General features: G+C 72.3%; 56 protein-coding genes (1 of these 56 cut by a window edge). 21 read left to right on the plus strand and 35 right to left on the minus strand.

Annotation, left to right across the window (positions count from 1 at the left end; genetic code table 11):
- Window positions 1-502: 502 nt before the first annotated feature.
- The 3 genes from ABD297_RS19870 to ABD297_RS19880 all read left to right on the plus strand — a co-directional run bounded on the left by ABD297_RS19870 (window position 503) and on the right by ABD297_RS19880 (window position 5028).
- Entirely contained in the window at window positions 503-3121 is a 2619-nt protein-coding gene (locus ABD297_RS19870; RefSeq protein WP_344256840.1) for an ATP-dependent Clp protease ATP-binding subunit, read from the plus strand.
- A gap of 132 nt (window positions 3122-3253) precedes the next feature.
- Complete coding sequence (locus ABD297_RS19875) at window positions 3254-4525, plus strand: LCP family protein (protein ID WP_344256841.1); 1272 nt, start codon at window positions 3254-3256, stop codon at window positions 4523-4525.
- Window positions 4522-5028, plus strand: a complete 507-nt coding sequence (locus ABD297_RS19880; protein WP_344256842.1) for an amino-acid N-acetyltransferase — start codon at window positions 4522-4524, stop codon at window positions 5026-5028. Before ABD297_RS19875 ends, ABD297_RS19880 begins: the two co-directional genes overlap by 4 nt.
- Before the next feature lie 182 nt (window positions 5029-5210).
- Here ABD297_RS19880 and ABD297_RS19885 read toward each other — a convergent pair whose 3' ends face one another.
- From ABD297_RS19885 to ABD297_RS19895, 3 genes are read right to left on the minus strand one after another with little or no spacing between them, the layout of a single operon-like run.
- Window positions 5211-6152 (minus strand): ABC transporter ATP-binding protein, encoded by a 942-nt coding sequence (locus ABD297_RS19885; protein WP_344256843.1) that lies wholly within the window; start codon window positions 6150-6152, stop codon window positions 5211-5213.
- The gene (locus ABD297_RS19890; RefSeq protein ID WP_344256844.1) at window positions 6149-6967 is read right to left on the minus strand and encodes an ABC transporter permease; all 819 of its coding nucleotides are present in this window, start codon (window positions 6965-6967) and stop codon (window positions 6149-6151) included. Before ABD297_RS19890 ends, ABD297_RS19885 begins: the two co-directional genes overlap by 4 nt.
- Window positions 6960-7754 carry an ABC transporter permease gene (locus tag ABD297_RS19895; RefSeq protein WP_344256845.1) on the minus strand — a complete coding sequence of 265 codons (795 nt, stop codon included), beginning with the start codon at window positions 7752-7754 and terminating at the stop codon, window positions 6960-6962. Before ABD297_RS19895 ends, ABD297_RS19890 begins: the two co-directional genes overlap by 8 nt.
- A 163-nt stretch (window positions 7755-7917) precedes the next feature.
- Here ABD297_RS19895 and ABD297_RS19900 point away from each other — a divergent pair, with 163 nt between their 5' ends.
- Complete coding sequence (locus tag ABD297_RS19900) at window positions 7918-8307, plus strand: pyridoxamine 5'-phosphate oxidase family protein (RefSeq protein ID WP_344256846.1); 390 nt, start codon at window positions 7918-7920, stop codon at window positions 8305-8307.
- A 25-nt stretch (window positions 8308-8332) separates the two neighbouring features.
- On the opposite strand, the gene ABD297_RS19905 is transcribed toward ABD297_RS19900, so the two are convergent.
- From ABD297_RS19905 to radA, 3 genes are read right to left on the minus strand one after another with little or no spacing between them, the layout of a single operon-like run.
- The gene (locus tag ABD297_RS19905) at window positions 8333-9226 is read right to left on the minus strand and encodes an HhH-GPD family protein (protein ID WP_344256847.1); all 894 of its coding nucleotides are present in this window, start codon (window positions 9224-9226) and stop codon (window positions 8333-8335) included.
- Between the two features lie 20 nt (window positions 9227-9246).
- On the minus strand, window positions 9247-10323 hold the full coding sequence (disA, locus tag ABD297_RS19910) for a DNA integrity scanning diadenylate cyclase DisA (protein ID WP_344256848.1): 1077 nt from the start codon (window positions 10321-10323) through the stop codon (window positions 9247-9249).
- 53 nt (window positions 10324-10376) lie between these two features.
- Entirely contained in the window at window positions 10377-11792 is a 1416-nt protein-coding gene (radA, locus tag ABD297_RS19915; RefSeq protein ID WP_344256849.1) for a DNA repair protein RadA, read from the minus strand.
- 72 nt (window positions 11793-11864) lie between these two features.
- On the opposite strand from radA, the gene ABD297_RS19920 reads away from it, so the two are divergent.
- On the plus strand, window positions 11865-12137 hold the full coding sequence (locus ABD297_RS19920) for a hypothetical protein (RefSeq protein WP_344256850.1): 273 nt from the start codon (window positions 11865-11867) through the stop codon (window positions 12135-12137).
- Window positions 12138-12331: 194 nt separating this feature from the next.
- On the plus strand, window positions 12332-12664 hold the full coding sequence (locus ABD297_RS19925; protein ID WP_344256851.1) for a histone-like nucleoid-structuring protein Lsr2: 333 nt from the start codon (window positions 12332-12334) through the stop codon (window positions 12662-12664).
- Between the two features lie 84 nt (window positions 12665-12748).
- On the opposite strand, the gene ligD (ABD297_RS19930) is transcribed toward ABD297_RS19925, so the two are convergent.
- Both ligD (ABD297_RS19930) and ligD (ABD297_RS19935) read right to left on the minus strand, forming a co-directional pair.
- The gene (ligD, locus tag ABD297_RS19930; RefSeq protein WP_344256852.1) at window positions 12749-13636 is read right to left on the minus strand and encodes a non-homologous end-joining DNA ligase; all 888 of its coding nucleotides are present in this window, start codon (window positions 13634-13636) and stop codon (window positions 12749-12751) included.
- The gene (ligD, locus tag ABD297_RS19935) at window positions 13636-14583 is read right to left on the minus strand and encodes a non-homologous end-joining DNA ligase (protein WP_344256853.1); all 948 of its coding nucleotides are present in this window, start codon (window positions 14581-14583) and stop codon (window positions 13636-13638) included. The genes ligD (ABD297_RS19930) and ligD (ABD297_RS19935) overlap by 1 nt, the downstream gene beginning before the upstream one ends.
- 18 nt (window positions 14584-14601) lie before the next feature.
- Between ligD (ABD297_RS19935) and ku the strand changes: the two genes are divergently transcribed.
- From ku to ABD297_RS19950, 3 genes are all read left to right on the plus strand, one after another.
- Window positions 14602-15552, plus strand: coding sequence for a non-homologous end joining protein Ku (gene ku / locus ABD297_RS19940; protein ID WP_344256854.1), 951 nt, complete (start codon window positions 14602-14604; stop codon window positions 15550-15552).
- Window positions 15553-15633: 81 nt separating this feature from the next.
- Entirely contained in the window at window positions 15634-16860 is a 1227-nt protein-coding gene (locus ABD297_RS19945) for an acetyl-CoA hydrolase/transferase family protein (RefSeq protein ID WP_344256855.1), read from the plus strand.
- A gap of 252 nt (window positions 16861-17112) precedes the next feature.
- Window positions 17113-17844, plus strand: coding sequence for an SDR family oxidoreductase (locus tag ABD297_RS19950; protein ID WP_344256856.1), 732 nt, complete (start codon window positions 17113-17115; stop codon window positions 17842-17844).
- Window positions 17845-18023: 179 nt separating this feature from the next.
- On the opposite strand, the gene ABD297_RS19955 is transcribed toward ABD297_RS19950, so the two are convergent.
- From ABD297_RS19955 to ABD297_RS19980, 6 genes are all read right to left on the minus strand, one after another.
- Window positions 18024-18821 (minus strand): sugar phosphate isomerase/epimerase family protein, encoded by a 798-nt coding sequence (locus ABD297_RS19955; RefSeq protein WP_344256857.1) that lies wholly within the window; start codon window positions 18819-18821, stop codon window positions 18024-18026.
- 67 nt (window positions 18822-18888) lie between these two features.
- Window positions 18889-19818: a Ppx/GppA phosphatase family protein gene (locus ABD297_RS19960; RefSeq protein WP_344256858.1), complete on the minus strand. Its 930-nt coding sequence runs from the start codon at window positions 19816-19818 to the stop codon at window positions 18889-18891.
- Window positions 19819-19945: 127 nt separating this feature from the next.
- On the minus strand, window positions 19946-20680 hold the full coding sequence (locus ABD297_RS19965; protein ID WP_344256859.1) for an ABC transporter permease: 735 nt from the start codon (window positions 20678-20680) through the stop codon (window positions 19946-19948).
- Complete coding sequence (locus ABD297_RS19970) at window positions 20677-21438, minus strand: ABC transporter ATP-binding protein (protein WP_344256860.1); 762 nt, start codon at window positions 21436-21438, stop codon at window positions 20677-20679. Before ABD297_RS19970 ends, ABD297_RS19965 begins: the two co-directional genes overlap by 4 nt.
- Before the next feature lie 10 nt (window positions 21439-21448).
- A complete protein-coding gene (locus ABD297_RS19975) occupies window positions 21449-22063 on the minus strand; it encodes a TetR/AcrR family transcriptional regulator (protein WP_344256861.1) in 615 nt (204 codons plus the stop codon).
- Window positions 22064-22202: 139 nt separating this feature from the next.
- Window positions 22203-23504 (minus strand): ankyrin repeat domain-containing protein, encoded by a 1302-nt coding sequence (locus tag ABD297_RS19980; RefSeq protein WP_344256862.1) that lies wholly within the window; start codon window positions 23502-23504, stop codon window positions 22203-22205.
- A gap of 289 nt (window positions 23505-23793) precedes the next feature.
- Between ABD297_RS19980 and ABD297_RS19985 the strand changes: the two genes are divergently transcribed.
- From ABD297_RS19985 to ABD297_RS19995, 3 genes are all read left to right on the plus strand, one after another.
- Window positions 23794-24594: a DUF3109 family protein gene (locus ABD297_RS19985; RefSeq protein ID WP_344256863.1), complete on the plus strand. Its 801-nt coding sequence runs from the start codon at window positions 23794-23796 to the stop codon at window positions 24592-24594.
- Between the two features lie 7 nt (window positions 24595-24601).
- A complete protein-coding gene (locus tag ABD297_RS19990; protein WP_344256864.1) occupies window positions 24602-25291 on the plus strand; it encodes a class I SAM-dependent methyltransferase in 690 nt (229 codons plus the stop codon).
- A gap of 210 nt (window positions 25292-25501) precedes the next feature.
- Window positions 25502-26614, plus strand: a complete 1113-nt coding sequence (locus ABD297_RS19995; RefSeq protein ID WP_344256865.1) for a flavin-containing monooxygenase — start codon at window positions 25502-25504, stop codon at window positions 26612-26614.
- A gap of 4 nt (window positions 26615-26618) precedes the next feature.
- On the opposite strand, the gene ABD297_RS20000 is transcribed toward ABD297_RS19995, so the two are convergent.
- From ABD297_RS20000 to ABD297_RS20025, 6 genes are all read right to left on the minus strand, one after another.
- Window positions 26619-28283, minus strand: coding sequence for a LuxR C-terminal-related transcriptional regulator (locus ABD297_RS20000; RefSeq protein WP_344256866.1), 1665 nt, complete (start codon window positions 28281-28283; stop codon window positions 26619-26621).
- Window positions 28284-28429: 146 nt separating this feature from the next.
- On the minus strand, window positions 28430-29314 hold the full coding sequence (gene nadC / locus ABD297_RS20005) for a carboxylating nicotinate-nucleotide diphosphorylase (RefSeq protein WP_344256867.1): 885 nt from the start codon (window positions 29312-29314) through the stop codon (window positions 28430-28432).
- A complete protein-coding gene (locus ABD297_RS20010; RefSeq protein ID WP_344256868.1) occupies window positions 29311-31161 on the minus strand; it encodes an L-aspartate oxidase in 1851 nt (616 codons plus the stop codon). The genes nadC and ABD297_RS20010 overlap by 4 nt, the downstream gene beginning before the upstream one ends.
- Before the next feature lie 12 nt (window positions 31162-31173).
- Window positions 31174-31668: an aspartate 1-decarboxylase gene (gene panD / locus ABD297_RS20015; protein WP_344256869.1), complete on the minus strand. Its 495-nt coding sequence runs from the start codon at window positions 31666-31668 to the stop codon at window positions 31174-31176.
- Window positions 31669-31732: 64 nt separating this feature from the next.
- Window positions 31733-32719: a pantoate--beta-alanine ligase gene (gene panC / locus ABD297_RS20020; RefSeq protein ID WP_425581204.1), complete on the minus strand. Its 987-nt coding sequence runs from the start codon at window positions 32717-32719 to the stop codon at window positions 31733-31735.
- A complete protein-coding gene (locus ABD297_RS20025) occupies window positions 32716-33624 on the minus strand; it encodes a Rossmann-like and DUF2520 domain-containing protein (RefSeq protein ID WP_344256870.1) in 909 nt (302 codons plus the stop codon). Before ABD297_RS20025 ends, panC begins: the two co-directional genes overlap by 4 nt.
- Before the next feature lie 23 nt (window positions 33625-33647).
- On the opposite strand from ABD297_RS20025, the gene ABD297_RS20030 reads away from it, so the two are divergent.
- The 4 genes from ABD297_RS20030 (at window position 33648) to ABD297_RS20045 (ending at window position 36737) form a co-directional block, all read left to right on the plus strand.
- Window positions 33648-34667 carry an SAM-dependent methyltransferase gene (locus tag ABD297_RS20030; protein ID WP_344256871.1) on the plus strand — a complete coding sequence of 340 codons (1020 nt, stop codon included), beginning with the start codon at window positions 33648-33650 and terminating at the stop codon, window positions 34665-34667.
- A 5-nt stretch (window positions 34668-34672) separates the two neighbouring features.
- Complete coding sequence (locus ABD297_RS20035; RefSeq protein ID WP_344256872.1) at window positions 34673-35206, plus strand: copper resistance CopC family protein; 534 nt, start codon at window positions 34673-34675, stop codon at window positions 35204-35206.
- 191 nt (window positions 35207-35397) lie between these two features.
- Window positions 35398-36501, plus strand: coding sequence for an NADH-quinone oxidoreductase subunit D (locus ABD297_RS20040; RefSeq protein ID WP_344256902.1), 1104 nt, complete (start codon window positions 35398-35400; stop codon window positions 36499-36501).
- Between the two features lie 8 nt (window positions 36502-36509).
- Complete coding sequence (locus ABD297_RS20045; protein ID WP_344256873.1) at window positions 36510-36737, plus strand: hypothetical protein; 228 nt, start codon at window positions 36510-36512, stop codon at window positions 36735-36737.
- Window positions 36738-36852: 115 nt separating this feature from the next.
- Here ABD297_RS20045 and ABD297_RS20050 read toward each other — a convergent pair whose 3' ends face one another.
- From ABD297_RS20050 to ABD297_RS20095, 10 genes are all read right to left on the minus strand, one after another.
- A complete protein-coding gene (locus tag ABD297_RS20050; protein WP_344256874.1) occupies window positions 36853-37332 on the minus strand; it encodes a DUF3180 domain-containing protein in 480 nt (159 codons plus the stop codon).
- The gene (gene folK / locus ABD297_RS20055; RefSeq protein ID WP_344256875.1) at window positions 37329-38216 is read right to left on the minus strand and encodes a 2-amino-4-hydroxy-6-hydroxymethyldihydropteridine diphosphokinase; all 888 of its coding nucleotides are present in this window, start codon (window positions 38214-38216) and stop codon (window positions 37329-37331) included. The genes ABD297_RS20050 and folK overlap by 4 nt, the downstream gene beginning before the upstream one ends.
- Window positions 38213-39151, minus strand: coding sequence for a dihydropteroate synthase (gene folP / locus ABD297_RS20060; protein ID WP_344256877.1), 939 nt, complete (start codon window positions 39149-39151; stop codon window positions 38213-38215). Before folP ends, folK begins: the two co-directional genes overlap by 4 nt.
- 133 nt (window positions 39152-39284) lie before the next feature.
- A complete protein-coding gene (gene folE / locus ABD297_RS20065) occupies window positions 39285-39857 on the minus strand; it encodes a GTP cyclohydrolase I FolE (protein WP_344256878.1) in 573 nt (190 codons plus the stop codon).
- A 3-nt stretch (window positions 39858-39860) separates the two neighbouring features.
- Entirely contained in the window at window positions 39861-41984 is a 2124-nt protein-coding gene (gene ftsH, locus ABD297_RS20070; RefSeq protein ID WP_344256879.1) for an ATP-dependent zinc metalloprotease FtsH, read from the minus strand.
- Window positions 41985-42131: 147 nt separating this feature from the next.
- A complete protein-coding gene (locus ABD297_RS20075) occupies window positions 42132-42959 on the minus strand; it encodes a DUF1028 domain-containing protein (RefSeq protein WP_344256880.1) in 828 nt (275 codons plus the stop codon).
- Between the two features lie 15 nt (window positions 42960-42974).
- On the minus strand, window positions 42975-43526 hold the full coding sequence (gene hpt / locus ABD297_RS20080; protein ID WP_344256881.1) for a hypoxanthine phosphoribosyltransferase: 552 nt from the start codon (window positions 43524-43526) through the stop codon (window positions 42975-42977).
- 165 nt (window positions 43527-43691) lie between these two features.
- Window positions 43692-44690: a tRNA lysidine(34) synthetase TilS gene (tilS, locus tag ABD297_RS20085; RefSeq protein WP_344256882.1), complete on the minus strand. Its 999-nt coding sequence runs from the start codon at window positions 44688-44690 to the stop codon at window positions 43692-43694.
- Between the two features lie 21 nt (window positions 44691-44711).
- Entirely contained in the window at window positions 44712-45818 is a 1107-nt protein-coding gene (locus tag ABD297_RS20090) for a zinc-dependent metalloprotease (RefSeq protein WP_344256883.1), read from the minus strand.
- Between the two features lie 121 nt (window positions 45819-45939).
- The gene (locus ABD297_RS20095) at window positions 45940-47550 is read right to left on the minus strand and encodes a D-alanyl-D-alanine carboxypeptidase/D-alanyl-D-alanine-endopeptidase (protein ID WP_344256884.1); all 1611 of its coding nucleotides are present in this window, start codon (window positions 47548-47550) and stop codon (window positions 45940-45942) included.
- 155 nt (window positions 47551-47705) lie between these two features.
- Between ABD297_RS20095 and ABD297_RS20100 the strand changes: the two genes are divergently transcribed.
- Window positions 47706-48224, plus strand: coding sequence for an inorganic diphosphatase (locus ABD297_RS20100; protein WP_020145122.1), 519 nt, complete (start codon window positions 47706-47708; stop codon window positions 48222-48224).
- Between the two features lie 202 nt (window positions 48225-48426).
- Here the strand turns inward: ABD297_RS20100 and ABD297_RS20105 are convergent, their stop codons facing one another.
- Window positions 48427-49920 carry an MFS transporter gene (locus ABD297_RS20105; protein WP_344256885.1) on the minus strand — a complete coding sequence of 498 codons (1494 nt, stop codon included), beginning with the start codon at window positions 49918-49920 and terminating at the stop codon, window positions 48427-48429.
- Window positions 49921-49928: 8 nt separating this feature from the next.
- The gene (locus tag ABD297_RS20110; RefSeq protein ID WP_344256886.1) at window positions 49929-50162 is read right to left on the minus strand and encodes a hypothetical protein; all 234 of its coding nucleotides are present in this window, start codon (window positions 50160-50162) and stop codon (window positions 49929-49931) included.
- Window positions 50163-50393: 231 nt separating this feature from the next.
- On the opposite strand from ABD297_RS20110, the gene ABD297_RS20115 reads away from it, so the two are divergent.
- From ABD297_RS20115 to ABD297_RS20130, 4 genes are all read left to right on the plus strand, one after another.
- Window positions 50394-50942: a TetR/AcrR family transcriptional regulator gene (locus tag ABD297_RS20115; RefSeq protein WP_344256887.1), complete on the plus strand. Its 549-nt coding sequence runs from the start codon at window positions 50394-50396 to the stop codon at window positions 50940-50942.
- Between the two features lie 17 nt (window positions 50943-50959).
- Complete coding sequence (locus ABD297_RS20120; protein ID WP_344256888.1) at window positions 50960-51895, plus strand: LLM class F420-dependent oxidoreductase; 936 nt, start codon at window positions 50960-50962, stop codon at window positions 51893-51895.
- A gap of 148 nt (window positions 51896-52043) precedes the next feature.
- Window positions 52044-52505 carry a MarR family winged helix-turn-helix transcriptional regulator gene (locus ABD297_RS20125; RefSeq protein WP_344256889.1) on the plus strand — a complete coding sequence of 154 codons (462 nt, stop codon included), beginning with the start codon at window positions 52044-52046 and terminating at the stop codon, window positions 52503-52505.
- Window positions 52502-53728 (plus strand): MFS transporter, encoded by a 1227-nt coding sequence (locus ABD297_RS20130; RefSeq protein WP_344256890.1) that lies wholly within the window; start codon window positions 52502-52504, stop codon window positions 53726-53728. Before ABD297_RS20125 ends, ABD297_RS20130 begins: the two co-directional genes overlap by 4 nt.
- Before the next feature lie 104 nt (window positions 53729-53832).
- Here ABD297_RS20130 and ABD297_RS20135 read toward each other — a convergent pair whose 3' ends face one another.
- The 3 genes from ABD297_RS20135 to ABD297_RS20145 all read right to left on the minus strand — a co-directional run.
- A complete protein-coding gene (locus tag ABD297_RS20135; protein WP_344256891.1) occupies window positions 53833-55128 on the minus strand; it encodes an MFS transporter in 1296 nt (431 codons plus the stop codon).
- 114 nt (window positions 55129-55242) lie between these two features.
- The gene (locus tag ABD297_RS20140) at window positions 55243-55605 is read right to left on the minus strand and encodes an MmcQ/YjbR family DNA-binding protein (protein WP_344256892.1); all 363 of its coding nucleotides are present in this window, start codon (window positions 55603-55605) and stop codon (window positions 55243-55245) included.
- 179 nt (window positions 55606-55784) lie between these two features.
- A protein-coding gene (locus tag ABD297_RS20145) for an MFS transporter (protein ID WP_344256893.1) crosses the window boundary here: on the minus strand, window positions 55785-56029 show its 3' portion. It continues 1087 nt past the right edge of the window; 245 of the gene's 1332 nt are visible here — the last part of the coding sequence; its start codon lies beyond the right edge, outside the window; its stop codon occupies window positions 55785-55787.

Genomic DNA, 56029 nt, shown 5'->3' on the forward strand with positions numbered 1-56029 from the left:
GCTCCTCGACCAGGTCCATGACGAGCCGGATCGCGCGCTCACGCAGCTCGTCCGGGTACTTCCTCGGTGCTGGCATGACTCCACCCTTTCGCGGGTTGGGAGCCTCCATCAATCCCGGAGCGGTTCACCCGGCCGAGTCAGCGCGCCAACTCAGCCCTGGCGCAACTCGAGCCGCCGATTCGGCAGGACCGGCACGCCAACTCAGCCCGGGCGGATCCGGCAGGTGAGCAGTCATCCCTTGAAAGGGCGCCGCAGCGAGAGGGGGGGTCAAAGTCCGGCAGGGCAGTGCTCGCGGGTCCCGGGCGGGTACGACACGGCATACGCAAGGATGACGGCACCCCGATCGGCGGCCTGTCCGCTCACGGCGAACAGCGGCAGAACCTGAGCCGATGACGCTCAGGATGGGGAACAGGAGGGACACCACCGGCGTTGGTCGGGGTGTGCTCGTCCACAGCGGGCACGGATAGCATCGAGATGTCTCTCGATCAGTCAGGAGAAGAACATGTTCGAACGGTTCACCGACAGGGCCCGAAGGGTGGTTGTCCTCGCGCAGGAGGAAGCTCGCCTGCTCAACCACAACTACATCGGGACCGAGCACATCCTCCTGGGTCTGATCCACGAAGGCGAAGGCGTCGCCGCGAAGGCCCTCGAATCGCTCGACATCTCGCTCGAGGCGGTCCGGGCCCAGGTCCAGGAGATCATCGGCCAGGGGCAGCAGGCCCCGACCGGCCACATCCCCTTCACGCCCCGCGCGAAGAAGGTTCTCGAGTACTCGCTCCGCGAGGCACTCCAGCTCGGCCACAGCTACATCGGCACCGAGCACATCCTGCTCGGGCTGATCCGCGAGGGCGAGGGCGTCGCCGCCCAGGTCCTCGTCAAGCTCGGCGCGGAGCTCAACAAGGTCCGCCAGCAGGTCATCCAGCTGCTCTCCGGCTACCAGGGTGGCCAGAGCGGCGAGAAGGCCGGCGCCGGTGTCGGCCCCGGCCAGGCCGAGGGCACGCCCGCGGGCTCCCTCGTGCTCGACCAGTTCGGTCGCAACCTCACGCAGGCTGCCCGCGAGGGCAAGCTCGACCCGGTCATCGGGCGTGAGAAGGAGATCGAGCGCGTCATGCAGGTGCTGTCGCGCCGCACCAAGAACAACCCCGTCCTCATCGGCGAGCCCGGCGTCGGCAAGACCGCCGTCGTCGAGGGTCTCGCGCAGGACATCGTCAAGGGCGAGGTGCCCGAGACGCTGAAGGACAAGCAGGTCTACACCCTCGATCTCGGCTCGCTCGTGGCCGGCAGCCGCTACCGCGGTGACTTCGAGGAGCGCCTGAAGAAGGTCCTCAAGGAGATCCGCACCCGCGGCGACATCATCATCTTCATCGACGAGATCCACACCCTCGTCGGTGCGGGTGCCGCCGAGGGCGCCATCGACGCCGCGAGCATCCTCAAGCCGATGCTCGCCCGTGGTGAGCTCCAGACGATCGGTGCGACGACCCTCGACGAGTACCGCAAGCACATCGAGAAGGACTCGGCGCTCGAGCGTCGCTTCCAGCCGATCCAGGTCCAGGAGCCGACGCTCCCCCACACGATCGAGATCCTCAAGGGCCTGCGCGACCGCTACGAGGCCCACCACCGGGTCACCATCACCGACGCGGCGCTCGTCGCGGCGGCCAACATGGCCGACCGCTACGTCAACGACCGATTCCTGCCCGACAAGGCCATCGACCTCATCGACGAGGCGGGCGCGCGACTGCGCATCCGCCGGATGACGGCTCCGCCGGACCTGCGCGAGTTCGACGAGAAGATCGCCGCCCTCGTGCGCGAGAAGGAGTCGGCCATCGACGGCCAGGACTTCGAGCGCGCGGCCCGCGTCCGCGACGACGAGAAGCGCCTGCGCCAGGAGAAGTCCGCCCGTGAGGCCCAGTGGAAGTCGGGCGACATGGACGTCGTGGCCGAGGTCGACGAGGAGCTCATCGCCGAGGTCCTGGCTGCCAGCACCGGCATCCCGGTGTTCAAGCTGACCGAGGAGGAGTCCAGCCGCCTGCTCCACATGGAGGACGAGCTGCACAAGCGCATCGTCGGCATGGACGACGCCGTCAAGGCGCTCTCCCAGGCGATCCGCCGCACCCGTGCCGGCCTGAAGGACCCGCGCCGCCCCGGTGGCTCGTTCATCTTCGCCGGCCCCACCGGTGTCGGTAAGACCGAGCTCGCCAAGACGCTCGCCGAGTTCCTCTTCGGCAGCGAGGACGCGCTGATCCAGCTCGACATGTCCGAGTACTCCGAGAAGCACACGGTGAGCCGCCTCTTCGGCTCGCCTCCCGGCTACGTCGGCTACGAAGAGGGCGGCCAGCTCACCGAGAAGGTGCGCCGCAAGCCGTTCTCCGTCGTGCTCTTCGACGAGGTCGAGAAGGCCCACCCGGAGATCTTCAACTCGCTGCTGCAGGTGCTCGAGGACGGCCGCCTCACCGACTCCCAGGGTCGGATGGTCGACTTCAAGAACACCGTCATCATCATGACGACCAACCTCGGCACGAGGGACATCTCCAAGACCTCGCTCGGCTTCTCGGCCGGTCCGGACACGCTGTCGGACTACGAGCGGATGAAGGCCAAGGTCACGGACGAGCTCAAGCAGCACTTCCGCCCGGAGTTCCTCAACCGTGTCGACGACACCATCGTGTTCCCGCACCTCAACAAGGCGGAGATCACGCAGATCGTCGACCTCGAGATCGCCAAGCTCGACAAGCGGCTCAAGGACAAGGACATGGGCATCGAGCTCACGCCTGCGGCCAAGGACCTGCTCGCCAAGAAGGGCTACGACCCCGTGCTCGGTGCGCGCCCGCTGCGTCGCACCATCCAGCGCGAGATCGAGGACGCCCTGTCGGAGAAGATCCTCTTCGCCGAGTTCACGTCCGGTCAGTACATCAAGATCGACACCGAGGGCGAGGGCAAGGAGGAGAAGTTCACCTTCTCCGACATGGCCCACCCGGACTCGGCCCACCGTCCGGCTGACGACCTGCCGGAGCTTCCCGAGGGCGCTGCCCTCGACGAGGCCCTCGGGGTCAACATCACGGCCGGCCCGTCCGTGCCCGACGACCAGGTCTACCCCGACGCGGGGCTGACCGGCACGGAGCGCTGAGCGCCGCAGAGCGGATCGACCGAAGGGGTCGGGGACACAGGTCCCCGGCCCCTTCGTCGTCCCCGACACCGCCCGCTGTCTGCAGGTCGAGGCCGTCCCGCGTCCCGGGAACCGGTCGTCTACGGTGGGGCGGTGACCTCCGAGCACCTGCCCCCCGGCCGGCCGCACCTTGATGGCGTATGCCGTGTCGCCGGCTCGCGAGGTCGCCTCGCCTCGCGCACGGGCACCGTCGCCGTCGCCGTCGCACTGGCCGCTTCCGTGAGCCTCGGAGCCTGCACGAGTGGGGCCGGTGGCCAGCCCGCGAGCGGTTCGGAGGGCTCGGCCTCCCCGTCGTCGTCGCAGGCAGGTGCCACCTCCCCCGGCGACGCGAACGCCTCCGGCGTCTCCGTCACGGGAGCGCCGGCTCCGCTCGCTGACCTGGTCCGCTCGGTGTACACCGGTGGCGACCTCACGCAGACGTCCTCGCCCACCGCTGCCCGGGCACTCAAGCCGCGCAAGGCCGCCGGCGGGCCGGTGGACGCCACCGCGAAGGTCGGGTCGTGGATGGGCACCCCGGTCGCCGTCGTCACCGCCGGCGATGACGTGACGCTCGCCGTCGGCCCCTCGTGGAAGGTCGTCGGCGGCTGGTGGCCCTCGCTCGGCGTCGCGAAGCCGAGCCTCGGCGGCGGGCCGCGGTGGGTGCTCGCCATCGGCTCGGACGCCCGCAAGGGTCAGCCTCTCGAACGCACCCGAGCCGACGTGCTGCAGGTCATCGGCATCGACGGCAACGGTGGCGGCGGGGTCATGGGGATGGCGCGCGACCTGTGGGTGCCGCTCTCGACCGGCGGCAAGGGCAAGATCAACTCGGCCATGGTCTTCGGCGGCCCGCGGGCCCAGGTCGCCACGGTCAAGGCCGTCACCGGGCTGCCCGTCGAGGGCTACGTCGTGCTCGGTTTCAGCGGCTTCATGAAGATCGTCGACGAGCAGGGCGGCATCCCCATCGTCATCCCCAAGACCGTCGTCGCCTCGCACGCCCGCAACATGGTCATCAAGGCCGGCCCGCAGACCCTGACCGGTGCCCAGGCGCTGGCCTACGCCCGCGAGCGCAAGACCCTTCCCGACGGCGACTTCGGCCGCTCCCGCCACCAGGGGGAGGTCATCCTGGCCGCCGCCGTCAAGGCCAAGCTCGCCGGGCCGATCGCCATCCCGGCCGCCCTGACCAGCTTCAGCAAGGTCGGCACGAGCAACCTCACCGCGGAGCAGATCCTGACCTTCACGGCCGGACTGCACCAGCTCAGCCCGCTCAAGGTCGGCCGCGGGGTCGCCAAGGGAGCGTTCGGCTGGGCCGAGAAGCAGTCGATCGTCGTCCTCGGTGACCAGGCTCGGAGCCTGTTCGCCGAGTTCCGCGACGGGAACCTCTCGTGAACGCGGCCCAGCCGGTCATCCGGCGCGCCCGCACCGCCGACGTCCGCGCCATCCGGGCCCTCGTGGCCCCGCTCGCGGAGCGCCGGGTGCTCGTGAGCAAGGAGGCGGTCACCTACTTCGAGTCCCTGCAAGAGTTCCGGGTCGCCGACCTCGACGGACGGGTCGTGGGCTGCGGGGCGCTGCACGTCATGTGGGAGGACCTCGCCGAGATCCGCACCCTGGCCGTGGCGCCCGACCAGCTCGGCACGGGCCTCGGCGGCCGGTTGCTCGAGTCGCTCGTCGAGGACGCGCGCGAGATCGGCGTCGAGCGGCTGTTCTGCCTGACCTTCGAGACGGACTTCTTCGTGCGGCACGGGTTCGAGGTGATCGAGGGGCAGGCGGTCCCGATGGACGTCTACGCCGAGCTGCTGCGGTCCTACGACGAGGGTGTTGCGGAGTTCCTGGACCTCGAGCGCGTCAAGCCCAACACGTTGGGCAACACGCGGATGCTGCGCACCCTCTGACCCCGACCCGGCGCCACCCACCACCCCTGACTCGGGTGCCCCCGGCGTCCCACCGGTCGCACGGAAGGTCGTCGGCAGGTGGCACACGTGAGGTCACGGGGCCACTCGACTGCAGCGGACGGCATACCTGAGTGAGGCAGGTGAGGTCACGGGGCCACTCGACCGGGCCGGGGGGCGGGGCGTCAGTCGCGGCCGGAGGCGGCGTAGATGCGTCGGACGACGTCCTCGATGTCGGGCTCCTCGATGGTCAGGTCGCGCACCTCGTGCCGGGACGAGACGTGGGCCAGGACGGCGGCGACCGTCGTCGACCCGGCGTCGAACGCGAGGCGCTGGCGCAGGCCGTCGGACTCGCTCTCGACGAGAGTCGCGCCCGGCACGTCCCGCAGGTCGGGCGTCGGGGAGGCGAGGTCGATGACGAGGACGCGCTGCGCGCCGACGGTCGCGGCCAGGCCCGGCAGGGTGCCGTCGAAGGCGAGCCGGCCGTGGTCGACGACGAGCACGCGGTCGCAGAGCCGCTCGATGTCACCTATGTCGTGCGTCGTCAGCAGCAGCGTCGTGCCCTGCTCCCGACGCTCCGCCACGAGGAACTCGCGCAGCCGCTGCTTCGAGAGCACGTCGAGCCCGATCGTCGGCTCGTCGAGGACGAGCAGCTCCGGCGAGTGCAGCAGCGCCGCCGCGATCTCGGCGCGCATCCGCTGGCCGAGCGACAGCGAGCGCACCGGGGTCCCGAGCTGCGGACCCATCTCGAGCTGCTCGACGAGCAGGTCGGTGCGGGCGCGGGTCGCCGGCTCGTCCATGCGGTGGATCGCCCCGAGGATCGCGAACGAGTCGCGCAGCGGGAGGTCCCACCAGAGCTGGGACCGCTGGCCGAAGACCACCCCGACGCGGCGGGCGACCTCGACCCGCCGGCGCATCGGGTCGAGCCCGCAGGTGCGCACCTGCCCCGAGGTCGGCTTCAGGATGCCGGTCAGCATCTTGATCGTCGTCGACTTGCCGGCGCCGTTGGCCCCGATGTAGCCGACCGCCTCGCCGGGAGCGACCGAGAAGGTCATCCGGTCGACGGCGCGCGTCTTGCTGAAGTCGCGCACCAGCTCGCGCGTCTCGATGATCGTGTCGGTGCTCATCCGCCTGCTCCTTGGTAGTGACGGGTCCCGAGCCTCCAGCAGAGACCGGCGATGCCCCAGGCGAGCAGCGCCGCGAGGGGGGTGCACCACGCCAGCCAGTGCGGCGCGAGGTGGTCACCCGGCAGGCCCAGGACGGCCACGGCCGGGATGTAGGCGACGAAGGCCGTCGGCACGACGAACGTCCAGAAGATGCGCAGCGGTCCGGGGAAGACCTGCTGGCTCTGCTGGGCGGCATACGACCCGCCGTAGGTGAAGGCGTTGGTGAACTCGGCGCCGTCGACGAGGAAGAACTGGAGCCCGCCCGCGGCGGTGAACAGCGCCGAGAAGATCGCGGTCCCGCTGAGGACGGTGAGCACGATGAGCGCGACGGTCGACACCGACCAGGTGATGGGCGCGGTCACCAGCGCGACCGTGAGGGCGACGAGGGCGACGGTGAGCCGGCCGATCCGGCGCAGCGACAGGTCGCTCGTCATGAGCTGGGCGAGGAGCGGCAGCGGACGCACGTAGAACGCGTCGACCTGGCCGGCGCGGATGTAGCGCGGCAGCTGGTCGAGGTGGCCGACGAACATGTCGGCCAGCGAGAACGCGAGGTTCGAGAGGGCGAAGACGAGCAGCGCCGCCGTGAAGTCGAGGCCACCGAGCACGTCGACGTTGTGGAAGATGACCCAGACCTCGGCGAACTCCGCCAGACCGACGCCGACCGTGCCGAGGATGTCGGTGACGAAGGACGCGCGGTACTGCATCTGGGCGCGGGCACGGGAGGCGAGCAGCACCCGGTAGGGGCGAAGCCGCTCGGACCAGGTCTCGTCAGCCACCCTGCACCTCCAGACGACGGCGGCCGGCCCGCAGCACGAGCTGCCCCAGACCGAGCAGCGCGGCGGCCCAGAAGACCTGCACGGCCACCGCCGAGGCGATGTCGGACCCGACGACCCGCCCGGCGAGGATGTCGATCGGGCTCTGCAGCATCGACGGGAACGGCGACCAGTTGGCGATGGTCCTCAGCCAGTCCGGGAACCACGGCACCGGGAGGTAGAGCCCGCAGAGCAGTCCGCCCGTGATCATCCACATGAGCGTGATGCCGCGGATCTCCACGAGCCAGAACGCGAGCAGGTTGATGACGAAGTTGCCGGCGAAGGCGACCACCACGGCGAGCACGACGGAGACCGCGCCCGCCGCCCAGCTGACCGCCGACGGCGGCCACGCGATGTCGAAGAGCAGCGCCCCGAGCAGGATCGCCGGCAGGCCACGACCGACGAGGTTGATGCCGGCACGACCAAGATCGCCTGCGAGATAAGCCAGCTGGGGATCGACGGGCCGCAGGAAGTCGACGGCGATGTCACCCGTGCGCACCCGGTCCTTGACCTCGGCGAAGCCCCACAGGTTGACCGTGCCGAGAAGGGCCTGTCCCCACCAGACGAAGGCGAGCGCCGTCGGGGAGTCGTAGCCGCCGATGGAGGTGCCGGCCGACGCGAGCGCCGCGAGCAGGACCGAGGCCCGGATGAAGCCGAAGACCGAGTTGGTCGTCACTCCGGCGAGCAGCGCCAGGCGGTAGGTCGAGTGCCGGCGGAAGCCGGCTCGAACGAGCAGCCAGAAGGTCCTCATGACGCGTCGACACCCCCCTACGACCCAGCGCGCCCGGCAGATGGCACAAGGGGCGACGCTACAAGTCGTCGCCGTCCGCGGCAACCCCGGTGGCGGCACCCGTGGGCAACCGCGGCAGCGACCCCGGCGGCCCAGACCGCCGAAGGTCATCTACCGTGGGCCCGTGGCCCGATCCCCCCGCGACCTGTCCCCGGAAGCCCTCGAGTTCCTCGCCGTGCGACACCTGGCGACGTTGACGACGCTGCGGCGAGACGGCGCTCCCCACGTCACCCCCGTCGGGTTCACCTGGGACGCAGAGGCGCTCGTGGCGCGGGTCATCACCAGCCGGACGAGCCAGAAGACCGTCAACGCCGCCCGGGGTGGCCGCGCCGCACTCTGCCAGGTGGACGGTCGACACTGGCTGACCCTCGAGGGCACCGCCCGCGTCGTGGACGACGCCCCCGCCGTGGCCGACGCCGAGCGACGGTATGCCGCCCGCTACCGCGAGCCGCGCCCCAACCCCCAGCGCGTGGTCATCGAGATCGCCGTCGACCGGGTGCTCGGCAACCTCTGAGCGCAACGCCGCCGGGCCGGGCCGGTCACGCAGGGAGGCGGTAGAGCTCCCCGTCGAGCGGCTCGACCAGACCGTCGACGACGAGCGAGTCGAGACAGCGCATCACCTGCGCCCGGTCCTCGGCCGAGTCCTCCAGCATCGCGATCGGCAGGGTGGCATGGGCCTCGCGCAGACGCCGCAGCAGCTCGCCACGCACCTGTCGGTCGGTCCCGTGCCAGCTCTGACCGCGCCGCGGCGGGCCGTCGTAGGCCGGGCGACCCGCGACGTTCCAGGCGCACAGGTCGGCCACCGGGCACTCGTCGCACCTGGGCCCGCGGGCCACGCAGACGAGGGCCCCGAGCTCCATGACCGCGACGTTCCACGTGTTGGCTGTGGAGCGATCGTCCGGCATCGAGTCGGCGGCCAGCTGCGCCTCGGCGCGGTTGAGCGTGAGGTTCGGGAAGGCCTTGCCCTCGCGGGTGCGCGCCAGGACCCGACGCACGTTGGTGTCGACGACCACCTCAGGGATGCCGAAGGCGAAGCACGACACGGCCGCCGCCGTGTAGGCACCGACCCCCGGGAGGGCCAGCAGCTCCTCCGGACGGTCCGGCACCGCGCCGCCGTGCCGCTCCACCATCGCGGTCGCCGCCTCGTGCAGCCGCAGCGCCCGGCGGGGGTAGCCGAGGCGGCCCCACGCCCGCACGGCCTCGCCCGGGGCCGCTGCCGCCAGGTCGGCCGGGGTGGGCCAGCGCTCCATCCACTCACGCCAGATCGGCTCGACCCGGGCGAGGGGGGTCTGCTGCGACATCACCTCGGACAGGAAGACGCCCCACGCGCTGGCATCAGGCTCGCGCCACGGCAGGTGCTTGCGGCCCGCCTCGGCGTACCAGTCGTTGACGCGCTCGTGGAGCAGCGACAGCGGGACCTCGCGGGACGGCATACGACAGAAGGGTGCAGGGCTCAGACGTAGCGCTCGAGGATGCTGGACTCGGCCAGGCGCGAGAGGCCCTCGCGCACGGCCCGGGCCCGACCCTCACCGACGCCCTCGACGAGCATGAGGTCCTCGATGCCGGCCGCGAGCAGTCGCTGGAGCGACTCGAAGTGGTTGACGAGGCGGTCGACGATCGCCGTGGGCAGGCGAGGCACCTTGGTCAGCAGGCGGTAGCCCTGGGGCGAGACAGGCACGTCGAGGCTGTCGCCGACGACGGAGAATCCGACCGCCCGAGCACCGGCCGCGAGGTCGAGCAGCTCGACCGCGTTGAGCGTCTGGAGGTTGTCCAGAGCCTCGTCGACGTCGAGGCCGGACTTCGTCGCGGGAAGGTAGTCGCGGATGACGAGCTCGCGGTCGTTGCCGAGGCCGCCCACGAGCTCCTCGAGCTGGAGGCTGAGCAGGCGACCGTCGGTGCCGAGCTCGACGACGTAGTCCTGGATCTCGGCGGAGATGCGCCGCACCATCTCGAGGCGCTGGAGCACGGCGGTGACGTCGCGGACCGTGACGAGGTCCTCGATCTCGAGGGCCGAGAGGGTCCCGGTGACCTCGTCGAGGCGCGACTTGTAGCGCTCGAGGGTCTGCAGGGCCTGGTCGGCGCGCGAGAGGGTCGTCGGAGAGCCCTCGATGACGTGCCGCAGGTCGCCGACGTAGAGCGCGACGACGCCCATCGACTGGCTGACGGAGATGACGGGGAAGCCGGTCTGCTTGGCGACGCGCTCGGCCGTGCGGTGGCGCGTGCCGGACTCGGTGGTCTCGATGCGGGAGTCGGGGACGAGCTGCGTCGCCGCGCGCAGGATGCGGGTGCCCTCACGGTCGAGCACGACGGCGCCGTCCATCTTGCACAGCTCGCGCACGCGCGTCGCCGAGAACTCCATGTCGAGCACGAAGCCGCCCGTGCAGATCGAGTCCACGACACGGTCGAAGCCGAGCACGATGAGCGCTCCGGTGCGACCACGCAGGATCCGTTCGAGGCTGTCGCGCAGCTCCGTGCCGGGGGCTACCGCGGCGAGGGCCGCGCGGAGCAGCAGCTCGTCGTTCCGGTCCATCACTTCCCTGTTCGCAATGGGGACGCCGAGCGTCCCGCCCGGTCGCTCGCAGTCTAGACGGTGCCGACGGCGGCCGCGCTCGTTGACCGGCCACCGGCGAGGCGTCCCATCGCCTCGATGGCCCGCGGGACGTCCGCAACCTCGACAGCGCGCAGCCCTGCGGGCACGGCGGTGCCGGAGAGGCTCCCGGCCGGCACGAGCGCGTGGCGGAAGCCGAGACGCGCGGCCTCGGCAAGACGACGGTCGAGCCCGGTGACGCGCCGCACCTCCCCGGCCAGGCCGACCTCTCCGAAGGCCACGACGTCGGTGGCGAGGGGCTTGTCGACGACGGACGAGGCCACCGCGCAGACGATCGCGAGGTCGGCCGCCGGCTCGGTGATGCGGACGCCGCCGACGGTGGCCGCGAAGATGTCGCGCGAGGCCACCGGGGCCCCGGCACGCTTGTCGAGGACGGCGATGATCATCGCCAGCCGCGACGCGTCGAGCCCGCTGGAGGTGCGGCGCGGGGAGGGCAGGGTCGAGGTCGCGACGAGCGCCTGGACCTCGGCGACGAGCGGGCGCCGGCCCTCGAGGGTCACGGTGACGCACGTGCCCGGGACCGCGTGGTCACGCGTCGACAGGAACAGCCCGCTCGGGTCGGCGAGCCCGGTGATGCCGGCATCGGTCAGCTCGAAGCAGCCGACCTCGTCGGTCGGGCCGAAGCGGTTCTTCACCGCGCGCACGAGACGGAGCCCGGAGTGCCGGTCGCCCTCGAACTGGATGACGACGTCGACGAGGTGCTCGAGCAGCCGCGGTCCGGCGATCGAGCCGTCCTTGGTCACGTGCCCGACGAGCAGGACCGCGACCCCGCGGGACTTGGCTGCCGCGATGAGGCTGCCGGTCACCTCGCGGACCTGCGAGACGTTGCCCGCCTGCCCCTCGACGTCGGCGCTGGCGATGGTCTGGACCGAGTCGACGACGAGCAGGCCGGGCGAGCGCGCCTCGACGTGACCGAGCACGGTCGCGAGGTCGGTCTCGGCCGCCAGGTAGAGGGTGTCGGCCATCGCCGAGATGCGCTCGGCCCGCGTGCGGACCTGGGCCGCCGACTCCTCACCACTGATGTAGAGGACCTCGGAGCCGGAGCGGGCCGCGCGTGCGGCGACGTCGAGCAGCAGGGTCGACTTGCCGACCCCGGGCTCACCCGCCACGAGCACGACGCCCCCGGGCACGAGGCCGCCACCGAGCACGCGGTCGAACTCCGCGACCCCGGTCGGCCGCGCGGCCGCGCGGGTCAGGTCGACGTCGGCGATGCGCTGGGCGGGGGTGACGACGGTGGCCGCGGTCGTGCGCGCCGCGGCGGGTGCCCCGGTCTCGGCGACGGTGCCCCACGCGTGGCACTCCCCGCAGCGGCCGACCCACTTCGCGGTGGTCCAGCCGCACTCACCGCAGCGGAAGCCGGGAGTGCGTCGGGTCGTCGTCCTCGTAGCCATGGGCACGACCGTACGGCGCGGGTGCGACAGCGCCCGGACCGGCCTGCCGGACCGGCGTGAGAAAATGGCGGCATGGAATCGGTTCTGCCCTACGTCCTCGCCATCGTGCCCACGGTCGGCGTCGGCACGCTCTTCTACTTCGTCATCAAGAGCATCCTCGAGGGCGACCGTCGCGAGCGTCTGGCGCAGGCGCAGTGGGAGGCCCAGCACGGCGGGCACGCGGGCTCCGCCCGCCGGGCCGAGACGGTGCCGACGCAGCCGGACGGGACCACGCCGACCGGGACCACACCGACCGGGATGAGCCAGAACGGGACGACGCCGCAGGCCCCGACGAAAGAGCGCTGACCTCCCCGCAACGCTTTCACCCACCGGCGGCCATAAACGGCAATCGCCGCCTTCCGGCGTGGCTCTTTCAATAACGATGGGCACCGTTTTCACGGATGGAAATGCATTTATCGGCTCGTGGCGCTAAATTGATCTTGCCCGCGAGTCCCGCATTCGTGGATTCCCTCCGTAACACAATTATCAGATGGAGAAAAATGGCTCAGCGTGTCGAAGTGGTGTTGATCGATGACATCGATGGCGGTAATGCTGCCGAGACCGTGACATTCGCCCTCGACGGTGTCACCTACGAAATCGACCTGAACGACAAGAATGCCCGCAAGCTTCGCGACGACTTCGCGACGTGGACGGGGCACGCCCGTCGCGCCGGCTCGGCCAAGGCCGGTTCGCGCCGCCGTGCGGGTTCGGGTGCGGCCAAGCGCACCGACCTCGCCGCCGTGCGTGAGTGGGCTCGGGCCAACGGCCACGACGTCTCGGACCGCGGCCGCATCTCGGCCGACGTCCAGGCGGCCTACGACAAGGCGCACTGACCGAGCGCTTACCGCACGACCGAGAGGGCCCGGCACATCACAGGTGCCGGGCCCTCTCGCGTCCCCTACCCCGTCGCCCGGGGGTCAAACAGCGATCGCCGCAGCGAGGTCGCCGTCACGCGCCACACGCTCGAGCACCTCGTCGGCCGTCAGCTGGACGAGCTCCTCGTCGCCCGAGGCACCCGCCTCGATCTCGTCCCACGCGCGCGGCGCCGCCACGGTCGGCCGGTCGCGTCCGCGCAGCGAGTAGGGGCAGACCGTCGTCTTGGCGGCGACGTTCTGGCTCCAGTCGAGGAACACCTTGCCGGGCCGCAGCTCCTTGGCCATCTTCCACACGACGAGGTCGGGGTGGGCCTTGGTCAGCTCCTGCGCGAGCTGCTGGACGGTGTCGCGGATCTCGTCGCTCGTATGCGAGCCGGGCAGCACGGCATACAGCTGGAGTCCCTTGCTGCCACTGGTGACGGGGAGGGTGTCGAGCCCGATGCCGCCGAGCCGTTCGCGCACGATCAGGGCGACGCGCGCACACTCGTGCAGCCCCGTCCCGGGTCCGGGGTCGAGGTCGATGACGAGACGGTCGGGGTTGAGAGGTGCTGCGTCGCGACCCTCCCCCGCGTAGCGCCACTGGTGCACGTGCAGCTCGAGGGAGTTGAGGTTGGCGAAGTAGGTCAGTCCCGCGAGGTCGTCGATGAGCGGGAAGACGGGGTCGCGGCCCGCGCGACGAATCCACGCCGGGGTCCCGGCGGGGATGTTCTTCTCGAAGAACTGCATGTCACCGACCCCGTGCGGGAAGCGGATTCGCGTCACAGCGCGGTCGCGCAGGTGCGGCAGGATCACCGGCGCGATGCGCGCGTAGTAGTCGAGCACCTGCGCCTTGGTCGTGCCGGCGCGGGGGTACATCACCTTCTCGAGACTCGACAGCTTCATCCGCCGACCGTCGACCTCGACGGTCACCTTGGTGGGCTGGTAGGCCATCACTCACCGTCCGCGTGGTCGTCGACGTCACCCGGGGTGAGGTCGCCGCGCAGGCCTTTGTATGCCGGCTGGCGCAGCTTGCCCTGCCCGCTGAGTCCCAGCGACTGCACGTCGGCGACGAGGACAGGGTGCACCCAGGTGGCGCCGGACGAGTCCTCGGCGGGGACGTCTGTGGCGAAAGGGGATTCGTCGGAGGTCAATGACTCGAGGTCGTGCATCAGGGCCTGCCCCGTCTTGCCGGCGAGGCCGGAGCCCACGCGCCCCAGATAGCGCAGTCCGCCCGGTCCCGGGACCCCGACGAGCACCGCACCCAGCCGGCGCCTGACCGTGCCGGTCGACTCGGGGCGCCAGCCGCCGATGACGACCGACACGGTGCCGCGGTGCGGTGACTTGAGCCAGTGGGGCGACCTCAGGCCGGGGACGTAGACCGAGTCGACGCGCTTGGACACGATGCCCTCGAGGCCCTGCTCCTTCGTCGCGGCGTGCAGGGTGACGCCGTCGGAGAACGTCGGCGGCGTCTGCCATCGCGGCTCCGCGAGCTCGAGGCGCTCGAGCGTCGCCCGTCGGTCGGTCCAGGCCCGCGAGAGCAGCTCGACGCCGTAGAGGCGCAGCAGGTCGAAGGTCATGAGGGTGACGGGAGCGGCCTCGGCGAGCATCGCCGCCCGCCGGCCGTCGGTGACGTGGAACCGCTCGGCCATCGCCGCGAACGACGGCACGCCGTCGCGCATCGAGACGATCTCTCCGTCGAGGAGCATGTCGGCGTACTCGTCGGCGAGCCCGTGCAGCTCGGGAAAAGCCACGGTCACGTCGCGTTCGGTGCGGGAGAAGAGGCGCAGCTCGCCGTCCGTGACGTCGGCCAGCACACGCATACCGTCCCACTTCACCTCATGCTGCCAGCGGTCGCCGACCGGAATGGTCGTCGTTGCCGTCGCGAGCATGGGGCGCATGGGTGCATTCTTGTTCCCATGCGAGCCATCTGGAAAGGCGCCGTGTCGTTCGGCCTCGTCAATGTGCCGGTCCGACTCTTCTCGGCGACGGAGAACCACGACGTGCAGTTCCGGCAGGTCCACGAGAAGGACGGCGGCCGCATCAAGTACCAGCGCGTCTGCTCGATCGACGGCGAGGAGGTGCCCTACTCCGACATCGCCAAGGGATATGAGGCCGCCGACGGGCAGATGGTCGTGCTGACCGACGAGGACCTCAAGAGCCTACCGACGCGGTCGACGAAGGAGATCTCGATCGAGAAGTTCGTGCCCTCGGAGCAGATCGACCCGCTGCTCTTCGACAAGAGCTACTACCTCGAGCCGGACAAGACCGGTCTCAAGCCCTACGTCCTGCTCCGCGACGCGCTCGAGAAGGCCGACCGGATGGCGCTCGTCACCGTCTCGGTGCGCACGAGGATGACGCTCGCCGTGCTCCGCGTGCGCGACGGGGTCATCGTGCTGCAGACGCTGCTGTGGGCCGACGAGGTGCGCGCCCCCGAGTTCGAGTCGCTCTCCGAGGAGACGCACGCGACCGCGAAGGAGCTCGCCATGGCGAGCTCGCTCGTCGACTCCCTGTCCGGCGACTACGAGCCGGAGGAGTTCGAGGACGACTACGCCGAGGCGGTGACGCAGCTCGTCGCGACGAAGATCGAGGGGGGCGAGCTCACCGAGACGCCCGAGGCCAAGGGCGAGGAGACCGAGGTCGTCGACCTGCTCGCCGCCCTGCAGCGCAGCGTCGACAAGGCCAAGGCCGCCAAGACCGGCGGCTCGCCCGGTGACTCCGGCTCGTCGGACGAGGGGTCGGCGAAGAAGACGGCCGCCAAGCCTGCGGCCAAGAAGGCGACGACGAAGACGGCTGCGAAGAAGACGGCCGCCAAGACGACAGCCAAGAAGAGCACGACGAAGAAGGCGGCCACCAAGAAGGCGAGCTGACCCCGGTCGCGCCGCTGGCGACGTTGGTCACGTCGACGGCATACGCCCTCTTTCGGGCACCTGCTGCGCGAGGATGAGGACGTGCGGACGGCGACGATCGATGAGCTCACCCAGCGGCTGCGGACACTTCCCGAGAACCCTCGTGTGGTCGTCAGCGGGAACATGGCGGTGCCGTGGGAGGCGGTGCGGGCGCTCGACGAGGCCCAGGCGACCTACGTGCTGCACGCGCTCAACGCGCCCGCCGGGCTGCCGACGCGCGAGGGCGTGACCGTCGAGACGTGCTTCGTCGGCCCGGGCATGCGTCGCCACCCACGCCTCAGCTACGTGCCCTCCCGCCTCTCGCTCGTCCCGCTGCTCTTCGGTCGCGCGCTGCCGCCCGACGCGGTGCTGCTGCACTGCGCCCCGCCGCGGCACGGCCAGGTGAGCATGGGCCTGGAGGTCAACGTGCTGCCCGCGGCGCTCGAGGCGTGCCGCGCCCGCGGCGGGCTCGTCGTGGCCGTCGTCAACCCGCAGATGCCCTACACGTTCGGCGACGCCGAGGTGCCGCTCGAGCACATCGACCTCGTGGTCGAGGTCGACGCGCCCATGGCGTCGCACGCAGCCGTCCCGCCCGACCCCGAGAGCCAGGCGATCGGCGAGCGCGTCGCGGCCATGGTCGCCGACGGCGCCACCATGCAGCTCGGCATCGGCGCCGTGCCGGACGCGACGCTCGCTGGGCTCACGACGCGCCGTGGCATCCGGATGTGGACCGAGATGTTCTCCGACGGCGTGCTCGCGCTCGACGCGGCCGGCGCGCTCGACCCCGAGCAGCCGCTGGTCACCTCGTTCTGCTTCGGGTCGGCCGAGCTCTACCGGTGGCTCGACGGCAACCCGCGCGTGCGGATGATGCGCACCGAGAAGACGAACGACCCCGGCCTCATCGCGTCCCAGCGGCAGATGACCTCGGTCAACACCGCGCTCGAGGTCGACCTCTTCGGCCAGGCGAACGCCTCGCGGATCAACGCCCGCATCCACTCCGGCTTCGGCGGCCAGACCGACTTCATCGTCGGCGCGCTGCACTCCCCCGGCGGCCAGTCGTTCATCGCGCTGCGCTCGTGGCACCCCAAGGCGGACGTGTCGACGATCGTGCCGCTGCTCGACGAGCCCGTCACGAGCTTCCAGCAGAGCGCCATCGTCACCGAGCACGGTGTCGCGCCGCTCTGGGGGCGCAGCGAGAAGGACCAGTGCCGCGACATCATCGAGCAGTGCGCCCACCCGCGCGTCCGAGACGACCTCTGGGAGGAGGCGCAGGCCCTCGGCCTCGCCTGACAACATCCCGAGCACGTATGCCGTCCCCTCCCCTTCGTCGAGTGGCCCCGTCGTCACACCGCCGGCCCCCTCACCCCCGTCGAGTGGCCCCTTCGTCACACCGCCGGCCCCCTCAACCCCGTCGAGTGGCCCCGTCGTCACAGTGGAGCCCTCGAGGGTGGGACGCGTGGGACGAGGAGGCCACTCGAGAGTGGGACGCGTGGGGTGGGGAGGCCACTCGAGGGGGCGGGGGGCGGCTCGTAGGGTGGCTGCATGAGTGAACAGACACGACCGGTGGCGGTCGTCACCGGCGGCACGCGCGGCATCGGGCTCGCCATCGCCCGCGACCTCGCCGACACCCACCGCCTCGTCATCGGCGGACGCAGCCGCGAGTCGGTGCACGAGGTCGTCGCGTCGCTGCCGTCGGCCGAGGGTCTCGTCGCCGACCTCGCCGACTGCTCCCCCGGCGGCTCGCTGGCGACGGCTCTCGAGGAACTGGTGCCTCGCCTGCCGCGCGTCGACGTCCTGGTCCACTCGGCCGGCGTGCTGCGCAACGGCACCGTGGCCGAGGCTCCCGTGGCGGACTGGGCCGACTCGATGACCGTCAACGTCGTCGCCGTGGCCGCCGTGACCCGTGCCCTGCTGCCGGCGCTGCGCGCCGCCCACGGCCTCGTCATCACGGTGAACTCGGGATCGGGCTTCACCGCAGGGCCCGCGTCCGGCGCCTACAGCGCGTCGAAGTTCGCCCTCCGGGCCCTCAGCGACTCGCTGCGCCAGGAGGAGCGGGAGCACGGGGTCCGCGTGACGTCGCTGCACCCCGGCCGGGTCGACACCGACATGCAGCGCGAGCTGGTCGAGTTCGAGGGCGCGGAGTACGACGCCGGCTCCTACCTCGACGTGACCTCGGTGGTGCGTGCCGCACGCCTGGCCATCGACGCCGGACCGGACGCGAGCGTCGACATGGTCTCGGTGCGACCCCGCGGCTGGCGCCCCGCCGCCACCTGACCGCCACCACGAAACCGCCACCAGGTAATTGCCCCCGCCCCCACCTGACCACCACCTCCCCGACCCCGACCCGCCGCCCCGGCAACACGCCGAGCAGCCACCAAGTGCTGCGGGTGTAGCCGGCGCGGTCGGCTGGTGCTCGGTGTGTTGCGGGCAAGGGCGGCGCGGCTCGGGGCGGGTCAGATGCGGCTGGCTCCGCGGGTCGGCATGGTGGCGAGCCGCGCGAAGGCCAGCGCCTCCGCGAGGTCGACCTCGCGCTGCTCCCGCCCGACCTTGCGGGTCGAGACCTCTACGACCACCTCGCCGGTCCAGCCCGAGTCCGCCAGGTGCTCGAGCACGGCCGCGCAGGGCTGCCCGCCACGCCCCGGGACGAGGTGCTCGTCGAGGAAGGAGCCCAGGCCGTCGGCCAGGTGCAGGTGCGCCAGACGGCCACCGAGTCCCCGCGCCATGGCGAGCGCGTCCGAGCCGGCGGTCGCCGTGTGCGACAGGTCCAGCGTCACGTTGTCGTAGGGCTGGGCCACCGGGTCCCAGTGCGGCAGGTAGGCCATGACGTCACGACGGGCCGTGCGCCAGGGGTACATGTTCTCCACCGCGAGCCTGACCCCCGACTCGTGCTCACGCAGCGCGACCCCGTCGACGAAGCCCGCGGCATACTCCCGCTGCCAACGGAACGGCGGGTGCAGCACGACGGTGCCCGCGCCGACCTCGAGCGCGAGGTCGATGGAGCGGTCGACCTTGCCCCACGGGTCGGTGCCCCAGACGCGCTGCGTCAGCAGGAGGGTGGGCGCGTGCACCGAGACGATCGGCAGCCCGTGCAGCTCCGAGAGCGCCCGAAGGGCACCGGCCTCCTGCGTCACCGGGTCGGTCCAGACCATGACCTCGATCGCGTCGTAGCCGAGCCGGGCCGCGGTCGCGAAGGCCGTCGCCGCGTTGTCGGGGTAGAGCGAGGCGGTCGAGAGCCCGACCCGGATGGTCATGCGGCCATTGTGCGCCACGGCCACTGGGCGCCCGCGGTCCGGGGCGTGCGGACGGGGCTCCTCGTCGTCATGACGTGAGGTGGTCGAGGCGCCGCAGGATCAGGCCCTCGCGCAGTGCCCACGGGCAGATGTCGAGCTGCTCGACCTGGAGGAGGTCGAGCGCGGCCTCGGCGACGAGGGCACCGGCATACAGCTGGCGCGCCCGCCCCTCGGAGACACCCGGCAGGTGCGAGCGCGCGGCCGAGTCGAGAGGTCCGACACGGGCGACGATGCCACGGAGGTCGCCACGCGTCAGGGTGCGCGGCACGAACGGGCCCTCGGCGCGCGGTGCGGCACCGGCGATCCGCGCCAGCGACCGCATCGTCTTGGAGGTGCCGACGGCGCGGTCCGGCGGTCCGGACGTCAGCAGCGGGCGCACCCTCTCGGCCAGCGAGGTGCGCACCAGCGACCGCAGCTCGCGGCCGGCGGCCTCGGTGGGCGGATCGTCGTGGAGGTGCTCACGGGTCAGCCGTCCGGCACCGAGCGGCAGGCTGAGCGCGACGTCGGGCTCCTCGTCGAGACCCGCGGCGAGCTCGAGGGAGCCGCCGCCGATGTCGACGACGAGCAGCCGGCCGCTCGACCACCCGAACCAGCGGCGCACCGCGAGGAAGGTCATGCGGGCCTCGTCCGAGCCGCTCAGCGCCTCGAGCTCGACGCCCGTCTCGGCGCGCACCCGCTGGATGACGGCGTCGCCGTTGGGCGACTCCCGCAGCGCGGAGGTGGCGAACGCGAAGAGGTCACCGACGCCGTGGTCCTCGGCCACCGCGAGGCACTCGTGGATGAAGGCGACGAGGCGGTCGGCCGTCGCGTCACTGACGCGTCCGTCGGCCTCGAGGCTCTCGGACAGGCGCAGCTCGGTCTTGTGCGAGAACGCCGGCAGGGGCTGCGCGCCGGGGTGGGCGTCGACGACGAGGAGGTGGACCGTGTTGGAGCCGATGTCGATGACGCCCAGGCGCATGCCCCAACCCTAGTCACGGCTCACTGACCGAACGCGGCGTTCGGTTGCGAACTCACTGTTAGAGCACTGAGTTCGCCACCGAACGCAGCGTTCGGTCGGGTGACGCGGGGACGAGTGGCGTATGCCGTCAGGCGGAGCGGCGGCTCAACGTGAGCGAGGCGAGGGCGAGGGCGCCGGCGATGAAGGCCGCGACGATGCCGAGGTCGCCCAGGACCGCGGTGACGGGGTCGGCGTTGGTCGCGATCTCCTTCATCGCGTCGACGGCGTAGGACAGCGGCAGCACGTTGCTCACCCACTCGAGCACGGTGGGCATCTGGTCCCTGGGGACGAGCAGCCCGCACAGCAGGAACTGCGGCAGCAGGAACGCCGGCATGAACTGCACCGCCTGGAACTCAGTGCGCGCGAAGCCACTCGCGAGCAGCCCCAGGGCGGTGCCGAGCACGGCGTCGAAGACGGCGACGACCACGAGCAGCCACAGCGGTCCGGCCACGTCGAGCCCACAGACCCATACGGCGAATCCCGTTGCGATCAGGGCCTGCACGGTGGAGAGCGCACCGAACGCGGCGGCATACCCCATCATGAAGTCGCCCTTGCCCATCGGCGTCGTCAGGAGGCGCTCGAGGGTGCCGGACTGGCGCTCGCGCAGGGTCGCGACCGAGGTCACGATGAACATGACGACCATCGGGAAGACGCCGAGCAGGGCAGGTCCGACGGCGTCGAAGACGCGGGTGCCGTCGTAGATCCACGCGAGCAGGCCGAGGAGCACGCACGGCACGACGATGATGAGGGCGATGGTGCGACGGTCGGTGCGCACCTGGCGCAGCACGCGCCCGGAGGTGGCGACGGTGAGCCCGGTGTTCACGATGCGCTCCTTCCGCCGGACCTCGCGGTCTCGGCGTCGATGAGGGCAAGGAAGGCGGCGTCGGCGTCGGGGGCTCCGGTGCGGGCCAGCAGCTCGTCGGGGGTGAGGTCGGCGAGGACGCGCCCCTCGCGCAGCAGCACGAGCCGGTCGCACCGCGCGGCCTCGTCCATGACGTGGCTCGAGACGACGAGCGAGTGGCCGCGGTCGGCGAGGTGCCGGAAGAGGTCCCACAGGTCGCGGCGCAGGACCGGGTCGAGGCCGACGGTCGGCTCGTCGAGGACGAGCAGGCTCGGCCGGCCGACGAGGGCGGCGGCGAGCGACACACGGGACTCCTGGCCGCCCGACAGGTCCTGGACGAGCTGCGTGGCGAACGCCTCCAGGTCGACCTCGGCGAGGGTGCGGTCGACGGCCTCGCGCAGCTCACTGCCCCGCAGCCCGATCGCGCGGCCGAAGTAGCTGACGTTGTCGCGCACGCTGAGGTCCGCGTAGACGCTGGGGCTCTGCGTGACGTAGCCGACGCGGTCGCGCAGCACGGGCGAGCCCGCCGGATGGCCGAGCACGGTGACCGTGCCGGACTCGATGACCTGCACGCCGACGATGCAGCGCATGAGCGTCGACTTGCCCGAGCCGGAGGGGCCGAGCAGCCCCACGACCTGGCCGCCGGGGATCTCGAGGTCGAGGCCGGGGATGACCCGGTGCCGACCGCGCACGACCTGCAGGCCGCTCACGATGACCGCCGGCCCACTGTTATTCATCATGTGATGAAATCTACTCCGGTCGGACCGGCCCGTCCACCAGATAGCCCTGAAGGACCGGGCCCAGCCGCTCGACGAGCTCACCACGACTCGCGTCGGTCAGCCCGGGCACCCGCACGACGTACCGCGCGATGACGACCCCGATCATCTGGGAGGCGGCAAGCGCGCCCCGCAGCTGCGCGTCCTCGGCGCCCGCCGCGGACGCGAGCCGCCCGAAGACCTCGCGCCCGAGGAACTCGCGCAGCATCCGCGCCGCCTCCTCGCTCGTCATGGCCGAGCGCACGAGGGCGACCAGGGCCTCGCGCCGCTCGGGGGGCTCCCACACGGTCAGGAACGTCTCGACGAGCCGCCAGCCGAGTCGCTCCGTCCCGCCCTCGAGGACGCGCTCGATGAGCTCGGCCGGGTTGACCGGCACGGCCATCGTCTCGGCGAAGAGTGCCGCCTTGCCGTCGAAGTAGTGGTGCACGAGCGCCGGGTCGACGCCGGCTTCACGGGCGACGCCACGCATGCTCGTCTTGTCGTATCCCCTGGCAGCAAAGGACTTTCGGGCCGCGTCGACGATCGCAGCCCGCGTGTCCACCCCACCGGGTCGACGCCCTCGCGTCCTCGCGACGTCGTGCGCAGTCATGGGGACACCGTATGCCGCCCGCCACCGGATGCGCGTCGGCCGAGTGTTCGGCGGGGCCGGCGTCGACACCTCGTCGAGACCTCGGCGTCGGTCCGGCGACGCCACCGCCACCACCCACGGGCCACGCCGGCATGACAGGTCACCCGTCTGTGGCGGTGACCTCCGCGAGCACCTGCTCGGCCGCCCGGGCATGAGCCCACCGCGCCCACTCGAGGGGCCGGGTCCGGTGCGTGTCGTCGCGCGCCTCCGGGTCGGCACCGGCTGCGAGCAGCGCCCGGACGAGCTCGACGTCGTCCATGAAGGCCGCCTGGTGCAGGGCCGTGCGGCCGTCCGGTCGCTCGTCGACCCCGGCCCCAGCCGCGACCGCCGCCGCGACGGCCTCCGGGGTCGCTGCGCGATGGATGTCCGACTGCTCGGGCCCGGACGGCGGTCCGGCAAGGAGCCCGTGGACCGCCAGCAGCTCGAGACGGTGGACGAAGCCGTGGTCGCGCGCCCACCCGACCTGACGGACCAGCATCTCCTCGAGGGACTCGGCGGCCTGGCCGGTGCGGCGCTCCCAGATCTCGGAGGACGGCCGGCCGAGCCCGTGCTCGAGCAGGAGCTCGAGGTGGCTGTCGTCCCGGTTGAACATCCGGTTGTAGAGCGCCTGCCGGTCGTTCGGGTCGGCGCCACGCTCGAGGAGCAGCTCGGCGAGCGCGCGCCACTGCGGGTGCCGGGGCTCGCGGCCTGGCCCCTGCTCGCCCTCGCCGAACACCCCGGTCAGCGCCGTGAACGGTGTGGGCAGGCCCTGCCAGAGGTAGCCGCTGTCCGGGTCGGCACCCGCGTCGAGCAGCACCCGTGCCGAACCGACTGCATCGACCTGCGGCACGCGCGAGTAGACGAGGTAGAGCAGCGGCGGCCAGCGGAATGGACCGGTCTCGCGCGTCGCCGCGCCCGCGTCCCCCGCCACGTGACGGCGCAGCGCCGCGACGTCCCCCGTGGCAGCGGCGACGGCCACGTCCTGGACGGCGAGCTCCGGGCGGCGTTCGAGGATCGCAGCGGCCCGTGCCCAGCGCGCCGGATCGTCACGGTCGGTGTAGGTCAGGCACGCGAGCGCGGCTGCGGCAGAGGCGAGCTCGTCGATCGACATGCCATCAGAACCGTCGCCACCGTCCGCATCGGCGGACACCGGGTCGAGGGCGCCCGGGTCGCGCCAGAGCGGCCTGGCCGAGCGCAGGTAGTCGAGCATCCTCGGCCAGCTCGGGAAGCCGTGCGCCCGGGCCACGACGAGCTGGGCACCCGCGAGGGCGAACGAGCCCGGGTCGTCCGGCACGCCGCGCGGATGGTGCCGGGCCACGAGGGCGACGGCGTCGACCTCACCGGCGCGCACCTCGCGCTGCAGCCGGCGCGCATCACGCCTCAGGTGCTCGAGGTCGGGGTGGGCGGGCAGGGACAGGGCCATGGCGGCCTCCTCTCGTCGTGCCCGGCGTGCGCTGGTCGGGCCGAAAGGAGGTCGGACCGCATGCTGTCGTGCACCAGGGAGGCTGAACCCCTTCCCGCGCACCGGAGGCGACCTGGACGCCACCGCCACGCTACGCCCGCGTGGGCGCCGGTGGAAGCACACGGCATACGCAGGCAGGCCTCCCGGGCCATGACGACGACAACGACGTGGACGACGACGTGGACGACGACGTGCCCACGAGGTGGGCGTCGTCAGCGCACCGGAAAGGTCGGCGGCATAGGGTGAGCCGGTGGCTGAAGCACCCCTGGACCTCCCCCGCGTGTGGGTCGAGTTCACCGACCCCGCCGACACCAACCAGCGCTACCGCTGCGACCTGACGTGGCTCACGAGCAGCTGGACGTGCATCTTCGGTAGCGGCTGCCAGGGCATCTACGCCGGCCGTCCCGACGACGGCTGCTGCACCCTCGGCGCGCACTTCACCGAGAAGGACGACTGGAAGCGCGTCGAGAAGGCCGTCGAGGAGCTCGGCGAGGACGAGTGGCAGTACCACCCCGTCGGCCGCGCCACGGGCACCAAGGACGACTGGACCGAGAAGGAGGACGGCGCGCGCAAGACGAAGGTCGTCGACGGCGCCTGCATCTTCCTCAACCGCCCCGGCTTCCCCGCCGGCGCCGGCTGCGCCCTCCACCAGCACGCCGTCCTGACGGGCGTCGAGCCGCACACCCTCAAGCCCGACGTGTGCTGGCAGCTGCCGATCCGCCGCACCTTCCGCACCGTCGAGCTGCCCGACGACACCAGCTACCTCGAGGTGACGATCACCGAGTACGACCGGCGCGGCTGGGGTCCCGGCGGCCACGACCTCGACTGGTACTGCTCGGGCAACTCCGAGGCGCACGTCGGGCGCGAGCCCGTCTACCGCTCCAACGCGCCCGAGCTGACCGAGCTCATGGGGCCGCTCGCCTACGCCGAGCTGGCGATCCGGGCCGAGGCGCACCTCGCGCAGGTCAAGGCCGTGCGCGCCCGAGGCGTGCGCAAGCTCCTGCCGCTGCTCGTGCACCCGGCCACCATCGAGGCACAGCGGGACAGGTGAGTCGACGATGAGCGAGATCATCCCCTCCCCGAACATCTGGGAGACGCCCGACGTCTACGAGGTCGAGAACCGCGGCGTCGACCGCGCCGAAGTCATCGAGGACGCGATGCGCGCCGTGCTCGACTGGTCGGGCCGTGACGTCGTGGACATCGGGTGCGGCACCGGCTACCACCTGCCGTCCTTCGCTGCCGACGCGCGGTCGGTCGTCGGGGTGGAGCCGCACCCTCCGCTGGCCGCCCTTGCAGCGCAACGCATCTCGGGTATGCCGTCCGTCTCGGTCCGCGAGGACGGCGCCGCCGCGATCGGGGTGCCCGACGGCTCGTTCGACGTGGCGCACGCCAGGTGGTCGTACTTCTTCGGGCCCGGTTGCGAGCCGGGTCTCGCCGAGCTGGACCGCGTCATGCGTCCCGGTGGTGCGGCGTTCGTCATCGACAACGACGCGACCCGGTCGACGTTCGGGCGGTGGTTCCGGCGAGCGCTGCCGTCCTACGACCCTCGTGCCGTCGAGCGCTTCTGGCAGCGGCAGGGCTGGGAGCGCGAGCAGCTCGACATCCGTTGGGACTTCGACTCGCGCGAGGACTTCGAGGCCGTCGTCGCCATCGAGTTCGCGCCCGAGCACGCCGACCTCATCCTCGCCGAGCACCCGGACGCCACGGGCGTCGACTACGCCGTCAACCTCTGGCACCGCCGCTTCTGACGCTCCGCGGGTGCGTGGCCCCTCCGTGGGTTGCTGCACCGACCGGCCGGTGCGCCGCGCGGATCGACCCGCAACCCGCGGAGCGGCCCGTCGTGGTCATTTCGACCCACCCCCGGTCCGGCGCAGATGGGCATCCCGGCCGACGCGGCGCCCCCTCCCGGCTTCCTACCGTTGCAGCACGACATAGGCAGCGGACCACGGGAGGACACCATGGAGACCATCGAGACCGTCATCATCGGCGCAGGCCAAGCGGGCCTCGCCACGGCGCGCGAGCTCGTCAGCCGCGGCCACGAGTGCGTGGTGCTCGAGCGCAACCAGGCCGTCGGTGACGGCTGGCGCCAGCAGTACGACTCGCTGAGGCTCTACTCGTCCGCCCGCCACGACTCGCTGCCCGGGCTGCCGTTCCCCGGCGACCCGAAGTCGTTCCCCGGCAAGGACGACGTCGCCGCCTACCTGCAGGCGTATGCCGCCCGCTTCCGGCTGCCGGTCCGGCTCGGCGTGCGCGTGGAACGGCTCGCGGCCGCGGAGGGCGACTGCTTCGTCGTCTCGACGGACCACGGTGACATCGCGTGCCGCAACGTCGTCCTCGCGACGGGCACCTTCGGGCGCGCGCCCCACGTGCCGGCGTTCGCGACCGACCTCGACCCCGAGATCCTCCAGCTGCACTCGAGCGAGTACCGCCGCCCGAGCCAGCTGCGGGACGGACCGGTGCTCGTCGTGGGCGCCTCGCACTCGGGGTGCGACATCGCGTTCGAGCTGGCCGAGGGCCGGCAGACCGTCCTGGCCGGTCGCGACTGTGGTCAGATCCCGGTTCGCTGGGACACCCCTGCGGTCCACGTCGCCTTCCCGTTCCTGCTCTTCGCGTGGCGGCACGTCCTCACCCGGCGCACGCCCGTGGGCCGCCGGATGATGGCAGAGATCCGCCACCACGGCGGTCCCATGCTCCGGGTCAAGCGCGCGGACCTGGCGGCACGAGGCGTCGAGCGCCACACCCAGCGCGTCAGCGGCGTCACCGACGGTCGGCCGACCCTCGACGACGGCACCGTGGTCGAGGTCGCCAACGTCGTCTGGGCCACCGGTTTCGAGCAGCGCTTCGACTGGATCTACCTGCCGGTGCTCGGCGACGACGGCTGGCCGCGCGAGTACCGCGGCGTCTCGACCGACGTGCCCGGGCTCTTCTTCTGCGGGCTGGCGTTCCAGTACGCGTTCGCGTCGATGGTGCTGCCTGGCGTCGGTCGCGACGCCGCACACGTCGCGAACCACGTGGTCGCACGGTCGGCGTCGCCCTCGGGGTCGCCGGACGTCCGCGTCGGGACGTCCTGAGGCCTCACTCCGCGGATCGTTCGCGTCGCCGCACCAGGTCGTGCTCGAAGGCGAAAGCCGCTGCGGCCGTGCGGCTTCCGACCCCGAGCTTGGCGAAGATGTTGCTGAGGTGCCGGGCGATCGTGCGGTCGCTCAGCACGAGCGATGCCGCGATCTGGGCGTTGCTGCGGCCCTGCGCGACGAGGCCGAGCACCTCGACCTCGCGCTCGGTGAGCCCCGCAGGGCGTCCGCCGGGCGTAACGAGCCGGTCGAGCGACTCGACGTCCGGGACGGCCCCGACCGAGACGAGCACGGCACGCGCCGAGGCGAGCGCCCGCAGGCCAGACTCCCTGTCTCCCAGCGCGAGCACGGCCTGCCCCGCCGCCGCCTGCGCGAGCGCGCCCTCGTAGGGCAGCTCGAGGCGGACGTACGCCTGGTGGGCCTTGCGGAGGTAGGGCATCGCCCCGGCCGGGTCGGAAGCCGCCAGCTGCACCCGACCCCACGCGGTCGCCGCCGCGGCCCCGAGCACCTCGGACCCGAACGACACGGCGAGAGCATCGAGCTCGCGCGCGCCCTCGCGCGCCCCGTCTACGTCGTGCGCCGCGAGGAGCACGTCGACGGCCGCCGGCAGGACGCGGCTGCGGCGCACTGCCGGCCCCGGCTCGGCGAGCAGCCGCCGCACGGCGGCCACCGCAGCCTCCCTGCGGCCCCGTGCCAGCCACAGGAGCGCCGAGCCCGGCTGCGGGTCGTAGCCGTGCTCGGCGCTGCGCTGGTAGGCCGCGTCGGCCGCGTCGAGGTCGCCGCGCATCCGCAGCAGGTCGCCGCGCTCGCACTCGGCCTGGCCGACCGCGTCCGACGCCCCGGTCTTGCGATACCGCTCGACAGCCGCGTCGAGCTCGTCGAGCGCAGTTTCCCACGCCCCGCGGGCACGCATGACCTGAGCGCGGTGGAGGGCGCACTGACCCGTGAAGGTGACGAGCTCGGGCTGGTCGACGCACCACCGGTGCAGCAGCTGGGTCCACTCGACGACCCGGCGCAGGTCCGAAACCTCCTGACAGCCCTCGATCGCGGTGCAGTAGACGTGGCCGAGCATGACCGGCTCCACGGCACGGTTCGACGCCTCCAGCATCGACTCGTCGAGGAAGGACAGCCCGTCTGGCACCCGGTCGCCGTAGATGGCCATGCGCCCCTGCGCACACAGGCCGGTGGCGAGCAGACCGGGATCGCCGTGACGTCGGCCGGCGTCGGTCGCCTCGACCGCGCACGCCGCCGCGTCGCCGAAGCGCCCGGCGCCGAGGTGCGTGAACATCCGCGCGAAGGCGACGTAGCCGGACTCCAGGCTGCCGTCGGGGAGGGCGCCGACGAGGCGTTCGCCGCGGGCCAGCCACGCCGCGGCCGCGGAGTGGTCGCCGCTCGTCCGGCCGATCATCGACAGGTGGAACGCGCAGCGGGCCGCACCTGCCGTGTCGCCCGCGGACGTCCGGGCCTCGAAGGCGCTGCGGTAGAGGTCCACACCCTCTCCGATGCGGCCGAGCAGGTGCGCGGTCGCGGCCGCCGACTCGAGGTCGTCAGGGGCCAGGTCGGGGGCCAGGGCGTCGGCAGCGACGGCACCCCACCGGTCCAGGGCCGCTGACCACTCACCGCGCTCGAAGTCGGCTCTCGCCCGCACCAGCTCGTCGACGACGCCCACGGCACCCTCCTCATCGCCGAGAGTACGCGCGGGGTGCGCGTCACGGCATACGCGAACAGGCCACTCGTGGCCCCTCGACGGTCGGCACGGGGCCGTTCGTGGCCTCTCGACGGTTCGCGAGGGGCCGGACGTGGCCTTTCGACGGGTCAGTCGACGAGGTCGAGGGCGATGTCGACGATGGGCGAGCTGTGGGTCAGTCCACCGACGGAGACGTAGTCGACGCCGGTGCCGGCATACTCCCGGACGACCTCGAGCGTGAGGCCGCCCGTGGCCTCGATCTCGACGGGTTCGCCTGCGGCGCGGAGCAACCCGACGGTCTCGGCCAGCACGGCGACGGACATGTTGTCGCACATGATGAAGCGTGCGCCCGCGTCGTAGGCCTCCTGCGCCTCGGCGGGCGTCGTCACCTCGACCTGCACGTCGACATCGGGGAAGCGCTCGCGCACCAGGGCGTACGCCGCAGCCACCGACCCGGCCGCGAGCTTGTGGTTGTCCTTGATCATGGCGACGTCGTAGAGGCCCATGCGCTTGTTGGTGCCGCCACCGCACCGCACGGCGTACTTCTCGAGCCAGCGCAGGCCCGGCGTCGTCTTGCGGGTGTCGAGCACCCAGGCCCCGGTGCCCTCGAGCGCGTCGGCCCAGCGCCGCGTGTGCGTGGCGACGCCCGAGAGGCGGCTCATGATGTTGAGGATGGTGCGCTCGGCGACGAGGATCACCTGCGTCGGCCCGGTCAGCCGGGCGATGACGTCGCCGCGCTCGAGACGGGCACCGTCGTCGCTGACGACCTCGACTGTCGGCACGACGCCACCGATGCGCTCCGCGACGGCCGCGAGGACGAGCTCGACGACCGGCACTCCGGCCACGACGCCGGGTGCGCGCGCGACGATCTCGGCTGTGCGCGTCTGGTCGGCGGGGATCGTCGCGAGCGTCGTGACGTCGACGCCGTCGGGACCGAGGTCCTCGCGCAGCGCCACCGTGACCAGCTCACGCGCCCACTCCTGCGGGAAGCCGCTCAGCCCGTCGCCACTCACCGTGTCTCCTCCGTCTGGTCGCCTGATGTCGTATGCCGTGCCGCCGCGCCCGCCGTCGACGCCGGGTGCGCCGCGGGGTCCGAGCTCGGGTCGGCGCGGTCCTCGTCGAGGACGTCGAGCGACACCGAGCCGTCGAGGTCGAGGCCGTCGAGGTTCGACAGCGGCACGGGCACGACCGTCGCCTCGAGCACGCCGGCGCCCGAGCGGCGGAGGTGCACGTGGTGCAGGAAGTGCGCGTCGTCCCTGGTCGGGAAGTCCTCGCGCACGTGACCGCCACGGGTCTCGTCACGCAGCGCGGCGGCATACGTCAGCGCGCGTCCGAGGTGCAGCAGGTTCGTGGTCTCCCAGCTCTTGGGACCGCCCTGCTTGTCGGCATCGTCCTCGACGGCCCGGGCCGCGAGCGCGGCCAGAGTCTGCTCGGTCGCGGCGAGCGACGCCGCCGAGCGCACCGTGCCCGACCCGGCGGTCATGGCGCGCTGGACGTCGAGCCGGCGCTTGCCGCGTACGAGCTCGGGCCGCCCCTCGGGCGCGACGGGTGTCGCCTCGGGCAGCTCCCCCGCGGCGAGGCGGGCGGTGAGGTCGTCGGCGATGCGGCGGGCGAAGACGAGCCCTTCGAGGAGTGAGTTGGAGGCGAGGCGGTTGGCGCCGTGGACACCGGTGCACGAGGTCTCGCCGCACGCGTAGAGGCCCTCGAGCGAGGAACGCCCACGCAGGTCGGTGCGCACCCCTCCGCTCGCGTAGTGCTGCGCCGGTGCCACGGGCAGCAGCTGCGTGGCGGGGTCGAAGCCGAGCTCGCGACACCGCCGCACGATCGAGGGGAAGCGCTGCTCGAGGAACTCGGCGCTGAGGTGGCGGCAGTCGAGGTAGACGTGGTCGGTGCCGGTCTCACGCATCCGGGCGATGATGGCGCGGGCCACGACGTCACGGGGCGCGAGGTCGGCGAGCGGGTGCTGGCCCTGCATGAAGCGCTCCCCCGCCTCGTCGACGAGGAAGGCGCCCTCGCCGCGGACCGCCTCGGAGATGAGCGGCTGCTGGCCGCGCGACCCCTCGCCGAGCCATAGCACCGTCGGGTGGAACTGCACGAACTCGAGGTCGGCGAGCACTGCACCGGCCCGCAGGGCAGCCGCCATGCCGTCGCCGGTGGCGACCGAGGGGTTGGTCGTGGAGGCGTAGATCTGGCCGAGGCCGCCGGTCGCGAGCACGACGGCACGGGCGTGGGCCGCGCCGACGCCGTCGACCTGGCCCTCGCCGATGACGTGCAGCGTCACGCCGCAGACGCGCTCGTCGGCGTCCGTGAGCAGGTCGACCACGAGCGCGTGCTCGATGACCTCGATGCCGGGGTCGTCGCGCACCCGGTCGAGCGCGGCGATGAGCGCGCGGCTGATCTCGCGCCCGGTCGCGTCGCCACCGGCGTGCAGGATGCGGTCGCGGTGGTGACCGCCCTCACGGGTCAGCGACAGGCCGCCCGTGTCGCCGCGGTCGAACTCGGCCCCGAGGGCGATGAGGTCCCAGACCGCGTCGGTGCCCTCACGCACGAGCGCCTCGACGGCATCGACGTCGCAGAGGCCGACGCCGGCCACGAGGGTGTCGTGGATGTGCTCCGCGGGGCTGTCCTCCGGCGACATGACGGCGGCGATGCCGCCCTGGGCCCAGGCGGTCGAGCCCTCGTCGAGCACCGTCTTGGTCACGAGCAGCACACGGTCGACCCGGCGGCGCAGCCGCAGCGCCGTCGTGAGCCCGGCGATGCCGGAGCCGACGACGATGACGTCGGCCGTCGCCGTCCAGCCCGGCACGGGAGCGCGCAGCCGCCTCGGGACGGTCACGTCGGGGAGCCCGCTCTGCGGCATACGCCTGGCCTCTCAGTCCTGGGTCTGGTGCTGGGTCTCGCGCTGGGTCTCGTGCTGGTGGTCGTGCTGGTCGTCGTGCTGGTAGTCGTGGTGGCGCTCCGTGACCGCGGAGGTCATCAGGCCGAAGCCGTCGGGGACGTCACCTGCATCGTGCCCCACCTCGACCGCGCGGTTGTGGTCGTCGACGAAGACGACCCGCGGCTCGAAGGTGCGCGCCTCGGCATCGTCCATCGCGGCGTAGGCGATGATGATGACCGTGTCACCGGGCGAGATGAGCCGGGCGGCGGCGCCGTTGATGCAGACGATGCCCGTGCCCCGCTCGCCCTCGATGGCGTAGGTCGTGAGGCGGTTGCCGTTGTCGACGTCGACGACGTCGACCTGCTGGCCGGGCCACAGGTCGGCTGCGTCGAGCAGGTCGCGGTCGATCGTCAGCGACCCGACGTAGTGCAGGTCAGCCTGCGTGACCGTCGCCCGGTGGATCTTGGAGTGGAGCATGAAACGCTGCACGATGCATTTCCTCGGTGCATAGGAGAGCGCGAACGGCTCTGTGGGAGAGAGGATCCCGCGACTCTCAGGGCTGGGTGAAGGTCTCCAGCGCGCCGCCGCCGGGGCCGACGAGGACGGGCAGGTTGTCGATCAGACGGGTCGTACCCACTCGCCCGGCGACGGCGAGCAACGCCTCCCCGCGGTACCACTCCGGCACGTCCTCGAGCGTGTCCGGGTGGACGAGCACGAGGTAGTCCACGAGCGCGAGCGGCTCACGCACGAGCACGGCCCGGGCCGCCCGTCGCACCGCCGACGGTCCCTCCGGAGCGGCTGCGGCGCCGGCACGCAGGGCAGCCGACAGGCACAGGGCGGTCTCGCGGTCGGAGTCCGTCAGGTAAGTGTTGCGGCTCGACATGGCCAGCCCGTCGGGCTCGCGAACGGTCGGCACCGACACGACCCGCACCGGGAAGTCGAGGTCACGGCACATGCGCCGGATGAGCAGCAGCTGCTGGGCGTCCTTCTGCCCGAAGTAGGCCGCGCTGCACCGGGTCAGGTGCATGAGCTTGCCGACGACGGTGAGCATGCCGTCGAAGTGGCCGGGGCGGGCCTGGCCCTCGAGCACGTCGCCCAGCGGGCCCGCCGAGACGCGCACGCCCGGGTCCCCCTCGGGGTAGACGACGTCGGGCGTCGGTGCGAAGACGAGGTCGACTCCCGCCGCGGTGCAGATCTCGAGGTCGGCGTCGAACGTGCGCGGGTAGCGCGAGAGGTCCTCCTTGGGCCCGAACTGGAGCGGGTTGAGGAAGATCGTCACGACGACGTGCTGGTGGGCCTTGCGGGCCTGGTGGATGAGCGTGGCGTGGCCGTCGTGGAGCGCGCCCATCGTCATGACGACGGCGACGTCACCGTCGTCGAGCGCCGACCGCGCCTCGCGCAGCTCCTCGCGGGTGCGCGCCACGACCGGCGCCTCCCGGGGAGTGGTCGCCCCGGTCGCCCCGCTCGCCTCGGCGGCGGCAGGCGTGGCACCTGTGTCGGTCGTAACAGTCGTGGCAGTCGTGTCTGTCGGGTGGGTCACGGTTGGTCCTCCTCGTGCGCGAGCAGCTCGAGCAGCGGGTCGGCGTCGGAGGCGCGGAGGCGTCCGCTGAGCAGGGCACGCTGCGCCGTCGCGCGGGCCAGGGCGAGATAGGTCGGCCGGATGTCCGGGGCGACCGTGCGCAGCAGCGCGACGTGCCCGGCCACGGTACCGGCATCGCCGCGGGCCACCGGACCGGTGAGGGCTGCGTCACCCCGCTGCAGGGTGTTGGCCAGGGCGGCCGAGAGCAGCGGCTCGAGCACGCGCGCCGGGTCCTCGACCCCGGCCTGTCCGAGCAGCTGCATCGCCTGCGCGACGAGGGTGACCAGGTGGTTCGACCCGTGGGCGAGCGCCGCGTGGTAGGTGACGCGGTCCTCCTCGGCGATCCACACCGGGTCGCCGCCCATCTCGATGACGAGGGCCTCCGCGAGCGGACGGGCGAGGTCGACGGTCGTCACGCCGAAGCAGCAGTCGTGCAGCCGCTCGAGGTCGAGCGCGGTGCCGGTGAAGGTCATGGCCGGGTGGACCGCGAGCGGCACGATGTCGCTGGCGGCCGCGGTCTCGAACACGGCGATGCCGTGGGCGCCGGAGGTGTGCAGGACGAGCTGGCCCGGGGTGAAGGTGCCGGTCGCGCTGAGCCCCGCCACGAGGTCGGCGAGCGCGTCGTCGGGCACGGCGAGCACCACGAGGTGCGCGCCGGCGACGACCTCGGGGATCGGTTTGACCGGGACTCCCGGCAGCAGCGTGGCGGCCCGTTCCAGGCTGGCCTCGCTGACGGCCGAGACGCCGGTGACGACGTGACCGGCGCGGGCGAGGGCGGCTCCGAGGACGGCTCCGACCCGCCCGGCGCCCACGACGCCGACGTCGAAGCGCGCGGGACGCTCGTGCGGGGTGCTCACCCACGGCACGCTATCGCCTACAGTCGGCGGTCGTGGATCCCGTTCCCTGGCGCGAGGCGTGGCACGAGGCGCTGTATGCCGCGGGCCGTGGTTTCTACGTCGCCCGCGGTGGACCGGCCGCCCACTTCACGACGGCTGCGCACGGCCCCACGGGGGCTGCGCTCGCTCGGGCGCTGCTGGCACTGCCGGACCACCCGGTCCGCGTCGTCGTCGACGTCGGCGCCGGCCGGGGCGAGCTCGCGACCCACATTGCCCAGGCCCTCGCGGCCGATGACGCCGCATCCGGGACGAGGCGTTCCCTCGAGCCGGGACCGGACGGCCCCCCTCGGACGCGGGTGGTGGCCGTCGACGTCGTCGAGCGCCCCGAGGGTCTGGACCCCCGTGTCGAGTGGGTCCGCTCCCCCGGCGGACCCGACCTGCCGCCGCAGCTGACCGGGCTCCGTGACGTCCTCGTCATCGCCCACGAGTGGCTCGACGTCGTCCCCTGCACCGTGGCCGAGGTCGACGCCACCGGCGCCGCGCGCGAGGTCCTCGTCGAACCCGGGACCGGCGCCGAGTCGCTCGGTGCCCCGCTCCACGCCCAGGACCTCCAGTGGGCCGAGAGCCACTGGCCCGCGGCCACCCCCGGCGACCGCATCGAGATCGGCCGCAGCCGGGACGAGGCCTGGGCCGACCTCGTCTCGCGCGTGGACTCGGGCACGCTCGTCGCGGTGGACTACGGCCACACGGCTGCCGCACGTCCCTCGAGGGGGACGCTCACGGCATACGCACACGGCCGGCTCACGACCCCCGTGCCCGACGGCTCGTGCGACCTCACGGCGCACGTCGCGATGGACACCCTCGACGCGGACGAGGTGCGCACCCAGCGCGAGGCCCTTCAGGCCCTCGGACTGTCGGGCACCACACCGCCGCACGCGCTGGCGAGCACCGACCCGCTCGCCTACCTGGCGGGCCTTGAGCGGGCGAGCACCGAGGCGCGACTGCTCGACCGCGACGGCTTCGGGGGCTTCCGGTGGGCGGTGAAGCGGGTCCGCAGCCACGACGTAACCTGAACGGCATGCGTCGTCTCGCCTCAGCGCTGCTCGCCTTCGGACTCCTCGTCGCCCTGCCGACGACCGCCTTCGCCCACGACGTGCTCGAGAGGACCGACCCCGCCGATGGCACCAGCGTCACGAAGCTGCCGGAGTCGGTGGTGCTCACCTTCTCCGAGGCGCCGCTGACCATCGGCGCCCAGGTCGTCGTCACCGGCCCGAAGGGCGCCGCCTCGTCCGGGGCCCCGACGATCACGGGGCGCGACGTCACCCAGGCCATCGCCCCCGACTCACCCGGCGGCGACTACACCGTGTCGTACCGCATCACGTCCGACGACGGCCACCCCGTCACGGGCACCTTCTCGTTCCACGCGGCGATCGGGCTCGACGGGTCGACGGCTGCGGCGGGCGCGACCGTGCACGTCAAGCCGGTCTCGAGCGCCGACGACGGCCAGAGCTCGCTCCTCGTGCCGATCCTGCTCACCATCGTCGGCACCGTGGTGCTGCTCGGCATCGGCGGCTTCCTCGTGCTGCGCGGCCGCCAGGCCGACCGCGCCTGAGCCGACCCCACCCGACGAGGCACGCCAGGTGACGTCCCGAACGGGCGGCACGGCATACTCGGGCGCATGAGCCACGTAGGGTCGACTCCGTGAGCAGCACGACGGGCACCCCGCACCCCAGCGGCGCCGACCTCGGTCACGGTCGCGAGCTCACCGTGGGCATCGGAGCGGGCGGGCTCGCGACGGCCGACATGGTGCTCAACATCGGCCCGCAGCACCCGGCCACGCACGGCGTCCTGCGGCTGCGCATCGTCGTCGACGGCGAGCGGATCGTCAGCGCCGAGCCGATCGTGGGCTACATGCACCGCGGCGCCGAGAAGCTCTTCGAGGTGCGTGACTACCGCCAGATCATCGTGCTCGCCAACCGCCACGACTGGCTCAGCGCCTTCTCCAACGAGCTCGGCGTCGTGCTCGGCGTCGAGCAGATGCTCGGCATGGAGGTGCCCGAGCGGGCCGTCTGGGCGCGCACCGCGCTGGCCGAGCTCAACCGCGTGCTCAACCACCTGATGTTCCTCGGCAGCTACCCCCTCGAGCTCGGCGCGATCACGCCGGTCTTCCACGCGTTCCGCGAGCGCGAGGAGCTCCAGGCGGTCATGGAGGAGGTCTCGGGCGGGCGCATGCACTACATGTTCAACCGTGTCGGCGGCCTCAAGGAGGACCTCCCGGCCGGGTGGATGGGGCGCGTCGACAAGGCGATCGCCAACGTGCGCAAGCGACTTCCCGACCTCGAGCGGCTCATCGTCGGCAACGAGATCCTCGAGGCGCGCACCCGCGGTGTCGGGGTGCTGCCGCTCTCGACGGTCGAGTCCTACGGCGTCTCCGGGCCGATCGCGCGGGCCAGCGGCCTCGACGTCGACCTGCGCCGCGACGCGCCCTACCTCGCCTACGGCGAGCTCTTCGGCGACAAGGGTCCCGGCCGGGTCGTGACGCGCACGGCGGGCGACTGCCTCGCGCGCCTCGAGGTGCTGCTCGAGCAGGTGCACGTCTCGCTCGACCTCGCGCAGGCCTGCCTCGACCGGCTCGTGCAGCTGCCCCAGGGCCCGATCAACGTCAAGCTGCCCAAGGTGCTCAAGGTCCCCGAGGGCGAGATCTACTGCGCCACCGAGAACCCCCTCGGATTCAACGGCTACTACCTCGTCTCGCGCGGGGAGAAGACGCCGTGGCGGCTCAAGCTGCGGTCGGCGTCGTTCAACAACGTCTCGGTACTGTCCGAGATGCTGCCGGGCCAGCTCATCGCCGACATGGTCGCGATCCTGGGCTCGATGTTCTTCGTCGTCGGGGACGTCGACAAGTGAGGGGTCGTATGCCGTCCGCCCGCCCCACGCGCGCCAGCGTCCTGCGCGCCGTGGCCGTCACGGTCATCACGGCCACGATCGCCCTCGCCGCGGCGTGCTCCGACGAGGACACCGTAGACACGATCCCGCCGCCGTGGCCGGTGCGCACGACGACCCCGGACGGTCCGCCGCAGCCGCCGACGGTCACGACGAAGCCGGCCCCCACCTCGACGGTGACGGTCGCCGGCACCACCTGAGCACTGCGGAGCCCCCCGCGGACGGGGTCCGAGCCGGGGCCTCGCGTTCGGTCGGGCGGAAGGTCACCGGTGCGAGGGCACTTCGCCGGACAGAGCCCCGGTCGACGTCCCGCGTTCAGACGTGATCGGTGTCGTCGTCCTCGTCGTCGCGCGGGCGCAGCCGGCACCAGGCCTGCACCACCATGCCGGCGACGGCGAGCAGCAGCGCCACGACGGCGTGCAGCACGAAGAGCCAGATGCGGTTGCGCTGCGAGTCGACGTCGCCGTCGGGCAGCAGCACGAGGGCGTTCGCGGCATACCACCCGACGAGCACGGCCCCGGTCAGGGCGCCCGCCTGGCCCAGCACGAGCGTGCGGGCGGCGCGCAGCGGCGTGACCGCGGGGTCGGGCCGGCCGTCGCGGACCCGGCGCACCTGCCAGCCGGCCAGGACGAGCCCGGCGCCGAGGACCACCATCGCCACCGCCCCGATCCAGCCGGGCTCGGGCACGGGGCTGCCGCCCGAGGACAGCCACCGAAGGACGAGCCACGCGACCACGGTCATGGCCAGTCCCGCGAGGACGAGCGTCGTGACGCGGATGCCGGAGTGTGGTCTCACTGCTGCTCCCATGGGGGACCGGGCCGCACGCCCGATCGGTCGAGGTCGGCCAGCAGGTCGACCACCGGGCGTATGCCGTGGGCACCCTCACCGACGCGCAGCGTGGCTCTCGGGTCGGCGTCGAGCCACGGCACGAGCACGAACGCCCGCTCGTGGGCCCGGGGGTGGGGCAGCGTGAGGCGTGCGTCGTCGCTCGTGACCTCGCGGTGTCCGCCCGGGCGGCCGTACTGGACGAGGTCGAGGTCGAGCGTCCTTGCACCCCAACGGACTTCGCGCGTGCGGCCGTGGTCGGCCTCGATGCGGTGCAGCTCGGCGAGCAGGTCGGTGGGGTGCAGCAGGGAGCGGCCGACGACGACGGCGTTGAGGTACTCCGGCTGGTCGGGGCCGCCGACCGGGTCGGTGGCCACGATGTCGGAGACGCCGGTGAGCGTGAGCCCCGGCAGGGCGGTGAGGGCCACGACGGCGTCCGTCAGCGTCTGGCCGCGGTCGCCGAGGTTGGTGCCGAGCGCGATGACGACGTGGGCCGCGTTGCTGCGCGAGACCTGCACCTGGACGTCGGTGAAGGGGTGACCGACCGGCGCCTCGGGCTTGTGCACGACGACCTCGACCGCGTCGACGAGGTCGTAGCGCAGGACGTCGTCGGCGATGACCTCCGCGAGGCGCTCGATGAGGTCGAACGAGGGCCCGGTGATGCGGGCGACGACGTCGCTCGCCACGGCGGCGTAGTTGACGGTGGCTGCGAGGGCGTCGCTGCGACCGGCCGGCTCGAGGTCGAGCGTCATCGTGACGTCGACGAGGAACGTCTGCCCGTCGCGCTTCTCGACGTCCAGCACGCCGTGGGTGCCGTGGGCCGAGACGCCCTGGAGCACGATGCGGTCGGTCATCGGTTCGGGCCCTCCGGGTCTGCAGCGTCGTCGAGCTCGTCGAGCTCATCGAGGTCGTCGGGCGCGTGCTCGAGCGCGGCCTGGACCACGGTCAGGGCACGCACGGTCGAGGCGACGTCGTGCACGCGCACGCACCACAGGCCCGCCATGGCGGCCATGACGGAGGTCGCGGTCGTCTCGACGTCCCGCTCGGCTGCGGGGCGCGGCTCGGCACCCTCCGGACGCCCGAGCCTGCCCAGGAAGGTCTTGCGCGACGCACCGAGCAGGACGGGGTGGCCGAGCTCGTGCAGGGCGGGCAGCGCAGCCATGAGGGCCCAGTTGTGGTCGGCGTTCTTGGCGAAGCCCAGGCCCGGGTCGAGCACGAGGAGGTCCTCCTCGATGCCGCCCTCGAGCAGGGCGTCGCGGCGTTGCCCCAGCTCGCGCAGCACGTCCTCGACGACGTCGTCGTAGGCGGCGCGCGACTGCATCTCGGTGCTGTGGCCGCGCCAGTGCATGGCGATGAAGGGCAGCCGGTTGGCCGCCACCCAGGGCACCATCTCGGCGTCGGCGAGACCGCCCGAGACGTCGTTGACGATGGTGGCCCCGGCGTCGACGGCGGCCCGGGCCACCGAGGCCCGCATGGTGTCGACGGACACGACGACGCCGTCGGACGCGAGGGCGGTCACGACGGGCAGGACGCGCCGCAGCTCCTCCTCGACGGAGGGCCGCTCGGCGCCGGGCCTCGTGGACTCGCCGCCCACGTCGACGATGTCGGCGCCGGCCGCCACGACCTCACGGCCGTGGGCGATCGCGGCCTCCTGCTCGAACCACTGGCCGCCGTCGGAGAAGGAGTCGGGCGTGACGTTGACGACGCCCATGACGAGCGTGCGGTCGCTCACCGACAGCAGCGTGGTCGCGTCGGGCGTGGTCCGGCCTCCGGATGCTGGCGCAGTCATGGGCGCCATTGTGTCGCGGCCCGGCCCGCGCGTGGAGCCGGGCCGGCCGACCCGGGCCGTCCCGGCGATCCCGCTGAGCGGGCCGGGACGGCTGGGCGGGCCGCGTGGTGCTGCGTGGAGGTGGGCCCGACGGTCACTTGTTGCCCTCGAGCATCAGCGCCATGGCCTCCGCTCGAGTGGCCGGGTCGCGCAGCTGGCCGCGCACCGCCGAGGTGATGGTGCTCGCACCGGGCTTGCGGATGCCGCGCATCGACATGCACAGGTGCTCGGCCTGGACCACGACGATGACGCCCTGCACGTCGAGGTGCTCCACGAGCGCGTCGGCGATCTGGGTCGTGAGCCGCTCCTGCACCTGTGGGCGCCGGGCGAAGACCTCGACGAGCCGGGCCAGCTTGGACAGCCCGGTGACCCGGCCGTCCTTGCTCGGGATGTAGCCGACGTGCGCGACCCCGTGGAAGGGCACGAGGTGGTGCTCGCACGTGCTGTAGAGCTCGATGTCCCGCACGATGACGAGCTCCTGGTGGTCGATCTCGAACGTCGTGCCGAGCACGTCGGACGCCGTCATGTCGAGACCCGCGTAGATCTCGCTGAAGGACCGCGCCACCCGGGCGGGGGTGTCGAGCAGACCCTCGCGGTCGGGGTTCTCACCGATGGCGAGCAGCAGCTCGCGGACGGCCGCCTCGGCGCGCGGCTGGTCGATCGCCACCGGTCAGCTCTTCTCGTTGGGGTTGACGGGGCGGTCGTCCGGCACCTCGATGACCTGCTCGGCGGGGTGCTCCTCGGCGAGCGGGTGCGCGCCGGCGGACGCGGCCTCCTCGATCTTGTCCTCGAGGCGCTTGTCGGCAGGCACCGGCGGGGGCAGGTGGCCGTTCTGGCCACCGGTGCCGTTGAAGCCGTTCTGGCCGTTCTGGGCGGCGATCTCGGCCGGGGTCAGCACCGGGGGGCGGTCGCTCAGCTGGCGCGTCTGCGACGAGAGCCAGGTCGGGCGCTCAGGTGCCTTGACGACCGGCTTGAACAGCTCGGCCAGCTCGTGGACGTTGAGCGTCTCCTTCTCGAGCAGCTCGAGGACGAGGTGGTCGAGCAGGTCGCGGTTGGCGTTGAGCGCGGCATACGCCTCGTCGTGGGCCGCGTCGATGAGGGCGCGGACCTCCTCGTCGACGACGCGGGCGATCTCCTCGGAGTAGTCGCGCTGGTGGCCCATGTCGCGACCGAGGAAGACCTCGCCGGTGCTCTGGCCGAGCTTGATGGCGCCGATGCGCTCTGACATGCCGAACTCGGTGACCATCTTGCGGGCCATGCCGGTGGCCTTCTCGATGTCGTTGCTCGCGCCGGTGGTCGGCTCGTGGAAGACGATCTCCTCGGCGACGCGGCCGCCGAGGGCGTAGGCGAGCTGGTCGAGGATCTCGTTGCGGGTCGTGGAGTACTTGTCGTCGATCGGCATGACCATCGTGTAGCCGAGGGCACGGCCACGCGGCAGGATCGTCACCTTGGTCACCGGGTCGGTGTGGTTGAGCGCCGCGGCGACGAGGGCGTGACCGCCCTCGTGGTACGCCGTGATCTTGCGCTCCTTGGCCGACATGATGCGCGTGCGCTTCTGCGGGCCGGCGATGACGCGGTCGATGGCCTCGTCGAGGGCCTCGTTGTCGATGACCTTCTTGTCGCCGCGGGCCGTCAGCAGGGCGGCCTCGTTGAGGACGTTGGCGAGGTCCGCACCGGTGAAGCCGGGCGTGCGGCGCGCGACGGCGAGCAGGTCGACGTCGGCCGTGACGGGCTTGCCCTGGGCGTGGACCTCGAGGATGCGGTGGCGGCCGATCATGTCGGGAGCGTCGACGGCGATCTGGCGGTCGAAGCGGCCCGGGCGCAGCAGGGCCGGGTCGAGGATGTCGGGGCGGTTGGTCGCCGCGATGAGGATGACGTTGGTCTTGACGTCGAAGCCGTCCATCTCGACGAGCAGCTGGTTGAGCGTCTGCTCGCGCTCGTCGTGACCGCCGCCCATGCCGGCGCCGCGGTGACGACCGACGGCGTCGATCTCGTCGACGAAGACGATGGCCGGCGCGTTGGCCTTGGCCTGCTCGAAGAGGTCGCGGACGCGGCTCGCGCCGACACCGACGAACATCTCGACGAAGTCCGAGCCGGAGATCGAGTAGAACGGCACGCCGGCCTCACCCGCGACGGCACGCGCGAGCAGCGTCTTGCCGGTGCCGGGCTGGCCGTAGAGCAGCACGCCCTTGGGGATCTTGGCGCCGACGGCGAGGAACTTCGCGGGCTCCTGGAGGAACTCCTTGATCTCCTGGAGCTCCTCGATGGCCTCGTCGCAGCCGGCCACGTCGGCGAAGGTGACCTTCGGGGTGTCCTTGGTCGCGAGCTTGGCGCGGGACTTGCCGAACTGCATGACCCGGTTGCCGCCGCCCTGCATCTGGCCCATCAGGAACCAGAAGAGCGCGAGGATGACGATGATCGGCAGGATCGAGAAGAGCAGCGAGCCGAACCAGCTGGGCTGGTCGATCTGGTCGTCGACCCCCTGGGCCGGCGGCTTGTTGTTGAGCGCCTGGACCACCTGGCCGCCGCGCGCGTCGACATAGAAGGCGTAGACCGACTTGGCGTCCTTCACCGTGCCGTCGGGCGAGGTGTAGGGCGTCTTGAGGGTCAGCTCCATGCGCTCGTTGTTGAGCAGCTTGGCCGACTCGACGTTGCCGTCGGTGATCTGCTTCATCGCCGCCGACGTGTCGATCCGGGGCGGGCCGGACTCGGAGAACATCATGCCGAAGACGAGCGCGCTGATGAGGACCAAGATCCACAGCAGTGGTGTGCGCAGTATCCGCTTAGCGTCCATGTACGTGCGGGACCTGTCGGGCCCCGGTCCTCCTGCTCGTCCGGTGAGTTTGTCCACCGGCACAACGTCCGGTGGGCCACCAGTGTTCCGCATGCGCCCGACCGGTGACCAACCCGTCCGTCCAGGGTTCGCGCCGGGGCCGCGCGCTCAGCGGTCGGTGGCCGCGCGCAGGGCCTCCAGGACCCGCCGGTCGATGCCGTCGGGGCTGAGGCGCGCCTCGTAGTTGGCGTTGCCGGCCCAGTCGGCGAGGGCCGTCGCGACGTCGGGGTCGGTGAAGCCGGCACCCGCCAGCCGCTCGCGCACCTCGTCGGCGAGATCGCCCTCGAGCGCCTGCACGTCCTCGGGCCTGCCGAAGTACATCTCCCAGTCCGACAGGAGGCGTCCGAGCTCGGTCACCGGGTCGGTGTGGTCGTCGACACGGAGGTCGGCGAGCACCCCGCACGCGTCGTAGCCGGAACCCGGCTCGACGGCATACATCGCCGCGCTCTGGCGCCCGCGGGAGTCCCCGCCGGCGGCGTCACCGGCGACGAGCGCGGCGAGCAGGCGCCGGGCGAGGGGCTGCTCGGCCGTCGCGTGCCAGGCGCGCTCCATCTCCTCGACGACTTCGGGCCCGGTCAGGATGTTGCCCTGGATGGCGTATGCCGTGTCGCCGTCGTCGCGCGCGACGCCACCGGCCCAGGCGTTGCACTCCGAGCCGGTGAAGGTCGCGGCCGAGCCGAGCCCCACGACGCCGACCTGCCTGGTCTCGCGGCCCTCGTCGAGCGAGGTCGCGGCGGCGAGCGCCTCCTCGGCGCCCTCCCCCGCGGCGAGCCGGCCGAGCAGCTCCTCGAGGTAGGCGACGTGGGCGAAGGACTGGGTCGCGACGGCGCCGACGCCGAGGCGGGCGCCGGGCACGACAGCGCCGACGGCGAGGAACTTGCTCGCGACGGCGATGCCGTGGGCATCACCCTGTCGCGCGACGATCGAGAAGGTCACGGCTCTCCCCCGGGCTCAGGCGTAGACGTGCGGGGCGAGGGTGCCGACGCAGCGCAGGTTGCGGTACTTCTCGGCGTAGTCGAGGCCGTAGCCCACGACGAACTCGTTGGCGATGTCGAAGCCGACGTACTTGACCGGGATGTCGACCTTGACGACGTCGGGCTTGCGCAGCAGCGTGCAGATCTCGACCGAGGCGGGGCTGCGGGACTCGAGGTTGGACTTGATCCACGACAGGGTCAGGCCGGAGTCGATGATGTCCTCGACGATGAGCACGTGGCGACCGCTGATGTCGGTGTCGAGGTCCTTGAGGATGCGCACGACGCCGGAGCTCTTCGTGCCGGACCCGTAGGACGAGACCGCCATCCAGTCCATCGGGGCGGTGCCCGGGAGGGCACGCATGAGGTCGGCCATGACGACGACGGCACCCTTGAGGACGCCGACGAGCAGGAAGTCCTTGCCCTCGTAGTCCTTCCAGATGTCGGCGGCGAGCTCGGCGAGCCGGGCCTGGATCTGCTCCTCGGTGAGCAGGACCTTGGCCAGGTCGGCTCCCATGTGCTCGTGGTCCACGAAGGCTCCTCGATGTGTGGCGATGTGTGGCGATGTGTGGCGACGGGTGTGGCGCTGCGGGTCGCGCGGGGCGGGCTCCATTCAACCGCACCGGGCCCGGCTGGACGAACGTCCCGCACCTCTGCGGGCCCCCACCCGGGGGGGCGTATGCCGGGTGGCCGGGCCTCAGGCGTGGGCGGGCGCGCGCAGCGGGCTGAAGACGATCGCTCCACCGGTGCGGGCGACGGCGATGCCGCCCGGCACGTGCAGCGGTCCCTGCCCGTGCCACGACGTGAGCAGGGCGTCCAGCGACTCGACGTGGGCGGCACTGACGTCGGCGAGCGGCGCTCCGGCCTCGGCGGCGAGCAGCCGCCAGACCCGGGTGCGGATCGCCCGCGGGAGAGCGGCCAAGGCGTCGAGGTCGACACCGTCGCCGCCGGGTCCGTCGGGGAGGTCGGCACGCGCCCGGACTGCGAGGGTCTCGAGGTAGTCGGCGTCCTCGCGGAGCAGGTCGGCGCTGCGCGCGAGCGCCGCGCCGAAGCCCGGGCCGAGGTCGGACTCGAGCGTGGCGAGCAGCCGTCTGGCACGGACCCGGCGGAACGAGTCGTCGCTGTTGTGCGGGTCGTCCCAGGGGTGGATGTCGTAGGCCGCGCAGGCGGCGAGGGTCGTGGCCCTCGGCAGGGCGAGGAGGGGACGCACGAAACGGTCGCGGCGCACCGGCATACCGCTGAGCGACCGGGCGCCCGAGCCCCGGGACAGGCCGAGGAGGACCTGCTCGGCCTGGTCGTCCCGGGTGTGACCGATGAAGACGGTGCAGGCACCGAGGCGGTCGGCGGCGGCCACGAGCGCGGCGTAGCGGGCCGAACGGGCGTCGGCCTCGAGCCCGGCGCCGCTGGTGCGCACCTCGGCGGCCACCACCTCGACGGGGTCGAGCCCGAGCTCACGGCACAGGGCCGCGGCGTCCCGAGCCACCTCGGCGGAGCGCTCCTGGAGGCCGTGGTCGACGACGACCGCGCCGGCACGCACCCCGGCGCGGGGCGCCTCGAAGGCGAGCGCGGCGGCGAGCGCCACCGAGTCGGGACCACCCGAGCAGGCGACGAGCACGACGCCGCCCTCGGGCACGTCGGCGAGGTGCTCGCGCACCGCGAGGCGGGTGGCGGCGACGGCGGGGTCGGGACCGGGCATGTCTGAGGGACCTCGCATCGCTCAGCCGTGGACCCGGCGCACCCAGGCGTCCGGCTCGAGGATCTCGGCGGCCCGGGGCAGCGTCTCGGGCGAGGTCCAGACCGCGTTGAAGCCGTCGCGGCCGACCTGGTCGGTGACGGCCCGGACGAAGACGGCGCCGTCGCGGTACTGGCGCATCTTGGCGTCGAGGCCGAGGAGCCTGCGCAGCAGCCGGTCGACGCCGACGGAGCTGTTGCGGCGCTGGTCGAACTTGCGGCGGATCTCGTCGACGCTCGGGATGACCCGGGGCCCGACGGCGTCCATGACGACGTCGGCGTGACCCTCGAGCAGCGACATGACGGCGGTCAGTTCGGCGATCTGCGCCTTCTGCTCGGGGGTCGCGAAGAGCTGGCCGACGCCCTCGCCGGAGCTCAGCACCTGCGGCAGGTTCTTCGTCAGCTGCTCGAAGCGCTTCGAGAGGTCCTCGGGGGTGGGGGCGAGGTCGACGGCGAGGGCCTGGGTGCGCGAGACCATGTGGTCGCGCAGCCACGGCACCGCGGTGAACTGCACCCGGTGCGTCTCCTCGTGCATGGCGACCCAGCGGCGGAAGTCGGTCGGGTCGACCTCCATGCGGCGCTCGGCGGCCACGATGTTGGGGGCGACGAGCATGAGGCGCGGGACGCCGCCCGGGGCGAGGTCGTACTGCCCCAGCACCTTGCTCGACAGGAACGCGAGCAGGCCGCCCATCTCGGCGCCCGTCACCTTGCCGCCGATCGCGGCCGCGGTGGCGCTCGTGGGCGACTTCTTCGTCGCGTTGAGCTTGTCGACGACGGGGTCGAGCATCGAGCGGAACGAGTCGACGTTGGCGCTGATCCAGCCCGCCCGGTCGACGACGAGCGGGTCGGGGGCGCCGGCCGGCGCGGTGAGGGCGCTCGTCTCCGCGACGGGGGCGACGGCCGAGGCCGCGGCGGCGCGCAGGTCGGCCACGATGGCGGCCGCCTCGTCGCCGGAGACCTGGGGTCCCGGGTTGACGACGGCGCGGCCGGTGCGCTTGGCGAACTCGTAGTCGACGGACGCGGCCGGGGCACCACCACCGACTCGTTCGGGACGGGAGGCGTCCTCCGGGGTCCGGTGGGTCGTGTCGGTCATGCCAGCCCTTTCCGTGCCGTGACGAAGTCGACGTCGCGCGAGGTGCCTGGGAGGCCGGACCCTCGACTGCGAGGTCGTGAACGTCGTCACGAACCCGGTCCCCGAGAGACCTTTCGGCCCGTCAGCGGCACCCGCAGGAGGCGATCGCCGCTACCAGACGGTCCAACGCCGCCCGAGCGTCGTTGGTTCCCACTCCGGCGACCATACCCACGAAGACGAGGAGCCGACCGTCGTCGTCGACGACGCTTCCCGCGAGCGCGTTGGCGCCGGTCAGCGTGCCGGTCTTGGCGCGGGCGCGGCCGGCCGCCGCGTGGTCGGCGCCGGTGAACCGGTCGGCCAGCGTGCCCGTCAGGCCACCGATCGGCAGGCCGTCGAGGGCCCGCCGCAGCACCGGGTGCTTGCCGTCGTAGCCGAGCACGAGGACGTCCGACAGGAGCGAGGCGCGCACCCGGTTCTCGCGCGAGAGCCCGCTCGCGTCGGAGAGGGTCACCCCGGTCGTGTCGAGGCCCAGCGCGGCGACCTGCGAGACGACCCACGCGCCCACGGCGGGGAACGCGGTGCCCGCGCCGGAGCGGTAGGCGGCCTGCCGGGTGAGGATCTCGGTGAGGGCGTTGTCGCTGTCGGTCAGGGCGAGGGCGAGCTGCTCGCGCACCGGGGCCGACTGCACGCTGCCGAGGATCGAGCCCGGGCCGGTGGCCGGCGCACTCGTCGTCGCGGTGGGAGTCGCGGCGTCTGCGGGGGCCGCCGCGCCCGAGCCCGTGGAGTCGGTGGAGTCGGTCGAGGGCGTGCCGTCGGTCGAGGGGGTGGCGGTCGAACCCGTGGTGGCGGTCGGCATCGGCGAGCCGGGGACGCCGGGCGCCTTGCCCCGGGGCGCGACCGTGACGGTGACCCCGCGGCCCTCGAGCAGGCGCACGAAGGCCGTGCGCACCGCCAGGACGGGGTCGGCGGGGCCGGGGGCGCCGCCGCGGGCCCGCTGGCTCGACAGTCCGAGCATGGCGACGGCGCCGGTGATGCCCGAGCTGCGGAACGTCGAGCCCCACGTCGAGGCCGTGGTGGGCCCGTTCGCGTAGGTCTCGTCGACGTAGAGCGTGACCGAGCGGGTGCCGCGGGTGCGGAGCGAGGAGGCGACCTGGTCGGCGAGGTCGCCGAGGCCGGCACGGCCTGCCACGGCCTGGGGGTCGCCCTTGCCCGGTGCGAGCAGCGAGTCGCCGCCCGCCACGAGCACGACCTGTTCGGGGGTGTCACCCTGGCGCACCACGGTGCGCAGGGTCTCGTCGGGCGCGAAGGTCTGGCCGATCGCCGTCGCCGAGAGCAGCTTCGTCGTCGAGGCCGGGATGCGCAGCTCGTCGCCGCGCTGGTCGAGCAGCACCTCGCCGGTCTGCCCGTCGCGCACGACGAGGGCCGAGTCGCGCAGGGCCGGCAGCGACACCACGGACGCGAGGGCACGCTCGATGCCGCTCGGGGTCGCCGCGGCGGTCTCGCCCGCCAGCGACGGCAGCGGCGCCTCCACCGACGTCGGCAGCGTGGGCTGCGGCACGACCGGCAGCGTGCGCCGCCCGACGTACTCGGTCGGTGCGGGCGGCGGCAGTGGACGCAGCGTCAGCACACCGGGCGCGGCGTCGGCGACGTCGAGGACGGCATACCCCAGCAGGATCGTCACGACCGACCACACGACGGCCATCCCGTAGGTGAGGCGGGGAGCGCGTCGGCCCGGCTCGGACCCTGGCGCCATGGCACGTCACCCCCCGTCCGTCGTTCGTGCTGTTTCGCGCAAGGCCGGTCCTTGCTGACACACTGTCGCGGACGATTCTGTCAGCCGCAGGCGAGTGCTCCGGCACGCGCGCCGCACCCGAGACAGCACCCGAAGACCGTGAAGAAGGGGAAGACGTGGAGTTCGACGTCACCATCGAGATCCCGCGCGGACAGCGCAACAAGTACGAGGTCGACCACGAGACGGGTCGCATCCGCCTCGACCGCTACCTCTTCACGCCGATGGCCTACCCCGCCGACTACGGCTACATCGAGGACTCGCTCGGCGAGGACGGCGACCCCCTGGACGCGCTCGTGCTGCTGCCCGAGCCGGTCTTCCCCGGCGTCGTCGTCGAGGCCCGCCCGATCGGCGTCTTCCACATGACCGACGAGGCCGGCGGCGACGACAAGGTGCTGTGCGTGCCGGTCGACCCGCGCACCGCCGACGTCCAGGACATCTCCGACGTCAGCACGTTCACGCTCGACGAGATCCAGCACTTCTTCGAGCGCTACAAGGACCTCGAGCCCGGCAAGCACGTCGAGGGCTCCGACTGGGGCAACCGCGAGGCCGCCGAGAAGATCATCGGCGAGGCCTTCGACCGCGCCAAGGAGCAGGGCACCTCGACCGCCCGCTGGGCGATGCCGCAGGGCCACTGAGCCTGCCCCGACCCGACGCGTGCGTATGCCGCGTGCCGACCCCCGCCGCCCACCCGGGCTGCGGGGGTCGTGTCGTCACAGGCGCCGACGTCTCCGTGGGTCGTACCGAAGGAGGTCGATGGAACAGCAGATGGTGCTGCGTCCGGCGGGGTGATGACCCCACCGGACGCAGCACCATGCGCCGTTCCTTGTGGCGTCGGGGTCAGCCGACCTCGGCGGCATCCCCGGCAGCAACAGCCACGGGCTCGCGGGTGGACTCGGCCGGCGCGGCGAGCGGCTGTGCGGGCCGGGGCCGCAGCACGAGGGCCGCGACGAGCAGCGCGACGAGGGTGAAGGCCGCCGACGTGAGGAACGCCGGCTCGACGCCCGGGACGAACCGGCCCGGCACCGCCTGCGAGGCGTAGACGCTGACGATCGCTGCGAGGCCGATGGCGCCGCCGAGCTGCTGCGCGGTCTGGAGCAGGCCGGAGACCGTGCCGGCCTGGGCGCGGTCCACGCCGCCGAGCACGACCACCGTGACCGGCATGAAGACGAGCGCGGCCGAGACGCCGTTGAGCACGAGCGCTCCGAGCAGGTGCGCGGCATACGTGCTCGTCGTCGTGATGCTGCTCAGCCACACGAAGCTCGCGGTGAGTCCGAGCGTGCCCACGAGGAGCATCGGTCGGGGGCCCACCTTGGCCACGAGGCGGGCGCTGACCCGCGACGTCGCGAAGATCGCGAGGCTGAGCGGGAGGAACGCGGCGCCGGTGGCGACCGGGCTGAAGCCGAGGACGAGCTGGAGGTACTGCGTCACGAGGAAGAACGTCGAGAACTGCGCTCCGACGACCAGAGCCATGAGCACGAGCGCGCCACCACGGGTGCGGTTGCGCACGAGGGCGAGCGGAAGCAGCGGCGCGGGGACCCGGCTCTCGGTGCGCACGAACAGCGCGATGAGGGCCACGCCGACGACGAACGACGCCAGCGTCAGCGGAGCGGTCCAGCCACGGTCGGCGGCGCTGATGAAGCCGTGCACGACGGCGACCGAGCCGAGCGTCGCGGTGACCGCACCCACGACGTCGAAGCGTCCACGGATGCGCGGCGTCTCGGTGACGAAACGGCGGGCCAGCACGAGCACGACGGCGCCGATCGGGACGTTGACGAAGAGGGTCCAGTGCCAGCTGACGAAGTCGGTCAGGGCGCCACCGAGCAGCAGGCCGATGGAGGCGCCGGCGGACGACACCGCGGTGAAGAGGGCGAGTCCGCGGTTGCGGGCCGCCTCGTTCGGGGCGCTCGTCGTCACGAGGGCGAGGACGCTCGGCGCGGCGAGCGCGGCACCGACACCCTGGAGGGTGCGGGAGGCGATGAGCCACGTCGGGGACGTCGCGAGACCGCCGAGCAGGCTCGCGACGGTGAAGATCGCCAGGCCGATCTCGAAGCTGCGCAGGCGCCCCAGGACGTCACCGAGCCGGCCGCCGAGGAGCAGGAGACCGCCGAAGGCGAGGGTGTAGGCGTTGAGCACCCACGACAGGCCGGCCGGCGTGAACCCGAGGTCGGTCTGGATGTGCGGGAGCGCGACGTTCACGACGGTGGCGTCGAGCACGAGCATGAGCTGGGCGACGAGGACGACGCCGAGGCCGATGGCTCCGCGACGTGCGGCGCGCTCGGACCCGGCGGGTTGCCGTGGGTCGGTGGTGGTGCGGGTGGTGGTGGTCGACATCTCAGACCTCAGGATTCGTGGTGCTGGGACCGGTGGTCCGCGGACGGGGTGCGCGAGCTCTCGACGGTGAGCGGGTCGCGGGTCATGGGGGTGAAGGCGGCGGCTCGGGTGCGCGGGGCACCGGAGCCGCTGGCGGCACCGGTCTGCTCACGGCGCTGGACGAGCGGGGCGCGGTGCGTGGTGGCCAGGTGCGAGCGGTGGACGCGGAGTGCCTGTCGGGTGGGTCGGATCGTGGTGGTCATGGGTGCCGGACTCCTCTGTGACGACGGTCGGCGCTACGATTAGCGGAGAACCACTCCGGTTCTGCCTGACCCACAATACGGAGACACTCTCCGTTTTAGCAAGGGAGATTTCTCGTGACGCCTGCCGTAGCCGGCAAGGCGACGCTCGATCCGTCGCCGGAATCTGTTGCCGCCCAAGGGGAATCGGCCAACGGACCCGCCCCGGACAATGCCCCGAAATCCCCTCGCCCGATGCGGGCCGACGCCAAGCGCAACTACGACAAGATCCTCGCGACGGCACGGATCGTCTTCACCGAGCGCGGCACGGACTCCTCCCTCGACGAGATCGCCAAGCGCGCCGGAGTCGGCCCGGGCACGCTCTACCGCCACTTCCCCACCCGCGAGGCCCTCGTCGACGCGCTGATGCAGGACTGGACCGACCGCGTGGCCGCCGACGCCGACGCCGCCATCGCCACCGGCCTGCCCGCACGCCAGATGCTGCTCGACTGGTTCGAGCACTTCATCGACCACATCACCCTGCACCGCGGCGCGGCGAGCAAGATCTGCGCCGCCATGGACGACCCCGCCTCGCCGATGTACCGCAAGTGCCGCGTCATGAGCGAGGCCAACGCCCGCGTCATCGACCACCTCGACGCCGACGGCGACCTCCGCCCCGGCATCGACGCCGCCAACGTCATGCGGCTCGTCAGCGGGGTCGCGAGCGTCGCCGACACGAGCCGCACCGAGCTCGACGTGCGGCCCATGCTCGAAGTCGTCGTCGACGGGATTGTTCACGACTGACCGGTGGTTGCACCGGCATGACCGTCGACCTGCGCATCTTCACCGAGCCCCAACAGGGCGCCACCTACGACGACCTGCTCGCCGTCGCGCGAGCCACCGAGGACCTCGGCTTCAGCGGCTTCTTCCGCTCCGACCACTACCTGGCCATGGGTGGGGACGGCGGCGCCGGACCGACCGACGCCTGGACGACCCTCGCCGGCCTCGCCCGTGAGACCTCGACGATCCGGCTCGGCACGCTCGTCACGTCGGCCACCTTCCGCCTACCCGGGCCGCTCGCGGTCCAGGTCGCCGGCGTCGACCAGATGGGTGGTGGACGCGTCGAGCTGGGACTCGGCGCGGGCTGGTTCGAGGCCGAGCACACGGCATACGGCATCCCCTTCCCGCCGCTCGGCGAGCGCTTCGACCGGCTCGAGGAGCAGCTGGCCGTCATCACGGGACTGTGGGGCACCGAACCGGGAGCGACGTTCAGCCACAAGGGAACCCATTACCCCATCGCGGACTCCCCCGGTCTCGTCAGGCCGACCCAGCCGGGCGGCGTGCCGATCATCATCGGTGGCGGCGGCAAGCGCCGCACGCCGGCCCTCGCCGCGCGATATGCCGCCGAGTTCAACGCCCCGTTCATGCCGGCCACCGATGCCGGCCGGCTCTTCGAACGGGTCCGCGACGTCGCGACGGAGGCCGGACGGGACCCGGCCTCGCTCACCTGCTCGGCCGCCCAGGTCGTCTGCATCGGGCGCGACGAGGCCACCCTGCGACGACGCGCCGACGCCATCGGGCGCGACCTCGACGAGCTGCGCGCCAACGGCCTGGCCGGCTCACCCGACGAGGTCGTGGACAAGCTCGCGGCGTTCGAGGCCGCGGGAGCCGAGCGGCTCTACCTGCAGGTCCTCGACCTCACGGACCTCGACCACCTGGCCGACATCGCGGACGGCGTGCTGCACCAGCTCGTCTGAGCCGCCACCCCCGGCCGACGACCCGGACGGAGCGCACCCTCGACGACGCGCTCCGTCCGGGTCGAGCGAGCACCCTGCCCCACCAACCAGAGAACGCCACCACCCTCTCGACTTGATATGCATAGGTTATCTATGTAAATTGGAGCGAGTGACCGAACCGACCACCCTGGGCAACGACCTGCTGCGCTCGGCCGCGCGACTCTCGCGCTGGGCCAGCCGGCACGCGTCGTTCGACGTGCCCTTCGCGCAGGCCCGGCTGCTCGCCCTCCTCGACGAGCTCGGACCCTCGCGCGTCAGCACCCTCGCGGCCGCCGATCACAGCAGCCAGCCGACGATCACCACCCAGCTGCAGCGCCTCGAGGCGTCCGGCTGGGTCGACCGCGCGTCAGACCCCGACGACGCGCGCGCCACCGTGATCTCCCTCAGCGCCGAGGGCCACGCCGCACTCGAGAGCGTGCGCCGCGCCCGACTGGCCGTCCTGTCCCCTGCTCTCGACCAGCTCGACGGACCCGCACTCGACCGGGTCCGGGTCGCCATCGACGTCATGAACGAGCTGCTCGCCGCGGCGGCGGACGCCCCTGTCCCCCACCCCACCCGAAAGGACGGATGACCACCACCATGTGGCGCCAACCCAAGACCGTCTGGTCGATCGCCTTCGCCTGCGTGATCTCCTTCATGGGCATCGGCCTCGTCGACCCCATCCTCAAGCCGATCGCCGACGAGCTCGGCGCCGGCCCCTCGCAGGTCTCGCTCCTGTTCACCAGCTACCTCGCCGTCATGGGCATCGCGATGCTCGGGACCGGGTGGGTCAGCAGCCGCGTCGGCGCCAAGCGCACCCTCCTGCTCGGGCTCGCGCTGATCATCGTCGGCGCCGCCCTCGCCGGCAGCCAGGACTCCGTCGGCGGCATCGTCTCCTTCCGCGCCCTCTGGGGCCTCGGCAACGCCCTCTTCATCGCGACCGCCCTCGCGACCATCGTCAACGCCGCGTCCGGCTCGGTGAAGCAGGCCATCATCCTCTACGAGGCCGCGCTCGGCGTCGGCATCGCGACCGGCCCGCTGCTCGGCGGCTGGCTCGGCGGCATCTCGTGGCGCTGGCCGTTCTACGGCGTCGCCGTCCTCATGGCGATCGCCTTCATCGCGACCGTCGCCACCCTGCCCAAGACCCCGCCGGCCGACACGCCGACCTCGCTCGCCGCGCCGCTGCGTGCCCTGGGCCACCGCGGCCTGCTCACCGTCGGCGTCACGGCGCTGCTCTACAACTTCGGCTTCTTCACCCTGCTGGCCTTCACGCCGTTCCCGCTCGCCATGGGCGCGCACCAGATCGGCTTCATCTTCTTCGGCTGGGGCCTGCTGCTGGCGATCACGTCGGTCTTCGTGGCCCCGATGATCCAGCGCCGTTTCGGCACGATGGCCGGCATCGTCGGCGCCCTGCTCGGCTTCGCCGTCATCCTCGCCGTCATGGCCGCCCAGACGGAGAACAAGACCGTCCTGGTCGTCGGCACGATCCTCGCCGGCGCCTTCCTGGGCGTGAACAACACGCTGATCACCGAGACCGTCATGAAGGTCGCCCCGGTCGAGCGCGGAGTCGCTTCTGCCGCCTACTCGTTCGTCCGCTTCAGCGGTGGCGCCATCGCGCCGTGGCTGGCCGGCAACCTCGGCGAGAAGTCGATCCACCTGCCGTTCTGGGTGGGCTCCGGTGCCGTCGTGCTCGGCGTGCTCGTGCTGCTCACGGCGCGCCACATCATCAGCGCGCTCGACGAGGCCCCGGGCCACGGCGCCGAGGCCGTCACCTCGCGCACCGAGGCCGAGGCACTCACGGTAGGCGACGCCTGACCGGCCGCTCCCCACTCCGGTCGAACGCCGCGCCCTCCGGGGCGCGGCGTTCGCGCGTTCGGCGCCAGGGTGCACACGGCATACGCACGCCGTATGCCGTGTGGTCAGCGCGACGACGCGAGGCTGGCCTCCCCGGACTCGACGAGACTCGTCTCGCTGCTGCCGAACCGGACCCCGCGGCGCTCCTTGCCCAGCGCGGTCAGGACGACCACGGCGACGAGGACCGGCACGATCGTCACGGCGAGCGCGAACGGGTAGCCACGCGAGGAGGCGATGGCCTGCTGGATCGGCAGGTTGAAGGCCGCGAGGCAGTTGCCGAGCTGGTAGGTGACGCCGGGGTAGAAGCCGCGGATCTCGTCGGGGCTCAGCTCGGTCAGGTGGGCCGGGATGACGCCCCACGCCCCCTGGACCACGACCTGCATGAGGAACGACCCGAGCACGAGCATGCCGGCCGTCTGCGAGTACGCGAAGAGCGGCACGATCGGCAGGCCGAGCAGGGCGCAGAAGATGATGACGACCTTGCGCCCATGACGCTCGGAGAGGGCACCGGCGACGGCACCACCGGCGATGGCACCGACGTTGTAGATGACGGCGATCCACGTCGCGGTGCTCTTGGCGAGGCCCGCACCGCCGTCGTCGCTCGCCTTGAGGAAGGTCGGGTAGATGTCCTGCGTGCCGTGGCTCATCCAGTTGAACGCCGTCATGAGCAGGACGAGGAAGACGAACCGGCGCCAGATCGCCCGGTTGGAGAGGAGCTGGCGCACCGAGGTGCTGGTCTGCCGCACCCGCTCGTCGGCGCTCTGCCACACCTCGGACTCGACGACGCGGGAGCGGATGACGAAGGTGATGGCCGCCGGGATGATCGAGAGGGCGAACATCCAGCGCCACGACAGGCCCAGCCACGAGTTGACGAGGAGGAAGGCGAGCGAGGCCAGCAGGTAGCCCATCGAGTAGCCGCCCTGCAGGATCCCTGAGAAGAAGCCGCGCCGGTCGGCCGGCAGCTTCTCCATCGCCAGAGCGGCACCGAGACCCCACTCGCCTCCCATGCCGATGCCGTAGAGCATCCGCAGGACCATGAGGACCGCGAAGTTCGGCGCGAAGGCGCAGACGAAACCGACGACGCTGTAGAAGGCGACGCAGGTCATGAGCGGGATGCGGCGCCCTCGGCGGTCGGCCCAGAGCCCGAAGATGAACGCCCCCACCGGACGCATGACGAGGGTCATGGTCGTGATGAAGGCCATCTGGGCCAGCGACTTGTGGAAGTCCTTGGCGATGTCGGCGTAGATGAGCACGACGAGGAAGTAGTCGAAGGCGTCCATCGCCCAGCCGAGGTAGGCGGCGGCGAACGAGTTGCGCTGGTCGGACGTGAGTCTGGTGCGTGCCTGCGCTGGCGCAGCCATCCGTGCCTCCCGTGGGTCGAGGGCCGGCGGGGATGTCCGTCATGCCCTCTTCGACCACATACCTGGAGTCTGGGAAAACCCTGACAGCACGCGGCGATCACGGGTCACCCGCGCTCAGCAGAGCAGGTCGGCCAGCCCCGTCCCGCCCCTGCGACGTGGACCGCCGCGGATGTCGTAGGACTCGAGCAGCAGCTCGGCCAGCTCGACCCGGTGCAGTCGGTCGAGCCGCACCCACATCGTCACGCGGAACCGGAACGTGTCGATGCGCACGAAGACGTCGCGACGACCGGCGAGCGCCGCCTCGGTGTCCATCTCGCCCGTCCACACCTGGACGAGCTCGCCCCCGTCGTCGCCGCGTCGCAGACGAGCGAACGTATGCCGTCCGGCCCGCCAGGCAGGTGACCCGTCGTGGGCGACCGTGCGCTCCGCGCCGGGCAGCCGTCCGGCCAGCTCGTCCACCTCGGCCCAGGTCGGCATCGCGCTCCTCCTCCCGAGCAGGCTAGACCGCCTGCATCGACCACTCGTCCGTCCGGGACCCGCAAACTCTGGCCCCTCGACGGTGGAGGAGGGGCCAGACGTGGCCTCTCGACGCGTCGGGACCCACGAAAAGTGGCCTCTCGACGGTAAAGGAGAGGGGCGCGCGGGCAGGGCGGGCGTCAGTGGAAGGTGACGGAGCGGCCGGCCTGCATGGCGGCGTAGGCGTCGGGGTCGGCCTCGAGCGCCGCCCGCCTCGCCTTGTGCCGGTAGCGCAGCACCTGCACGATGCCGAGCGCCCACACGGGGTACTGCACCGTCATCGCGACCCGGAACGAGTCGACGCCCCACGTCGACGGGCCGCCGGGAGCGACCCGGTCGAGCACGACGCCGACGAGCGCCACGGCCGTCAGCGTCGCGATGAAGC

The organism is Terrabacter carboxydivorans, from assembly GCF_039532035.1.
GTDB lineage: Bacteria > Actinomycetota > Actinomycetes > Actinomycetales > Dermatophilaceae > Terrabacter > Terrabacter carboxydivorans.

Excerpts from the sequence above, each read along its gene's own strand:
- ABD297_RS19870 (WP_344256840.1), top strand. The coding sequence starts at position 503 with ATGTTCGAACGGTTCACCGACAGGGCCCGAAGGGTGGTTGTCCTCGCG.
- ABD297_RS19885 (WP_344256843.1), bottom strand. The coding sequence starts at position 6,152 with ATGAGCACCGACACGATCATCGAGACGCGCGAGCTGGTGCGCGACTTC.
- ABD297_RS19895 (WP_344256845.1), bottom strand. The coding sequence starts at position 7,754 with ATGAGGACCTTCTGGCTGCTCGTTCGAGCCGGCTTCCGCCGGCACTCG.
- ABD297_RS19905 (WP_344256847.1), bottom strand. The coding sequence starts at position 9,226 with ATGCCGTCCCGCGAGGTCCCGCTGTCGCTGCTCCACGAGCGCGTCAAC.
- disA (WP_344256848.1), bottom strand. The coding sequence starts at position 10,323 with ATGGACCGGAACGACGAGCTGCTGCTCCGCGCGGCCCTCGCCGCGGTA.
- radA (WP_344256849.1), bottom strand. The coding sequence starts at position 11,792 with ATGGCTACGAGGACGACGACCCGACGCACTCCCGGCTTCCGCTGCGGT.
- ABD297_RS19920 (WP_344256850.1), top strand. The coding sequence starts at position 11,865 with ATGGAATCGGTTCTGCCCTACGTCCTCGCCATCGTGCCCACGGTCGGC.
- ABD297_RS19925 (WP_344256851.1), top strand. The coding sequence starts at position 12,332 with ATGGCTCAGCGTGTCGAAGTGGTGTTGATCGATGACATCGATGGCGGT.
- ligD (WP_344256852.1), bottom strand. The coding sequence starts at position 13,636 with ATGGCCTACCAGCCCACCAAGGTGACCGTCGAGGTCGACGGTCGGCGG.
- ligD (WP_344256853.1), bottom strand. The coding sequence starts at position 14,583 with ATGCGCCCCATGCTCGCGACGGCAACGACGACCATTCCGGTCGGCGAC.
- ku (WP_344256854.1), top strand. The coding sequence starts at position 14,602 with ATGCGAGCCATCTGGAAAGGCGCCGTGTCGTTCGGCCTCGTCAATGTG.
- ABD297_RS19950 (WP_344256856.1), top strand. The coding sequence starts at position 17,113 with ATGAGTGAACAGACACGACCGGTGGCGGTCGTCACCGGCGGCACGCGC.
- ABD297_RS19955 (WP_344256857.1), bottom strand. The coding sequence starts at position 18,821 with ATGACCATCCGGGTCGGGCTCTCGACCGCCTCGCTCTACCCCGACAAC.
- ABD297_RS19960 (WP_344256858.1), bottom strand. The coding sequence starts at position 19,818 with ATGCGCCTGGGCGTCATCGACATCGGCTCCAACACGGTCCACCTCCTC.
- ABD297_RS19970 (WP_344256860.1), bottom strand. The coding sequence starts at position 21,438 with ATGATGAATAACAGTGGGCCGGCGGTCATCGTGAGCGGCCTGCAGGTC.
- ABD297_RS19975 (WP_344256861.1), bottom strand. The coding sequence starts at position 22,063 with ATGACTGCGCACGACGTCGCGAGGACGCGAGGGCGTCGACCCGGTGGG.
- ABD297_RS19980 (WP_344256862.1), bottom strand. The coding sequence starts at position 23,504 with ATGGCCCTGTCCCTGCCCGCCCACCCCGACCTCGAGCACCTGAGGCGT.
- ABD297_RS19990 (WP_344256864.1), top strand. The coding sequence starts at position 24,602 with ATGAGCGAGATCATCCCCTCCCCGAACATCTGGGAGACGCCCGACGTC.
- ABD297_RS19995 (WP_344256865.1), top strand. The coding sequence starts at position 25,502 with ATGGAGACCATCGAGACCGTCATCATCGGCGCAGGCCAAGCGGGCCTC.
- ABD297_RS20010 (WP_344256868.1), bottom strand. The coding sequence starts at position 31,161 with ATGCCGCAGAGCGGGCTCCCCGACGTGACCGTCCCGAGGCGGCTGCGC.
- ABD297_RS20035 (WP_344256872.1), top strand. The coding sequence starts at position 34,673 with ATGCGTCGTCTCGCCTCAGCGCTGCTCGCCTTCGGACTCCTCGTCGCC.
- ABD297_RS20040 (WP_344256902.1), top strand. The coding sequence starts at position 35,398 with ATGGTGCTCAACATCGGCCCGCAGCACCCGGCCACGCACGGCGTCCTG.
- ABD297_RS20045 (WP_344256873.1), top strand. The coding sequence starts at position 36,510 with ATGCCGTCCGCCCGCCCCACGCGCGCCAGCGTCCTGCGCGCCGTGGCC.
- folK (WP_344256875.1), bottom strand. The coding sequence starts at position 38,216 with ATGACCGACCGCATCGTGCTCCAGGGCGTCTCGGCCCACGGCACCCAC.
- folP (WP_344256877.1), bottom strand. The coding sequence starts at position 39,151 with ATGACTGCGCCAGCATCCGGAGGCCGGACCACGCCCGACGCGACCACG.
- ftsH (WP_344256879.1), bottom strand. The coding sequence starts at position 41,984 with ATGGACGCTAAGCGGATACTGCGCACACCACTGCTGTGGATCTTGGTC.
- tilS (WP_344256882.1), bottom strand. The coding sequence starts at position 44,690 with ATGCCCGGTCCCGACCCCGCCGTCGCCGCCACCCGCCTCGCGGTGCGC.
- ABD297_RS20090 (WP_344256883.1), bottom strand. The coding sequence starts at position 45,818 with ATGACCGACACGACCCACCGGACCCCGGAGGACGCCTCCCGTCCCGAA.
- ABD297_RS20095 (WP_344256884.1), bottom strand. The coding sequence starts at position 47,550 with ATGGCGCCAGGGTCCGAGCCGGGCCGACGCGCTCCCCGCCTCACCTAC.
- ABD297_RS20105 (WP_344256885.1), bottom strand. The coding sequence starts at position 49,920 with ATGTCGACCACCACCACCCGCACCACCACCGACCCACGGCAACCCGCC.
- ABD297_RS20110 (WP_344256886.1), bottom strand. The coding sequence starts at position 50,162 with ATGACCACCACGATCCGACCCACCCGACAGGCACTCCGCGTCCACCGC.
- ABD297_RS20115 (WP_344256887.1), top strand. The coding sequence starts at position 50,394 with ATGCGGGCCGACGCCAAGCGCAACTACGACAAGATCCTCGCGACGGCA.
- ABD297_RS20120 (WP_344256888.1), top strand. The coding sequence starts at position 50,960 with ATGACCGTCGACCTGCGCATCTTCACCGAGCCCCAACAGGGCGCCACC.
- ABD297_RS20130 (WP_344256890.1), top strand. The coding sequence starts at position 52,502 with ATGACCACCACCATGTGGCGCCAACCCAAGACCGTCTGGTCGATCGCC.
- ABD297_RS20135 (WP_344256891.1), bottom strand. The coding sequence starts at position 55,128 with ATGGCTGCGCCAGCGCAGGCACGCACCAGACTCACGTCCGACCAGCGC.
- ABD297_RS20140 (WP_344256892.1), bottom strand. The coding sequence starts at position 55,605 with ATGCCGACCTGGGCCGAGGTGGACGAGCTGGCCGGACGGCTGCCCGGC.